The 56787-nt window shown below is 73.9% G+C and carries 49 protein-coding genes and 1 riboswitch (1 of these 50 only partly in view); of the genes, 26 read left to right on the top strand and 23 right to left on the bottom strand.

What is annotated here, in order from left to right; genetic code table 11:
- Window positions 1–44: 44 nt before the first annotated feature.
- Together paaK and ACFPP6_RS24225 are read right to left on the bottom strand one after the other, a co-directional pair.
- The gene (gene paaK, locus ACFPP6_RS24220) at window positions 45–1355 is read right to left on the bottom strand and encodes a phenylacetate--CoA ligase PaaK (RefSeq protein WP_382046026.1); all 1311 of its coding nucleotides are present in this window, start codon (window positions 1353–1355) and stop codon (window positions 45–47) included.
- Between the two features lie 170 nt (window positions 1356–1525).
- On the bottom strand, window positions 1526–3193 hold the full coding sequence (locus ACFPP6_RS24225; protein ID WP_382046029.1) for an acyl-CoA synthetase: 1668 nt from the start codon (window positions 3191–3193) through the stop codon (window positions 1526–1528).
- A gap of 167 nt (window positions 3194–3360) precedes the next feature.
- Between ACFPP6_RS24225 and ACFPP6_RS24230 the strand changes: the two genes are divergently transcribed.
- The 5 genes from ACFPP6_RS24230 to ACFPP6_RS24250 all read left to right on the top strand — a co-directional run bounded on the left by ACFPP6_RS24230 (window position 3361) and on the right by ACFPP6_RS24250 (window position 7685).
- Window positions 3361–4164 carry a crotonase/enoyl-CoA hydratase family protein gene (locus ACFPP6_RS24230; protein WP_382046032.1) on the top strand — a complete coding sequence of 268 codons (804 nt, stop codon included), beginning with the start codon at window positions 3361–3363 and terminating at the stop codon, window positions 4162–4164.
- A gap of 13 nt (window positions 4165–4177) precedes the next feature.
- A complete protein-coding gene (locus tag ACFPP6_RS24235; protein ID WP_382046035.1) occupies window positions 4178–5140 on the top strand; it encodes a Zn-ribbon domain-containing OB-fold protein in 963 nt (320 codons plus the stop codon).
- Window positions 5137–6186 (top strand): lipid-transfer protein, encoded by a 1050-nt coding sequence (locus ACFPP6_RS24240; protein ID WP_382046038.1) that lies wholly within the window; start codon window positions 5137–5139, stop codon window positions 6184–6186. Before ACFPP6_RS24235 ends, ACFPP6_RS24240 begins: the two co-directional genes overlap by 4 nt.
- Window positions 6183–7349, top strand: coding sequence for a thiolase domain-containing protein (locus ACFPP6_RS24245; RefSeq protein WP_382046041.1), 1167 nt, complete (start codon window positions 6183–6185; stop codon window positions 7347–7349). The genes ACFPP6_RS24240 and ACFPP6_RS24245 overlap by 4 nt, the downstream gene beginning before the upstream one ends.
- A 99-nt stretch (window positions 7350–7448) precedes the next feature.
- Window positions 7449–7685, top strand: coding sequence for a DUF397 domain-containing protein (locus ACFPP6_RS24250; protein ID WP_382046044.1), 237 nt, complete (start codon window positions 7449–7451; stop codon window positions 7683–7685).
- 7 nt (window positions 7686–7692) lie between these two features.
- Here ACFPP6_RS24250 and ACFPP6_RS24255 read toward each other — a convergent pair whose 3' ends face one another.
- The 4 genes from ACFPP6_RS24255 to ACFPP6_RS24270 form a co-directional block, all read right to left on the bottom strand.
- Window positions 7693–8709: an isopenicillin N synthase family dioxygenase gene (locus ACFPP6_RS24255; RefSeq protein ID WP_382046047.1), complete on the bottom strand. Its 1017-nt coding sequence runs from the start codon at window positions 8707–8709 to the stop codon at window positions 7693–7695.
- Window positions 8710–8886: 177 nt separating this feature from the next.
- Window positions 8887–8961 (bottom strand): putative leader peptide, encoded by a 75-nt coding sequence (locus ACFPP6_RS24260; protein ID WP_353620260.1) that lies wholly within the window; start codon window positions 8959–8961, stop codon window positions 8887–8889.
- Between the two features lie 144 nt (window positions 8962–9105).
- Window positions 9106–9558 carry a rodlin gene (locus tag ACFPP6_RS24265; protein ID WP_382046050.1) on the bottom strand — a complete coding sequence of 151 codons (453 nt, stop codon included), beginning with the start codon at window positions 9556–9558 and terminating at the stop codon, window positions 9106–9108.
- Between the two features lie 310 nt (window positions 9559–9868).
- Complete coding sequence (locus ACFPP6_RS24270; RefSeq protein WP_382046053.1) at window positions 9869–10348, bottom strand: DUF1453 domain-containing protein; 480 nt, start codon at window positions 10346–10348, stop codon at window positions 9869–9871.
- An 83-nt stretch (window positions 10349–10431) separates the two neighbouring features.
- On the opposite strand from ACFPP6_RS24270, the gene ACFPP6_RS24275 reads away from it, so the two are divergent.
- Both ACFPP6_RS24275 and ACFPP6_RS24280 read left to right on the top strand, forming a co-directional pair.
- Complete coding sequence (locus ACFPP6_RS24275) at window positions 10432–11049, top strand: TetR/AcrR family transcriptional regulator (protein WP_382046056.1); 618 nt, start codon at window positions 10432–10434, stop codon at window positions 11047–11049.
- 141 nt (window positions 11050–11190) lie between these two features.
- Window positions 11191–11688, top strand: coding sequence for a hypothetical protein (locus ACFPP6_RS24280; RefSeq protein ID WP_382046059.1), 498 nt, complete (start codon window positions 11191–11193; stop codon window positions 11686–11688).
- Window positions 11689–11799: 111 nt separating this feature from the next.
- Here ACFPP6_RS24280 and ACFPP6_RS24285 read toward each other — a convergent pair whose 3' ends face one another.
- Window positions 11800–13806 (bottom strand): N-acetylmuramoyl-L-alanine amidase, encoded by a 2007-nt coding sequence (locus ACFPP6_RS24285; protein ID WP_382046062.1) that lies wholly within the window; start codon window positions 13804–13806, stop codon window positions 11800–11802.
- 242 nt (window positions 13807–14048) lie between these two features.
- The gene (locus ACFPP6_RS24290) at window positions 14049–15155 is read right to left on the bottom strand and encodes an aminoglycoside phosphotransferase family protein (protein ID WP_382046065.1); all 1107 of its coding nucleotides are present in this window, start codon (window positions 15153–15155) and stop codon (window positions 14049–14051) included.
- A gap of 294 nt (window positions 15156–15449) precedes the next feature.
- On the opposite strand from ACFPP6_RS24290, the gene ACFPP6_RS24295 reads away from it, so the two are divergent.
- On the top strand, window positions 15450–16961 hold the full coding sequence (locus tag ACFPP6_RS24295; protein ID WP_382046068.1) for a DNA-binding protein NsdB: 1512 nt from the start codon (window positions 15450–15452) through the stop codon (window positions 16959–16961).
- Window positions 16962–16998: 37 nt separating this feature from the next.
- Here ACFPP6_RS24295 and ACFPP6_RS24300 read toward each other — a convergent pair whose 3' ends face one another.
- Window positions 16999–18468: a PP2C family protein-serine/threonine phosphatase gene (locus ACFPP6_RS24300; protein WP_382046071.1), complete on the bottom strand. Its 1470-nt coding sequence runs from the start codon at window positions 18466–18468 to the stop codon at window positions 16999–17001.
- 410 nt (window positions 18469–18878) lie between these two features.
- On the opposite strand from ACFPP6_RS24300, the gene ACFPP6_RS24305 reads away from it, so the two are divergent.
- Entirely contained in the window at window positions 18879–20303 is a 1425-nt protein-coding gene (locus ACFPP6_RS24305; protein WP_382046073.1) for a HEAT repeat domain-containing protein, read from the top strand.
- 24 nt (window positions 20304–20327) lie between these two features.
- Complete coding sequence (locus ACFPP6_RS24310; protein ID WP_382046076.1) at window positions 20328–20951, top strand: hypothetical protein; 624 nt, start codon at window positions 20328–20330, stop codon at window positions 20949–20951.
- A 47-nt stretch (window positions 20952–20998) separates the two neighbouring features.
- Here the strand turns inward: ACFPP6_RS24310 and ACFPP6_RS24315 are convergent, their stop codons facing one another.
- The gene (locus ACFPP6_RS24315) at window positions 20999–21466 is read right to left on the bottom strand and encodes a hypothetical protein (protein ID WP_382046079.1); all 468 of its coding nucleotides are present in this window, start codon (window positions 21464–21466) and stop codon (window positions 20999–21001) included.
- Window positions 21467–21685: 219 nt separating this feature from the next.
- Window positions 21686–22426 (bottom strand): TetR/AcrR family transcriptional regulator, encoded by a 741-nt coding sequence (locus ACFPP6_RS24320; RefSeq protein ID WP_382046082.1) that lies wholly within the window; start codon window positions 22424–22426, stop codon window positions 21686–21688.
- Between the two features lie 142 nt (window positions 22427–22568).
- On the opposite strand from ACFPP6_RS24320, the gene ACFPP6_RS24325 reads away from it, so the two are divergent.
- From ACFPP6_RS24325 to ACFPP6_RS24335, 3 genes are all read left to right on the top strand, one after another.
- Window positions 22569–24107 (top strand): DHA2 family efflux MFS transporter permease subunit, encoded by a 1539-nt coding sequence (locus ACFPP6_RS24325; protein ID WP_382046085.1) that lies wholly within the window; start codon window positions 22569–22571, stop codon window positions 24105–24107.
- Between the two features lie 664 nt (window positions 24108–24771).
- The gene (locus ACFPP6_RS24330; protein ID WP_382046088.1) at window positions 24772–25446 is read left to right on the top strand and encodes a DUF4956 domain-containing protein; all 675 of its coding nucleotides are present in this window, start codon (window positions 24772–24774) and stop codon (window positions 25444–25446) included.
- On the top strand, window positions 25443–26369 hold the full coding sequence (locus ACFPP6_RS24335) for a polyphosphate polymerase domain-containing protein (protein ID WP_382046091.1): 927 nt from the start codon (window positions 25443–25445) through the stop codon (window positions 26367–26369). Before ACFPP6_RS24330 ends, ACFPP6_RS24335 begins: the two co-directional genes overlap by 4 nt.
- A 28-nt stretch (window positions 26370–26397) precedes the next feature.
- Here the strand turns inward: ACFPP6_RS24335 and ACFPP6_RS24340 are convergent, their stop codons facing one another.
- A complete protein-coding gene (locus ACFPP6_RS24340; RefSeq protein WP_382046094.1) occupies window positions 26398–27534 on the bottom strand; it encodes an alpha/beta hydrolase in 1137 nt (378 codons plus the stop codon).
- Between the two features lie 145 nt (window positions 27535–27679).
- Entirely contained in the window at window positions 27680–28678 is a 999-nt protein-coding gene (locus tag ACFPP6_RS24345; RefSeq protein WP_382046097.1) for an NAD-dependent epimerase/dehydratase family protein, read from the bottom strand.
- A gap of 825 nt (window positions 28679–29503) precedes the next feature.
- Between ACFPP6_RS24345 and ACFPP6_RS24350 the strand changes: the two genes are divergently transcribed.
- The 8 genes from ACFPP6_RS24350 to ACFPP6_RS24385 all read left to right on the top strand — a co-directional run bounded on the left by ACFPP6_RS24350 (window position 29504) and on the right by ACFPP6_RS24385 (window position 39101).
- Window positions 29504–31681 (top strand): hypothetical protein, encoded by a 2178-nt coding sequence (locus ACFPP6_RS24350; protein WP_382046100.1) that lies wholly within the window; start codon window positions 29504–29506, stop codon window positions 31679–31681.
- Between the two features lie 65 nt (window positions 31682–31746).
- The gene (gene pelF / locus ACFPP6_RS24355; protein ID WP_382046103.1) at window positions 31747–33300 is read left to right on the top strand and encodes a GT4 family glycosyltransferase PelF; all 1554 of its coding nucleotides are present in this window, start codon (window positions 31747–31749) and stop codon (window positions 33298–33300) included.
- A complete protein-coding gene (locus tag ACFPP6_RS24360) occupies window positions 33297–34754 on the top strand; it encodes a hypothetical protein (RefSeq protein ID WP_382046106.1) in 1458 nt (485 codons plus the stop codon). The genes pelF and ACFPP6_RS24360 overlap by 4 nt, the downstream gene beginning before the upstream one ends.
- 74 nt (window positions 34755–34828) lie before the next feature.
- Window positions 34829–35836, top strand: a complete 1008-nt coding sequence (locus ACFPP6_RS24365; protein WP_382046109.1) for a GDP-mannose 4,6-dehydratase — start codon at window positions 34829–34831, stop codon at window positions 35834–35836.
- A gap of 48 nt (window positions 35837–35884) precedes the next feature.
- Window positions 35885–36598 (top strand): nucleotidyltransferase family protein, encoded by a 714-nt coding sequence (locus ACFPP6_RS24370; RefSeq protein WP_382046112.1) that lies wholly within the window; start codon window positions 35885–35887, stop codon window positions 36596–36598.
- A gap of 9 nt (window positions 36599–36607) precedes the next feature.
- Window positions 36608–37507 carry an NAD-dependent epimerase/dehydratase family protein gene (locus tag ACFPP6_RS24375; RefSeq protein WP_382046115.1) on the top strand — a complete coding sequence of 300 codons (900 nt, stop codon included), beginning with the start codon at window positions 36608–36610 and terminating at the stop codon, window positions 37505–37507.
- A complete protein-coding gene (locus tag ACFPP6_RS24380) occupies window positions 37504–38247 on the top strand; it encodes a spherulation-specific family 4 protein (RefSeq protein WP_382046118.1) in 744 nt (247 codons plus the stop codon). The genes ACFPP6_RS24375 and ACFPP6_RS24380 overlap by 4 nt, the downstream gene beginning before the upstream one ends.
- Window positions 38244–39101, top strand: a complete 858-nt coding sequence (locus ACFPP6_RS24385) for an endo alpha-1,4 polygalactosaminidase (RefSeq protein WP_382046121.1) — start codon at window positions 38244–38246, stop codon at window positions 39099–39101. The genes ACFPP6_RS24380 and ACFPP6_RS24385 overlap by 4 nt, the downstream gene beginning before the upstream one ends.
- 18 nt (window positions 39102–39119) lie before the next feature.
- Here ACFPP6_RS24385 and ACFPP6_RS24390 read toward each other — a convergent pair whose 3' ends face one another.
- Window positions 39120–39539 carry a YchJ family protein gene (locus ACFPP6_RS24390; protein ID WP_382046124.1) on the bottom strand — a complete coding sequence of 140 codons (420 nt, stop codon included), beginning with the start codon at window positions 39537–39539 and terminating at the stop codon, window positions 39120–39122.
- A gap of 42 nt (window positions 39540–39581) precedes the next feature.
- Window positions 39582–40622, bottom strand: a complete 1041-nt coding sequence (locus ACFPP6_RS24395) for a beta-propeller fold lactonase family protein (RefSeq protein WP_382046127.1) — start codon at window positions 40620–40622, stop codon at window positions 39582–39584.
- A 279-nt stretch (window positions 40623–40901) separates the two neighbouring features.
- On the opposite strand from ACFPP6_RS24395, the gene ACFPP6_RS24400 reads away from it, so the two are divergent.
- Both ACFPP6_RS24400 and ACFPP6_RS24405 read left to right on the top strand, forming a co-directional pair.
- Complete coding sequence (locus ACFPP6_RS24400; RefSeq protein WP_382046130.1) at window positions 40902–41657, top strand: polysaccharide deacetylase family protein; 756 nt, start codon at window positions 40902–40904, stop codon at window positions 41655–41657.
- 146 nt (window positions 41658–41803) lie between these two features.
- Window positions 41804–44050: an FUSC family protein gene (locus tag ACFPP6_RS24405; RefSeq protein ID WP_382046133.1), complete on the top strand. Its 2247-nt coding sequence runs from the start codon at window positions 41804–41806 to the stop codon at window positions 44048–44050.
- Here the strand turns inward: ACFPP6_RS24405 and ACFPP6_RS24410 are convergent.
- Together ACFPP6_RS24410 and ACFPP6_RS24415 are read right to left on the bottom strand one after the other, a co-directional pair.
- Entirely contained in the window at window positions 44040–45584 is a 1545-nt protein-coding gene (locus tag ACFPP6_RS24410) for an FAD/NAD(P)-binding protein (protein ID WP_382046135.1), read from the bottom strand. The genes ACFPP6_RS24405 and ACFPP6_RS24410 overlap by 11 nt on opposite strands.
- 139 nt (window positions 45585–45723) lie before the next feature.
- A complete protein-coding gene (locus ACFPP6_RS24415; RefSeq protein ID WP_382046137.1) occupies window positions 45724–46629 on the bottom strand; it encodes an MmyB family transcriptional regulator in 906 nt (301 codons plus the stop codon).
- A 311-nt stretch (window positions 46630–46940) separates the two neighbouring features.
- Between ACFPP6_RS24415 and ACFPP6_RS24420 the strand changes: the two genes are divergently transcribed.
- The gene (locus ACFPP6_RS24420; protein WP_382046140.1) at window positions 46941–48209 is read left to right on the top strand and encodes a hypothetical protein; all 1269 of its coding nucleotides are present in this window, start codon (window positions 46941–46943) and stop codon (window positions 48207–48209) included.
- Between the two features lie 7 nt (window positions 48210–48216).
- Here the strand turns inward: ACFPP6_RS24420 and ACFPP6_RS24425 are convergent, their stop codons facing one another.
- Window positions 48217–49299, bottom strand: a complete 1083-nt coding sequence (locus ACFPP6_RS24425; RefSeq protein WP_382046143.1) for a carboxylate-amine ligase — start codon at window positions 49297–49299, stop codon at window positions 48217–48219.
- 355 nt (window positions 49300–49654) lie between these two features.
- Window positions 49655–49817, top strand: a riboswitch (cyclic di-AMP (ydaO/yuaA leader).
- Window positions 49818–49821: 4 nt separating this feature from the next.
- Here ACFPP6_RS24425 and ACFPP6_RS24430 point away from each other — a divergent pair.
- Entirely contained in the window at window positions 49822–50295 is a 474-nt protein-coding gene (locus ACFPP6_RS24430; RefSeq protein WP_168091774.1) for a C40 family peptidase, read from the top strand.
- Between the two features lie 180 nt (window positions 50296–50475).
- Here ACFPP6_RS24430 and ACFPP6_RS24435 read toward each other — a convergent pair whose 3' ends face one another.
- Window positions 50476–51546 carry a S1 family peptidase gene (locus ACFPP6_RS24435; RefSeq protein WP_382046145.1) on the bottom strand — a complete coding sequence of 357 codons (1071 nt, stop codon included), beginning with the start codon at window positions 51544–51546 and terminating at the stop codon, window positions 50476–50478.
- 496 nt (window positions 51547–52042) lie between these two features.
- Window positions 52043–52228: a hypothetical protein gene (locus tag ACFPP6_RS24440; protein ID WP_382046148.1), complete on the bottom strand. Its 186-nt coding sequence runs from the start codon at window positions 52226–52228 to the stop codon at window positions 52043–52045.
- Between the two features lie 182 nt (window positions 52229–52410).
- Here ACFPP6_RS24440 and ACFPP6_RS24445 point away from each other — a divergent pair, with 182 nt between their 5' ends.
- Window positions 52411–55380 (top strand): AfsR/SARP family transcriptional regulator, encoded by a 2970-nt coding sequence (locus ACFPP6_RS24445; protein WP_382046150.1) that lies wholly within the window; start codon window positions 52411–52413, stop codon window positions 55378–55380.
- A gap of 21 nt (window positions 55381–55401) precedes the next feature.
- Here the strand turns inward: ACFPP6_RS24445 and ACFPP6_RS24450 are convergent, their stop codons facing one another.
- The 3 genes in view from ACFPP6_RS24450 to ACFPP6_RS24460 are tightly spaced (at most 38 nt apart) and all read right to left on the bottom strand, a layout consistent with a single transcriptional unit that may run on beyond the window.
- A complete protein-coding gene (locus ACFPP6_RS24450) occupies window positions 55402–55926 on the bottom strand; it encodes a DUF4231 domain-containing protein (protein ID WP_382046153.1) in 525 nt (174 codons plus the stop codon).
- A 38-nt stretch (window positions 55927–55964) separates the two neighbouring features.
- Window positions 55965–56708: a glycerophosphodiester phosphodiesterase family protein gene (locus tag ACFPP6_RS24455; protein ID WP_382046156.1), complete on the bottom strand. Its 744-nt coding sequence runs from the start codon at window positions 56706–56708 to the stop codon at window positions 55965–55967.
- A 20-nt stretch (window positions 56709–56728) separates the two neighbouring features.
- Window positions 56729–56787, bottom strand: the 3' end of a protein-coding gene (locus tag ACFPP6_RS24460; protein ID WP_382046159.1) for a patatin-like phospholipase family protein. 1096 nt of this gene lie beyond the right edge of the window; 59 of the gene's 1155 nt are visible here — the last part of the coding sequence; its start codon lies off the right edge, out of view; the stop codon is at window positions 56729–56731.

The following is a 56787-nucleotide window of genomic DNA, read 5'->3' on the forward strand; positions in this document are numbered from 1 at the left end:
CTGCCCTGATCCGCCCGGGCAGGGTCCGGCGCGCCCGGCCCCCGTCACGGCTTTTCCCGCTCGTCCACGAGGCGCTTCAGCTTGCCCACCGACCGCTCCAGCGTCCCGCCGTCGACCACCTCGACGGTCACCGTGACGCCGATGCCCTCCTTCACCTGCCGTGCCACCTCGCCGGAGGCGGCCCCGCGCTGCTCCGGCGTCGCCTCCGGGCGGGCCTCGGCGCGCACGGTCAGGTGGTCCATCCGGCCCTCGCGGGTCAGGTGCAGCTGGAAGTGCGGGGCGAGGCCCGGCGTCCGCAGCACGATCTCCTCGATCTGCGCCGGGAAGAGGTTGACGCCCCGCAGGATGATCATGTCGTCGCTGCGCCCGGCGATCCGCTCCATCCGGCGGAAGGCGGGCCGGGCGGTGCCGGGCAGGAGCCGGGTGAGGTCACGGGTGCGGTAGCGGACGACGGGCATGGCCTCCTTGGTGAGGGAGGTGAGGACCAGCTCGCCGTGGCTTCCCTCCGGCAGCACCTCGCCCGTGACCGGGTCGACGACCTCGGGGTAGAAGTGGTCCTCCCAGATGTGCAGCCCGTCCTTGGTCTCGGCGCACTCCTGGGCCACGCCGGGGCCGATGATCTCCGAGAGTCCGTATATGTCGACGGCGTCGATGGCGAAGCGCTCCTCGATCTCCCGGCGCATCTCCTCCGTCCAGGGCTCGGCGCCGAAGATGCCGGTGGTCAGGGACGTGCTGCGCGGGTCGACGCCCTGACGCTCGAATTCGTCGAGCAGGGTGAGCATGTAGGTGGGCGTCACCATGATGATCCGGGGCCGCAGGTCCTGGATGAGCCGGACCTGGCGCGCGGTCATGCCGCCGGAGGCGGGGATCACCGTGCAGCCGAGCCGCTCGGCGCCGTAGTGCGCGCCGAGGCCGCCGGTGAACAGCCCGTAGCCGTAGGCCACGTGGATCCTGTCGCCGGGCCGGCCGCCGGCCGCGCGGATGGAGCGGGCGACGACCTCGGCCCACGTGTCCAGGTCCCGGTCGGTGTAGCCGACCACGGTGGGTGTGCCCGTGGTGCCGCTGGAGGCGTGCAGGCGCCGGATCCGGGAGCCGGGCACGGCGAACATGCCGAAGGGGTAGTGCTCCCGGAGATCGGACTTGGTGGTGAACGGGAGGCGGGCGAGGTCGGCGAGGGTGCGGCAGTCCCCGGGCCGTATGCCCGCGGCGTCGAACGCGCGCCGGTAGAAGGGCACGTTCTCGTAGGCGTGGTGCAAGGTGGCCCGCAGCCGCTCCAGCTGCAGTGCCGTCAGCTCTTCGCGCGTCATCCGCTCGGCCGCGTCCCATGGAACCAACCGATCGTTCGGTCGTTGCATGGGCTCAAGTTTTCAGAGGCGGCGCCGGGCGTCAAGAGGGAGCCGGACCCTGTGGACGAAGCGGCGCCGCGTGGAGGAAGCGCCGCCGCGCGCCACCGGCCGCGCGAACCGGCCGCCTGAACGGCACCTGAACCGGCACCTGAACAGGCCCGGCGGGTCGGGCGAACCGGTCAGGCACCGGCCTCCGCGACCGCCCGCGCCCACCGGTAGTCGGCCTTCCCGCTCGGTGACCTGCGGATCCGCTCCGTGAAGACCACGCTGCGCGGCACCTTGTACCCCGCCAGCCGCGCCCTGCAGTGTGCCTGCAGCCCGTCCAGGGTCAGGGGATCCGCCCCTTCGCGCGGCTGGACGACGGCGGCCACGCGCTGCCCCCACCGCTCGTCCGGAACGCCCGCGACCAGCGCGTCGTACACGTCCGGATGGGCTTTGAGCGCCTGCTCCACCTCCTCGGGGTACACCTTCTCGCCGCCGGTGTTGATGCACTGCGAGCCCCGCCCCAGCACGGTGATCTCGCCGTCCGCACCGGCTCTCGCCATGTCGCCGAGCAGCACCCACCGCTCGCCGCCGGCCCGGAAGAACGTCGCCTCGGTCCGGGCGGGGTCGTTGTAGTAGCCGAGCGGTACGTGGCCGCGCTGGGCGACGCGCCCCTCCTCGCCGGGCTCGACGGGTTCGTGCGTGACCGGGTCGACGACGGCCGTGCGGTCGTTGACGCGCAGCCGGAGGCCGCCACCCGCGCTCGCGCCGCCCCGAGCCGCGTCCTCCGCGCCCGTGCCGCCCGTACCCGCCCCGTCCGTCGCGGTCCCGTTGAAGCCCGACTCCGAGGAGCCGAAGTTGTTCAGCAGCGCCACGTGCGGCAGCAAGGCCGTGAACTGCTCCCGCACGGTGGCCGAGAGCACCGCGCCCGAACTGCTGACGCTGAACAGCGACGAGCAGTCGGTGCCCCGCATCGGCCCGGCCAGCGCGTCCACCAGGGGCCGCAGCATCGCGTCACCGACCAGCGAGATGCAGGTGACCTTCTCCTGCTCCACGGTGCGCAGCACTTCCTCGGGGGCGAACTTCCGGTGCAGCACGACCTTCTGGCCGTAGTCGAAGGCGATGAGCGCGGTCAGCGTGGACGTGCCGTGCATCAGCGGAGCCGTGGGGAAGAAGACCAGGCCCTCGCCCCCGTCGGCGACGCGCGCGGCCAGCTCCCGGGGGTGCTTCACCGGCTCGCCCGTGGGCGCTCCGCCGCCGAGCCCGGAGAAGAACAGGTCCTCCTGCCGCCACATCACGCCCTTGGGCAGGCCCGTCGTGCCGCCCGTGTAGATGATGACCTGGTCGTCCCCCGAACGCGGCCCGAAGCCGCGCAGGGGCGGCCCCGACGCCTCGGCCTCCGCGAAGGGGACGGGCGCGAGGGCCGGTTCGGACGCCCCGTGCGGGGGCGTGCCGACCCGCACGAGGTGGCGCAGCAGCTCCGTACGGGGCAGCGCCGCGGCCACCCGGCCGGTGAAGGCCGCGTCGAAGACCAGCGCCACGAGGTCGGCGTCGCGGTAGAGGTAGGCCAGTTCGTCCTCGACGTAGCGGTAGTTGACGTTGACGGGCACCGCCCGGACCTTCAGGCAGGCCCAGAACGCCTGCAGGTACTCGACGCCGTTGTACAGGTGCAGCCCGACGTGGTCGCCGGGCCGGATCCCGCTGTCGCGCAGGTGGTGCCCCAGCCGGTTGGCCGCCGCGTCGAGCTCCGCGTACGTCATCCGGCGCCCGGCGCCGCTCCCGGGGAGGTCCGCGTGGACCAGGGCCTCCCGGCCGGGCACCGCGTCCACGACCGACTCGAAGAGATCGGCGAGGTTGTAGTCCACGTCTCCTCCTGTCCGGGGGAACGGCGGCCGCGGGGCCCATTAGAGCGCCGCGCGCCGCGGGGAGGAAGGGACGGCACCCAAGAAATCTGACGGGAAGTCAGAAAACTCTTGTACCCCGGACACGCCTCCTGCACCCTGTTCTGGTCACCGGGACGGGAGGGCCACCCATGAGCGGCACCGAACACCTCACGGTCGAACGCACCGGCGCCACGCTGGTGCTCACCCTCAACCGGCCGGAAGCGAGGAACGCCCTGTCGCTGCCGATGCTGGCCGGGCTCCACGACGGCTGGCTGGAGGCCGACCGGGACGACGCCGTCCGCTCCGTCGTCCTCACCGGCGCGGGCGGGGCCTTCTGCTCCGGCATGGACCTCAAGGCCCTGCACGGCCCGCCGGACCCGGCGGACGACCCGTACCGCGCCCGGTTCAAGGCCGACCCCGACCTGCACTGGAAGGCGATGCTCCGGCACCACCGGCCGCGCAAACCGGTCATCGCCGCCGTCGAGGGCCCCTGCGTCGCGGGCGGCACCGAGATCCTCCAGGGGACCGACATCCGCATCGCCGGGGAGAGCGCCGTCTTCGGCCTCTTCGAGGTGCGCCGCGGCCTCTTCCCCGTCGGCGGCTCCACCGTCCGCCTACCGCGCCAGATCCCGCGCACCCACGCCCTGGAGATGCTGCTCACCGGCCGCCCCTACACCGCCGCCGAGGCCGCGCGCATCGGACTGATCGGCCACGTCGTCCCCGACGGCACCGCCCTGGAGCGGGCGCTGGAGACCGCCGCGCTGATCAATGCCAACGGCCCGCTGGCCGTCGAGGCCGTCAAGGCCTGCGTCCACGACGCCGCCGGCCTCGCCGAAGCCGACGGCCTCGCCCTCGAACTCGAACGCGGCCGGCCTGTCCTCGCCAGCGCCGACGCGAAGGAAGGCACCCGGGCCTTCGCCGAGAAGCGCCCGGCCGTCTACCGGCGCGCCTGAAGGGAGCACCGCCGTGCCGGAGATCCTCACCGCACCCCTGACCGTCTCCTTCCCCTTCACCCGCTCCCTCGGCCCCGTGCAGAGCGCCTTCCTCACCGGCCTCCGCGAGCGCACCGTCCTCGGCGTGCGCACCCGCGACGGGCGCGTCCTCGTACCGCCCGTCGAATACGACCCCGTCACCGCCGAGGAGATCCGCGACCTCGTCGAGGTCGCCCCCACCGGCACCGTCACCACCTGGGCCTGGAACCCCGCCCCCCGGCCCCGCCAGCCCCTGCGCACCCCCTTCGCCTGGGTCCTGGTGCGCCTCGACGGCGCCGACACCGCCCTCCTGCACGTCCTCGACGCCCCCGGGCCCCACGCCGTACGGACCGGCATGCGCGTCCGCATCCGCTGGGCGCCGGAGCGCACCGGCGCCGTCACCGACATCGGCTGCTTCGAGCCCTGCGACCCCCACGAGGACGACGGAGCGGCAGGCCTCCGGAGGCCCACCCCGCACGACGGCGACTTCGCCGACCCCGTCACGGGCATCGTCGCCCCCGCCCGGCTCGACTACACCTACACGCCCGGCCGGGCCCAGAGCCGCCACCTCGCCGCGCTCGCCGAGCGGCGGATCACCGGCGAACGCTGCCCCTCCTGCCGCAAGGTCCACGTCCCGCCCCGCGGCGCCTGCCCCACCTGCGGCGTCGCCGCGACCGAGCAGGTCGAGGTCGGCCCGCGCGGGACCGTCACCACCTTCTGCATCGTCAACATCAAGGCCAAGGACGCCGGCATCGAGGTCCCCTACGTCTACGCCCACATCGCCCTGGACGGGGCCGACCTCGCCCTCCACGGACGCATCGGCGGTATCCCGTACGACCAGGTGCGCATGGGCCTGCGCGTCGAGCCCGTGTGGGGCGCGGACGGCCGCCACCCCGACCACTACCGGCCCACCGGGGAACCCGACGCCGCCCACGACACCTACAAGGAGCTGCTGTGAAGCCCGCCGACGCGGGCGGCGACCGCGGCCCGGCCTCCCGCGACGTCGCGATCGTCGCCTTCGCCCGCAGCGACCCCCGCGGCTCCGCCGAGGGGCTGTCCGAGACGGAGATGCTGCTGCCCGTCCTGCGCGAGGCGCTGGAGCAGGCCGGACTCGCCCCCGGCGAGGCGGACTTCACCTGCTCGGGGTCGAGCGACTACCTCGCCGGCCGCCCCTTCTCCTTCACCCTGACCCTCGACGGCGTCGGCGCCTGGCCGCCCGTCGCCGAGTCCCACGTGGAGACGGACGGCGCCTGGGCGCTCCACGAGGCCTGGGTGAAGATCCTCACCGGCCGGGCCGGCACCGCCCTCGTCTACGCCCACGGAAAGCCCTCCGCCGGCCCCCTGCGGGACGTCCTCACCCGCCAGCTCGACCCCTACTACGTCGCACCCCTGTGGCCCGACTCCGTCTCCCTGGCCGCCCTCCAGGCCCAGGCCCTCATCGACGCCGGCCACACCGGCGAGGAGGCCCTGGCGGCCCTCGCCCGGCGGGACGGCGCCGAGGCCCCCGCGGGCGAGTACGTCGTGCGGCCCCTGCGCGCGGCCGACTGCTCGGCCGTCACCGACGGAGCGGCCGCCGTCGTCCTCGCCGCCGGCGACACCGCCCGCCGCATGTGCGCCCGCCCCGCCTGGATCCGCGGCATCGACCACCGCATCGAGGCCCAGGCCCTGGGCCTGCGGGACCTGACCGACTCCCCGTCCACCCGCCTCGCCGCCGAACGCGCCGGAGCCTTCCGCGCCCCCGTCGACACGGCCGAACTCCACGCCCCCTTCACCTCGCAGGAAGTCGTCCTGCGGCGGGCGCTGCGCCTGGACGGCACCGTCGCGGTCAACCCCTCCGGCGGCGCGCTCGCCGCCGACCCCGTCATGGCCACCGGTCTGATCCGCCTGGGCGAGGCCGCCGCCCGCATCCACCGGGGCGCCTCGGACCGGGCCCTGGCCCACGCCACGTCCGGGCCCTGCCTGCAGCACAACCTCGTCGCCGTGCTGGAGGGGGACACCCGGTGAGCAAGGAACCCGTGGCCGTCGTCGGCATAGGCCAGACCAAGCACGCCGCGGCCCGCCGGGACGTCTCCCTGGCCGGACTCGTCCGCGAGGCCGCCGTGCGCGCCCTGGAGGACGCGGGGCTGTCGTGGGCGGACACCGACGCCGTCGTCCTCGGCAAGGCCCCCGACTTCTTCGAGGGCGTGATGATGCCCGAGCTCTGCCTCGCCGACGCCCTCGGCGCCGTCGGCAAGCCCGTCCTGCGCGTGCACACCGCCGGCTCGGTCGGCGGCTCCACGGCCCTCGTCGCCGCCGACCTCGTCGCGGCCCGCGTCCACCGGACCGTCCTCGCCGTGGCCTTCGAGAAGCAGTCCGAGTCCAACGCCATGTGGGGCCTGTCCCTGCCCGTCCCCTTCCAGCAGCCCCTGCTGGCCGGCGCCGGAGGATTCTTCGCCCCGCACGTACGGGCCTACGTGCGCCGCAGCGGAGCACCCGACTCCGTGGGCTCCCTCGTCGCCTACAAGGACCGCCGCAACGCCCTGAAGAACCCGTGGGCCCACCTGCACGAGCACGGCCTCACCCTGGAACGGGTGCAGTCCTCGCCCATGCTGTGGGACCCGGTCCGCTACTCCGAGACCTGCCCCTCCTCCGACGGCGCCTGCGCGATGGTCCTCACCGACCGCCGGGGCGCCGCCCGCGCCCCGCACCCGCCCGCCTGGGTGCACGGCGGCGCCATGCGCAGCGAACCCACGCTCTTCGCCGGCAAGGACTTCGTCTCGCCGCGCGCGGGGCGCGACTGCGCCGCCGAGGTCTACCGGCAGGCGGGCGTCACCGACCCGCGGCGCGAGATCGACGCCGCCGAACTGTACGTGCCCTTCAGCTGGTACGAGCCGATGTGGCTGGAGAACCTCGGCTTCGCCGCCGAGGGCGAGGGCTGGAAGCTCACCGCCTCCGGGGCCACGGAGCTGGACGGCGAACTGCCCGTCAACCCCTCGGGCGGCGTCCTGTCCACCAACCCCATCGGCGCCTCCGGCCTCATCCGCTTCGCCGAGGCCGCCCTCCAGGTGCGGGGGAGGGCGGGGGAGCACCAGGTCGACGGCGCCCGCAAGGCACTCGGCCACGCCTACGGAGGGGGCGCGCAGTTCTTCTCCATGTGGGTGGTGGGCGACGAACCCCCCACCACCTGAAGGAGCGCACGGCGGAGCGTTCGCCGTTGTGCGGCCTGTCCGGCGCACGCCGCGCTCGCTAGGGTGGGCGCGGGACGACGACCGGGAGGAGCTTCAGCAGTGGCGGAGAGCACGACTGAACGACCGGCGGGCGACATCGCGCCCGAGCTCGACCTCGGCAACGCCGCCTGGCTGTCGAGCAGCCGGGGGACCGGCGATGTCCAGATCGCCTTCGTCGAAGGCTTCATCGCCATGCGCAACGCACGCAATCCCGACGGGCCCGCGCTGGTCTTCACCCCAGGGGACTGGCGGGCGTTCGTACGCGGCGCGCGCGAGGGCGAGTTCGACCTCACCTGACGGGTGGTCAGCCCATGAGGGCGCCCTCCGTCAGCAGGGCGGCGTGGTGGCGGGCGGCCACCTGCGGGTGGGCGCGCAGCCAGCCCTTGATCTCGTTGCGGCCGTACTCCGCGAACAGCGGGTTGCGGTCGTCCTGGGTGACGCCCGGGGCCCGGTCGGCGTGCGCGAAGGGCACCGGCTCGATGCGGGCGTCCAGGCGCGGGTTGTAGAAGAACGGGACCGAGAAGCGCTCGCGGGTGCCGGACGGGCTGACCACGCGGTGGTTGGTCGCCTTCAGGTAGCCGTTCGTGGCCACCTCCAGCAGTTCGCCGAGGTTGATGACGAACGCGCCCGGCACCGGCGGCACGTCGATGAACGACCCGTCGGAGCCCTCCACTTGGAGGCCACCGACCTCGTCCTGCAGCAGCAGGGTCAGGAAGCCGTAGTCCTTGTGCGCGCCCACGCCCTGGCCGGCGCCGTCCGGCGCGCTGCCGGGGTAGCGGACCAGCTTCAGGTGCAGGTGCGGGCGGTCGGCGAAGGCCTTGTCGTAGAAGTCCTCGGGGGCGCCGATCGCGGTCAGCAGCTCGTGCAGCAGCCGCTCGGCCACCCCGCTCAGCCGGTCGATCCAGCGCAGGGCGGCGGTGCGCAGCTCGGGGAGGGCCGCGGGCCACTGGTTCGGGCCTTCGAGCCACCAGTAGCCCGGCTCGTCCGTGCCCGGCACGCGCGCCTCGCGCTCGGCGCCTATGTCGAGCTGGTCGCGCCAGTCCTGGCTCCCGCCCGTCCGCTCGTCGCCTGTGCGGGTGTAGCCGCGGAAGTGGGGGGAGTTGAGGTTGCTGACGGACAGCCGGTCGGCCTCGGGGAGCGCGAAGAACTCGCGCATGGTGCGCCACAGGTCGGCGGTCTCGGCCTCGGTGACGCCGTGGCCGGTGAGGTGGAAGAAGCCCACGTCACGGGCGGCCGAGTGCAGCTCCTCGTGGAAGCGGGCACGGGCCTCGGGACCGGCGGAGGCGGCGGAGAGGTCGAGGACGGGAAGCTTGTTGCTCATGAGGGTTGTCCACAGCGTGAGGGCCCGGAATTCCGTACGGCGGTGCGCCGGACGGCCGCTCCGCCGCCACGGGTACGCGGGTACGCGGGCAGGGCGGAGCGGGACCGGGGAACGGCAGGAAAAGTAGGAAGGAAAAGCAGGCCACGGCCCGTGGAGAGGGCTGGGCGGGAAGAAAGATCAGCCGTAGCGGCGACAGGACATGCTCGTGACGCGGAGGAGGTCCACGTGGCGGCGTTTGACGAGCATAGTCACGCGGTCATCGTATACGACCCGGCCGGGGACCGGCGCCCACCGCCCTGACCTGCAGGTTCCTGCAGGTGTCCGGACAGGGGAATCCCCCTGCCCCGGGGCCCGTGCACCCGAGACAGGGGGAGATCCGTCCGACGACGGCGTGGCTCAGTGGCCGCCGAAGCCGGGGTGGCCGCCGTGCAGGCCGTGCAGGCCGGGGTGGCCGCCGCCCTTGTTGCCGGAGCCGTTGCCCGAAATGATCGGGATCTCGTCGAGGATGTGCGACAGCGGGTCGTCCCCGTCGCTGATCGTCGAGTTGTCGGTGCACTGCTGCTGCTGCTGGGACGTGAGGATCGGGATGTCCTGGATGCCGATGTTGAGCAGCGCGATGAGCGACTGGACACCGATCTTCCCGATGCCGAGGCACGGCTTGTTGAGCGTGCCCTGGATCAGGCTCATCTGCGGGCTCTGCTTGCCGCCGGTCTTCGTGTTGCCGTAACCGGTGTGCGAAGCGTTGCCGTTGGCCACGTCCTGGTCGTTGCCGATCGCCATGGCCGGGCCGGCGATGGTGCCGACTGTGGTAACCGTCACGGCGGCCGTCGTGAGTACCTTCTTGAGCACGTCTGTGCCTTTCGATCGATTAGCTGCCTCTCACAGACAGGGAAGCGACCTGAGTAACTCGGGCCCATAACGGAAGTTTCGGGAATTCACTCATTTGCTCCAGGTCGGCGATTCCGGGAAAGGGAGACCTCGTCACTGCCTGGTAGCGTGCGCCCGCAGCGGCGTCTTCGGCCGTCGGTCCGCCCGGACAGCGCCCCCACAAGCTGCGTCCGGGCGGGCTCTTGATCACGTTCCGCAGCGGGTGGACCGCCCGCCGGGAACGCTCGCGGCGGCATAAGTGGCGTCAGCGGTGTCGGTGGCATCGGTGGCGTCAGCGGCGCGGGCGCTCGGGGGCGAAGGGCACCCCGCTCGCCAGGCCCCGCGCGCCGATGACCAGCGCCTCGCCGAGGAAGCTGACGCCGATGTTCAGCTGGACCGGTCGCGCGCCCTCGGACACGCCCGCGTGCGTGGCGAGCAGGCCGAAGCCGCCCATGATCACCAGGGATCCCGCGAGGACCAGGAACGTCCGGCCCGTATAGCGCTGCCAGAGCGCCCCGGACTTCTCGAAGAGCTGGACGGTGGCCCCGCGCACCGCGCCGAGCCCGCAGCTCAGGAGGGCGCCGGGGACCACCCAGGCCAGGTCCGCCCCCGTCACCTGCCGCGCCTTCGCCAGGGACGCGACGCCGATGGTCGTCAGGACCACCGGCGGTACCAGCAGGTCGCGCGCGTTGAGCGGCTCCCCCTTCAGCCGCTTGATCACCACGACGATCACCACCACGGCGATGATCGCCCCCAGCAGCCAGCCGTTCATCGGCTACCCCTTCCGGTCTCGTTCTCTCTTTTTGGCACGGTCGCGCCAAAAAGATGGTAGCTCGACCGTGCTATAAAGCCCGCATGCCGAAGATCGTCGACCCCCGGGCGCGCCGCAGAGCGGTCGCCGAAGCCGTCCTCCGCGTCGTGGGCCGGCGCGGCCTGGAGGCCGCCTCCCTGCGCAACGTCGCCGAAGAGGCGGGCCTCGCCATCGGATCCGTACGCCACTACTTCAGCGACCACGACGAACTGGTGATCTTCGCGATGGGGGAGCTGACCGGCCGTATCGAGGCCCGCGTCCGCGCCCACGCCGACCGGCTCCTCGACCCCGCAGACGCGGCGGAGCCCCGCACCCGCGCCGAGGACCTCCTCGCCGAATTCCTCCCCCTCGACCAGGAGCGCCACGAAGAGGCCGTCCTGTGGATCGCCTTCGCCACGGCGGCCCGCACCCGGCCGGGACTGCTGCCCCACGCCCGGCAGTTGCAGGACGGGCTGCTCGGCATCGTGACCCGCGTCCTGCGCGGCGGCCAGGAGGCGGGCGGCCTGCCCGCCGACCTGGACATCGGCACGGAGAGCCTGCGGCTGTCAGCCTTGCTCGACGGCCTCACCCTCCAGGCCGTCCTCCAGCCCGGCACCCTCACCCCGGACGTCCTCCGGACGGTGCTGCGCCGTCATCTGGACAGCCTGCGCGCCCCCGCCTGACGGCCCCGCCCGCCCCGCCCGGCGGCCCCGCCCGCCCCTCCGCACGCCCGCTCCGCCGCCCCGTCGCGCAGGGCGCGCGGACGGCCGTGCCGTTGCTCTCCCCGGCGCCACGCCAGGGCCCCGGGCACGTACGATGTGGGCATGTCCTTCCTCCGCCGCCGCAGCGCCACGCCCACCGGGCCGGACTTCGACGTCCTGGCCATGGACCCGGGGGACTGGCCGGGCGATCTCGGGGCCGGGCTGCTGCCCGCGCCCGACGGCAGCTGCCAGGGTGTCTTCCTCCGCTACGACCTCTTCGGCGGGCGCGGCCCGGCGATGATCATCGGCAACATGCCCGAGGGCTCCCCGGTGCGCGAGCTCGAGGAGGGCCAGGTGCCCTTCGAGGTCACGCAGCTCCTCCAGGCCCTCGGCAACGACGAGCCGGTGGAGGTGCTGGAGACCGAGGACATCCCGGTCATGCACGAGGACAATCTGCTGATCGTCCGGCGCATCAAGTGCTCCGAAGGCCGCATCTCCTGCACCCAGTTCGACCGCAGCGACGGCATCCTCGTCACCATCGCCAGCTGGGACCGGCCCATCACCGACGAGCTCTACCAGCTCCTCAAGCCGCTGCCCGCCGAGATGTTCCAGACGGCCTGACGCCGCGCTCCTCCCGGAGCCCCCGCACCATCCACCGCACACGCGCCCGCACGCACACCGGAGCCCGGCACGGCAGACGCCGTACCGGGCTCCGTCGTCATGTGCTCCGGGCTACTGGTTCGAGGGCTGCACCGTCACGTCGGCGGCCTTCACGAAGGCCACCCGGTGCCCGAACTGGATCTCGTAGTACGCCTCCCTGCCCTTGATCACCTTGTGGCCCGCGGGATCGAAGGTCTTGGCCCACAGATACTCGCCCGGCACCCGCGGCCCCACGACGTACGACTGGCCGGCGAGCAGCTTGTACGGCAGCGGCGCCAGGGCCTGCACCGGGACGCCCGGGGGATACGCCTCCTGCTCCGGATAGGCGCGCCCGTACACCGCGACCTCGTCCAGACCCTCCTTCGGGGTGGCCACCCGGCCGAAGGCGTTGACGGCGGTCGGCTGCGACCACGGGTTGCGGAACCACGCCTGCTGGCCCAGGTACCAGATCGCCGTCCAGGAGCCCTTGCGCCCCGCCACCGCGAACTGCTGGCCCGTCGAGGCACGGGCACCCGTGTCGTTGACGTCGATCGTGGTCGCACTGCCGTCCGGACGCAGCCCGGCGTCCTTCACCAGCGGCGCCCGCTCACTCGGCGCCGTGTGCAGCCGTACCGCACCCGAGCCGTGCGGCGCGCAGGGCTTGGCCGGGCCCGTGCAGCCGGTGTACGCGGGCTGGTGCGCCTCGTAGTCCGGAAGGATGGTGACCATGCCGCCGGACGCGCCCCCCGTGGGGTGGAACGGCCTGCCCATCAGGTCGAAGTAGTGCGCCCAGTCCCAGTACGGGCCGGGGTCGGTGTGCATGCCCCTGATGGTCGACGGCGTCGTGCCGGGGACGTTGTCGTGGCCGAGGATGTGCCGGCGGTCCAGGGGGATCTTGAGCCGGGTCGCCAGATGCCGCACCAGGCGGGCCGAGGTGCGGTACATCTCCTCCGTGTACCAGGCGTCGGGCTGGGCAAGGAAGCCCTCGTGCTCGATGCCGACCGACTTGGAGTTCACGTACCAGTTGCCCGCGTGCCAGGCGACGTCCTTGGTGCGCACGTGCTGGGCGACGTGCCCGTCCGCGGAGCGCACGGTGTAGTTCCACGAGACGTAGGCCGGGTCCTTGACCAGCTTGATCGTCGTCTCCCAGGACCCCTCGGTGTCGTGGATGACGATGAACTCCGTCTTCTGGGAGGCCGGGCGGTCCGCCAGATCGTGATTGCCGTAATTGTCGCCCTGCAGCTTCTCGTACGGCGCGGGGATCGCCTCGCAGGCCACCGTCCTCGGGCACTCCGTCCCCTCGTCCGGGGCGTCCGGCAGGCCCAGCCGCCGCACCTGATCGGCGCGCCCGGCGAGGCGCGGGGTGCCCGGCAGGGCGACCCGCTGGCCCGCGTCGGTGGTGCGCCGCTCGCCCGACCGCATCACGTCGAAGACGTCACGGGCGAAGGTGGCGGCCGTCGCCGTGTCCGACGCGCCCGGATAGCCCGCCACCGCGCCGTACCAGTCGGCGGGGTCCTCGCTCAGGGGCAGGCCCAGCCGCTTCTGGGCCGCCGCGAGCAGCGCGGCACCCCCCTTGACGTTCGCGGCGGGATCCCGGCGCAGCGCCTCGCGCGACAGGCCGGACGCCTGCGCGGCCCGCTCCAGCGTGCGCAGCCGCGCGGGGACCTCACCCGCCGGCAGGACGGGCGGCCGGACGGCCCGGGGGGCCGGGCGTGCGTCGTCGCCCCGAGGGTCCTCACGGCCGTCGCTGTGGTGCGGGGCCTCGGCCAGGGCGTGGACGGCATCGGTGAGGTGCATGGGGCCGTAGCCGCCGGTGACGCTCGGCGCACCGTCGTGGGCGTCCCAGCGCGACTGCAGATAGGAGACCCCCAGCAGCACGCTCTGCGGGACCCGGTACTCACGGGAGGCCTCGGCGAAGGCCCGTTGCAGGGCGCCGGAGCGCGGCTGCCGGTCCGTGGCCGTGGTCGTGGCCGTCGCGTGAGACGCCAGGGGCAGCAACAGGGCGGCCGAAGCCATGACTCCGGCCGCCCTGAACGCGGCCCGTCTTCTTCGCCGGGGTCTGAGGGGGGCGGTCCACGGTCGGGGAGCGGATCCTCGCAATGCAGCCTCCTCGGGGCGGGCCCGTGCCACGCGCGGGAACGGTCTGGGGCGCGATCGGGCGTGCGGGACCGGACGTAACCAGAGGTAGCCCCTGGCGGACGTTCCGTCAATCATGCTGATGCGATGCATGTTGCCCACGGCTGCTGCTGCGCCTCTTGCTTCCCGGCACCTTCCCTCCGGAGGAGACGGCGACACGCCGCGCAGCGTGCGCGGCGTGTCGCGGAGGGGGCGGAGGGGGTGGGTCAGCGGGTGCCGACCGCTGCCCGGACGGCGCGCCTGGCGAGTGCGCAGTCGTCGTGCAGGCGGCGCAGCAGCAGCCGCTGCTCCTCACCCGACTCGGCCGCGCCGGGCGCCGCCGGGGCCGGCTCGTGCACGGCTCGCTGCACGGCCGTCTCGCAGGTACGGATCTCGCGGGTCAGCACGAGCATGAGATTCACCAGGAAGGCGTCACGCTGCACCGTACCGGCCTGCTGGGCGACCTGGCTGATGTGACGGCGCGCCACGGGAGCGTCGCCCAGGACCGTCCACAGCGTGGCCAGGTCGTAGCCCGGGAGATACCAGCCCGCCTGGTCCCAGTCCACCAGCACGGGGCCGGTGGGGGCCAGGAGGATGTTGGACAGCTGGGCGTCGCCGTGGCAGAACTGCCCCTGGACGTGGGCCAGCCCGTGCAGCAGCTTCTGCAGATCGCCCATGTCGCGGTCGGTCAGCAGGCCCAGCTCGTGGTAGCGGGCGATGCGCTTGCCGTAGTCCAGCGGCATGTCGAACATGCCGGCCGGCGGCCGCCAGAGGTTGACCCTGCAGATCGCGCCCAGTGCGGCTCGTACGTCCGCACGGGGCGGCGCCTCCGAGGGGTGCCGCTGCAGGGCGGCGGGACGCCCGGGCATGCGCTCGATCACCAGCGTGCAGTTGTCGGGGTCCGCGGCGATGAGCCGCGGCACCCGAACCGGCGGACGGTGGCGGACGAACGCACGGTATGTAGCTATTTCGTGCCGGAACCGCTCGGTCCAGGACGGTGACTGGTCCAGTAAACACTTGGCCACTGCCGTGGTGCGGCCCGTGGAGCCGACCAGCAGGACCGAGTGCCCGCTGCGGCGCAGGACCTGGACGGGGTTGAACTCCGGGCAGATGCGGTGCACGGCGGCGATCACCGTGCGCAATTGCGTGCCCTGAGGGCCGGACAAGTCGATTCTCCCGCTGAGCGGTTGCCCTCCCAGCCCCGGGGACCGCCGGGCCCGTCCGCCCCCGAAGGCAGCCCCCGCGGCATGGGAGGGGTCGAGGTACGGCCCGCCGCCGGCGTGGGGAGGGCGGAGCCGGGGCGGAGCGGACACGGAGGACGAGGCTGCATACATGAGCGGAACGGATCCCTTCGTGTGCCGACGAATTGCCGCGCTCCCCCGGCCCCCGGGCCGGCGTGCACCCTGGGGAATGTACGTGGTCCGCGGCCGGGCCCCGGACGGTCCCTCTCGGGCGTCCGGCTACCGGCCGGTTCGGCCGACCGGTGGCGGCCGGGGTGGCGCGTTCCTACATCACACCCGCCCGCGGGTGGCACACCATGTGGCGGACCCTGGCGAACCCTGGCGAATACTCGCCTGGCCCATGACGGCCCGCTACCTTCAAGTCAGCCGAGAACCTGGGGGCTTGACGTGACGAGGGAACCCAACACCCGCCTCGCGGATCTGTTCGGCCTGGCCGGATGGTCCAAGGGCGAACTGGCGAGGCTCGTGAACCGGCAGGCGGCCGTCATGGGCCACCCGCAGCTGGCGACCGACACCTCGCGGGTGCGGCGTTGGATCGACATGGGGGAGTCCCCGCGCGATCCCGTGCCCAAGGTGCTGGCAGCCCTCTTCACCGAGCGACTCGGCCGTGTCGTGACCATCGAGGACCTCGGGTTCGGTCGGCGAGGGCGCGCGGGTAGGGGGCAGTCCTCGGACGGCCTTCCCTGGCCGCCCGAGCGGACCGCCGCGGTCCTCACCGAATTCACGGGAATGGACCTCATGCTCAACCGACGCGGCTTGGTGGGTGCGGGCGCCGCGCTCGCCGCAGGCTCAGCACTCAGCAGCGCCATGCACGACTGGCTGCACTCCGATCCGGTCCTCGCCTCCGACTCCCCACGTTTCGACGATCCGCTGCGCAGCAACGCCGTCCATGCCGAAACCGCCGGGCTCGACCGCTACGAAGCCGCGCCGGTGGGCTCCACGGAGATCGACGCCCTGGAGCGCTCCGTCGAGGTGTTCCGCGCGTGGGACGCGGCCCGCGGCGGCGGGCTGCAGCGCAAGGCGGTGGTCGGCCAGCTCAACGAGGTGGGGGGCATGCTCTCCTACCACCACCCCGAGCACCTGCAGCGCAGGCTCTGGGGCGTCGCCGCGAACCTCGCGGTGCTCGCCGGCTGGATGTCCCACGACGTGGGCCTCGAGCCCACCGCCCAGAAGTACTTCGTCATCGCCGCCCACGCGGCCCGCGAGGGGGGCGACCGGCCCCGCGCGGGGGAGGCCCTCTCCCGCGCGGCCCGCCAGATGGTGCACCTCGGCCGGCCCGACGACGCCCTCGACCTGATGACGCTCGCCAAGTCCGGCTCCGGCGACGAGACCCTGCCGCGCACCCGCGCCATGCTCTACACCATCGAGGCCTGGGCACAGGCGTCGATGGGCCGGGGCCAGGCCATGCGGCGCACCCTCGGCGAGGCGGAGGAGCTGTTCGTCTCCGACAAGCGGGACGTGCCGCCCCCGAGCTGGATGCAGCACTTCGACGAGGCCGACCTCCACGGCATGCAGGCCCTGGCGTACCGCACGCTCGCCGAGCACGACCCCGGGGCCGCGGCCATCGCCCAGCAGCACGCCAAGGAGGCGCTGGCCCTGCGCAGAAGCGGTCACCAGCGGTCGATGATCTTCGACTACATCTCCATGGCGTCCGCCTGCTTCATCAGCAACGACCCCGAGCAGGCGGACACCTACGCCCGGCTGGCCCTGGTGTCGATCGGGGAGACCTCCTCGCACCGCACCTGGGACCGGCTCCGCGAGATGTACCGCCTGACGGGGAAGTACGCGGGGTACGCCCGGATCGAGGATCTCCGGCAGGAGATCAAGCAGGCGCTGCCCAAGGCTCCCAAGGCGCAGCCGAAGAAGGGCGGCGCGGGAGGAAAGGGGATGGCGGTGTAAGCCGCCGCCACGACGGTCTCAGTCGTTGACCGGCGTCTCAGTCGTTGACGCGCCCGATCAGCAGGCAGGCGTCGTCCTCGCGCTCCTTGCCGCCGAACTCCTCCAGCACGGCCCGTACGCACTCCTGTGCGCACTTCGCCGTGGCGAACCGGGGGGCGAAGTCCAGCAGTCTGTCGGTGACGGTCTCGGTGATCGGACCGGCGCTGTGGGGCGAGAGCCCATCGGTGTGCAGGAGAAGGACGTCACCCGGCTCCAGAAGCTCCTCCGCCTGTCCGTACGCGGCGTCGGAGACGGCCCCGAGCAGCATGCCCTCCGGCGGCTGCAGCGCACGGCCCTTCCCCCGGCGGAAGAGCAGGGGCGCGGGGTGGCCCGCCTGGGACCAGGTCAGGGTGCGGGTCGCGGGGTCGTAACGGCAGCAGACCGCGCTGCCCAGGGCGGGCTGCGCGGAGGCGTCGAGGAGGTGGTTGAGCCAGCCCATCAGCGGGCCGGGGTCGGCGCCGGTCACGGCCATGCCGCGCAGGGCGCCCAGCAGCATGGCCATGCCGGAGGTGGCAGCGGCGCCGTGCCCGGTGAGACCGCCGACGCTGAGCAGGGTCTGCCCCGCGGGCAGCCGCAGGGCATCGAACCAGTCACCGCCGATGAGGGCGCTGCTGGCGGAGGGGAGGTAGTGAGCGGCGAGATCGAGGGTGCCGGGGGAGCCGTCGGACTGCGAGGTGCCGCCTTCGGGAAAGCGCAGGGAGCCGCGCCACGGTGGCAGCACGGCTTCCTGCAGCTCGACCGCGAGCCGGCGCTCGGCCTGGGCGAGGTGCTGCCGGCGCTGCAGCGAATGGCACGTCTCGTCCACCGCCTCGCGGCTGCGGCGGAGCTCGCTGACATCCCGTAAGACGGCCCACATGGAGGCCGTGGAGCCATCGGCCCCGAGGACGGGCTCGCCCATCATGTGCACCGTGCGGACCGAGCCGTCGCCGCGCACGATGCGGAACTCGCCGTCGATGGGCTTGCCGTCGACCAGGCAGCCGGTGACCATCGCGGTCAGCTGCCCGCGATCCTCCTCGGGCAGCCAGGAGGGCAGCTCGTCCAGCGTCAGCGGGCCGTCCTCGGGGCGGCGGCCGAACAGCGCGAACAGCTCGTCGGACCAGGTGGCCTCGTCCGTGAGGAGGTTCCACTCGGCGCTGCCGACCCGGGCCGCGGCCGTGGCGGGCGGGGCCGCGGGCGCCGGGACGGCGGTCCGCACCGCGCCCGGGGCATCGGCCGGGCCGGGCGCCGGCGGGCCCTCGCGCAGCTGGCCGAGGTGCTCCCCGAGATCGTCGAGGTGGTGGGCGGCCAGATCGCACAGGGCACGGTGCCAGCGCCGCCGGGCGTCGTCCGGCTCCTCCGGGCCGGCCGCCTCGCGCCGCACGGCGTCCAGCCCGCCGCGCAGCCGACGCGTCTGCGAGATGAGGGCGTCGACCGTGCCGTGCTCGGGCGGCTGAGCTGCGGAGGAATCCGCGTGGAGGGGGGACGGCATCTCGTACTCCGATTGGGGGGCGCGGAGCGGCCGGCTCCGTAGGGTCCGCGGGATGGGCCGTAACGACTGTTGCACAGCGGGCGAGGGCCTGTAAGTGCTTTGGCAACACCCGATCCGGTGGTGTCTGAGACATATGCCTACGGCAGGACGAAGTGGTGGTGAAGGTTCACCTTGGGGGTGACCAAGTGATTACGGGGAGTGGAATCGGGTCAACGCGGGAGCGGAGTGGCCGAGGTGTGGGCAAACCGGACAGGACTCGGCGGAATCCCTCACTCCAGGTAGGCTGCGGGGCGCTCGACCGACCTCGAGTTACCCCTGTTCACCACGCATAGCACCGGTGGACACCGGCAAGAATGCCGGACGACGGAAATCCCGTTGCCAGCCGACTCCCCGCACCGGATGCTGACCCCATGTTCGATCCAGACATAGCGCCCAGCGGCACCCTGCTCGGCCTCCTTCAGCGAGGCCGCGGCGACGGGACCCTGCATGCCCTCGCGGCGCCGCGGGCGGAGGCGCTCGCGGCGCTCCACCACTGCCTCCTCAGCGACCCCAGGCGCGACTGGCAGGTGGAGAACCGCTCCCTCTATTACGCGCGCCTGTGTCTGGACCTCGACGCCGGGCTCGACGGGATCGACGCCCACCTCTTCGACGCCGACGACCTCCTCGACACCGCCGAGGAGCGCACCGGGCTCGCCCTCGCCGTCCTGGGCCACCTCGCCTCGTACGGCCGGGAGGACGCCCTCCTGCTGCTGCGGCGGTACGCCATCTCCGGAGCCAACTGGGCCTGGGCCCTCGACGAGCTCGCGCTGCGCGACGACGACGCGGGCCTGCTCGCCCTCGGCGAGAGCATCCTCGCCCGCTTCCCGCGGACCCCGGAGGGCGAGCAGGCCCTCGCCGCGGCCGTGCGCGACGCCTTCGAGCCCCGCCCCTGGCGGCTGTGGGCCGACCCGGGCCAGTCGCCCGCCACCGCGGACCGGGTGCGCGCCGCGCAGGAACAGGGCTCCTTCGACCGCTGGCAGCGCCAGCTGCGCCCCACCGGCCCGCGGCCCGGCTGGAGCGTGCGCGAGGTCCTCGACTGGGCCCAGGAGGGCCTCGGCCTGCACCCCGTCCAGCTGCGCCACGTCCCGGCGACCCGCTGCCTGAACGCCGTCGCGGGCCCCGAGGACCGGCTGGAGATCATCGAGGCCGCCGCCTTCGGCCCCGAGGGCGCCCGGGCCACCGCCCTGCGCTACCTCGCCGAGCACGACGACCCCCAGGCGCTCGACCTCATCGAATCCGCCGCGGCCGAGCCCGGCGAGCTCGTGGCCGAAGCCGCCGTCACCGCCTTCGAGCGGATGCGCGGCACGGCCGCCCTGGAGCGCGCCCGCGCCTGGATCCACCGCACCGACGCCCTCGGCGGCGCGGCGGCCGGCATGCTCGCCTCCCGGGGCGCCCCCTACGACGCGGCGCTCGTCCTCGGCGCCCTGCGCCGCACCGTCCGGGCCGAGGGGCCCGACGCGCCGGTCCTGTGGGACCTCGTGCCCGGGGCCGGGCGGCTGGGGATCACCTGCGCCGCGCCCGTCCTGCGGCACATCTACCGCGAGACGTCGTCCTCGCACCTGCGCGGGCGCACGGCGCGGGCGCTGGCCGCGACGGACCCGTCGTTCGCCAAGGGCTTCGCCGTCGAGTGCCTGTGGGACTGCGAGGAGACCACCCGCGAGCTCGCCGCGCACCACGCCGCCACCGCCGACGCCCGCGTCGTCGAGCGGCTGCGCCGGCTCGCCGCGGATCCGGCCGAGGAGGACGAGGTCCAGATCGCGGTCCGCAGCCGTTTCGGCCCGGAGTCGGCGGTCTGAGCGGCCTGCCAGCAGAATGATCACGTGAATGAGATAACAGGCGATTCGACGACCGGCGTACCGGCGACCCGCGTTCCGGCGACCGGCGTGAAGGTGAGGCGGGCGGCGGCAGCGGTGGCCGTCCTCGTGGCCGCGCAGATGGCGGCCGGGACGATCGCGGAGGCGGCCGCTCCGCCCTCCGCGCGGGCAGTGGCCGTGGCGGGCAAGGCCGCGGCCGGCACGACGGCCCCCGTGAGGATCACGGAGGGGCAGGTCGCCGAGGCCGCCCCGGGCGGCGCGATCCTCTACCCGAGCGTCACCAGCTGCCTGACGGTGACCGTCCGGCTGCGCGACGGCGGCCTCGTGGGTGCCCACGCCAGCCTCTTCCAGGTGCCCGGCGAATACCGCTCCGACCGCATCCTGTCCGAGCTGAAGCGCGCGGCCGGCGGCCGGCCGGTGCGCGCGGTCGAGGTCAGGGGCGCCGTCGGCGCCTGGGACCCGAGCTACTTCGTCAAGGCCATCGAGAGCTACGGGGACGGGGAGGCCGTGCCCTTCCCCGAGTCACCCGACCCCGGCGGTATCGCCGAGGCGGTGGCCAAGGGCCTCGGGCAGCCCCGGGCCCTGGTGAGCGTCGAGGACGTGCCCGACGGGGACCAGTCCGTCCGCTGACGGCCGGGTGCGGGGCGGCGCGGCCGCCCCGCACCCTCGTTCTCCGCTCAGGGGCGACGGCGCTTGAGGGCCTTGCGGATCAGGACGATCGCCAGAATGATCATGGCGATCACGAAGACGAAGACCAGGATCATCACGATGATCATGAAGATGCCGAGCTTCTTGAAGAAGCCCTTCTTCTTCTTTTTGTCCTTCTTCGGCTTCTTCGCCGCCGTGGTCACGTGCCCCTTGGAGGACCGGTGCCCGTGCGCGGCCTGCAGCGCGGACGCGGCGCCCGTGCGCTCGGCTCCCGCGGCGGCCCCGGTCCCGGTCCCGGCCTGACGCTCCACCGTGGCGACGGCGGCGGCCGGACGGGCCTGCTCCGTCGCCTGGGCGGAGGCGGGGGGGACCAGCAGGGAGGCGCCCAGCGCGAGCGCCGCGACGACGGCCGCCCGGCGGGCCCGCTGCCACCGCCGCCGTACGACGGGCGCCGCCGCGCCCGCCCGCTGCTCGTCGTCCATCAGCTCAGCGTTCATTGACGCCCCCATCGGTGTTTCCGGGTGTTCCTGCGCGTACGGGTGCACTGCGGCAGAGGCGGGCCGCAGGGCCCCGCCGCCGAAATGCGGCCCCTATTATCTGCACACCGACAACCCGCCCATCAGGGCGCACGGAAGCTCTGGAACCAAACCGGAACGATCGCCTCCTGAGGCGGGGTCACTATTCCGCACTATGAGCGGATTGGAGTTTCCCGTGCCTCAGATGCCCATGCGGGCGGCGATGCCGTCGAGGACGCAGTCCAGGCCGGTCTCGAACTGCCACGTCAGGTCGTCCTTCCGGGTGGCCTCGCGCATGTACGCCTCGTAGGCGGGGTAGCGGCCCGTCCGCATGAGGGAGGTCATCTGCGGGGCCAGGCCCGCCCTCGTGCCGTCGCCGTCGGACCAGCCGCGCTCCTGCATCAGCCGGAGGAGGGCGACCTCGCCGTCGACGGCGCCGTGGACGTACGAGCTGACGGTGCGGAAGAGGGCCATCATCGTGTCGGCGTCCAGATCCGGGCCGCGGAGCGTGGCCAGCACGCGCTCGGGGACGGCCAGCTGGTGCGGGGTCAGGGCGAACATCGCGGTCCCCGCCATCCAGGGGTGCTGCAGCATCATGGCCCGCAGGCGCAGGGCCAGGGTCCGCATCGTCTCCCGCCAGCCGGTCTCCTCGGGGAGGACCAGCTCGCCGTAGACGAAGTCGACCATCAGCTCGATGAGCTCGTCCTTGCCCGACACGTAGCGGTAGGCGGCCATGGGGGCGACCCCCAGCTCGGTGGCCAGGCGGCGCATGGTGACGGCGTCGAGCCCCTCGGCGTCGGCCAGCCGGACCGCGGCGGCGGCGATCCGGTGCGGCGACAGGGTCGAGCGGGGCGCGGCGGCCTGGCGTTCCAGCCGCTCCCAGAGGGTTCGGCCCTCGCTCTCCTTCTCTTCCTGCTTCCCCGGTCTCTCCTGTGCGGCCATGGCGCGTCCCCTTCCTCCGGCTGGTATGCGTACAGCGTATCAATCAGTGGACAACGTACACACGGCTGTGTACGTTGTACGCCGCAAGATACGTTGTACACAGCGAGGGATTCCAGTACCACGACCGCCCCGGGGAGAAACGGTGAACAACCCCACGCAGCGCCTGCCCTACCTGGGCATCTTCGGGCTGATGCTCGGCATCTTCCTGGCCACGCTCGACGGACAGATCGTCAGCACCGCCCTGCCCACCGTCGTGGGCGACCTCGGCGGCCTCGACCACCTCTCCTGGGTCGTGACCGCCTACCTGCTCGCCACCGCCGCGGCCACCCCGGTCTGGGGCAAGCTCGGCGACCTCTACGGCCGCAAGGGCGCCTACCTGTCCTCCGTGGCCGTCTTCCTCGCCGGCTCCGTGCTCTGCGGCCTTGCGACCGGCATGGCGCAGCTCATCGCCTTCCGCGCCCTCCAGGGCCTGGGGGCGGGCGGGCTGATGGTCGGTGCGATCTCCGTCATGGGCGTCCTCGTCCCCGAGCGCGAACGGGGCCGCACCCAGTCGATGATCGGCGTCATGCTGCCGGTGGCCTTCGTCGGCGGCCCCCTGCTCGGCGGGTTCCTCACCGACACCCTGAGCTGGCGCTGGGCGTTCTACGTCAACGTGCCCGTCGGGCTCGTCGCGATCCTGGCCGTCGCCAAGGGGGTCAGGCTGCGCACCGAGCGGAGCGGCGGCCGGATCGACTACGCGGGCGCGGCCCTGCTGACCGCCGGCATCCTGGCCCTGACCCTGCTGAGCAGCTGGGGCGGCACCACCTACGCATGGACGTCGCTTCCTGTCCTCGCGCTCGCGGCCGTGGCCGTCGTCTCCCTCGCGTGGTTCGTGCGCGTGGAGCGGCGGGCGGCGGAACCGGTCACCCCGCCCCGCCTGTTCCGCAGCCGCAACTTCACCGTGTCCCAGATCCTCAGCTTCCTGGCCGGTGCGGTCATGCTCGCCGTGATGAGCTACCTGCCGCAGTACATGCAATTCGTCCGGGGCGCCTCCTCCACGGCCGGCGGCATGCTGCTCCTTCCCCTGATGCTCGGCATGCTGACGGCGCAGCTGGTGAGCGGAAGGCTCATCGGCCGCGGCGGGCGGGACCGCCTCCATCCCGTCCTGGGCGCCGCCGCCACGCTCGCCGGCGCCCTGCTGCTCCTCCTGCTCGGGCCGGGGACCGCGACCCCCGTCGCCTCGGGGCTCACCCTCGTGATCGGGGCGGGCGTCGGCCTCCTCACCCAGAGCACCACGCTCACCACGATGAAGAGCGCCGAGCCCCGCGACATGGGCGCCGCCGCGGGAACCGTCACCCTGGCCCGGACGATCGGCGGCTCGCTCGGCGTCGCGGCGCTGGGTGCCGTCCATACGAGCCGGATGGGCGACGCACTTGCGGCGCGGCTCGGATCCCGGTCCGCGGAGCGGCTGACGGCCGGGGGAGAACTGACCCCGGATCTGCTCAGGGGCGCTTCCCCCGCCGTCCGCGGCGCGGTCCGGGAAGCGGTCACGGAAGGCCTGCACGGTGTACTGATCGGATCGGCCGCCCTGGCGGTGCTCGCCTTCGCCGTCGCCTGGCTCCTCCGCGAGCCCTCGCCGCCGAACCAGGAGCCGTCGAAGGAGGCCGCGGCGGCGGAGGACAGCGCCCTGCCCACGGCGTAGGCGGCGAGCGCCGCGACGGGGACCGCCGTGAGGGCGACCTGGGTCCACTTCTCCGCGTAGTGCGCGGCCATCGTGGGGGTCGAGGAGAAGGTGACCATCGGGCCCCAGGTGTAGTAGCCCCACACCATGATCAGCTGGGAGGCCGTGGCCCGTACGACCGCGTGGAGCGCGGTCGGCGCGGTGGCGGCCACCAGGGAGACGATCGCGGCGTACGGCACGTAGCCGGAGGCGAAGCGGCTCGCGGCCGTGACCGTCATGCCGTCCCCGTCGCCCGCGACCGCGATGCAGAGCGAGAGGGCGCCGGCGCCGAGGGCCACCAGCACCGTCACCGCGCTCCGGCGGATTTCCTGCTTCATGGGCGCTCACTCCTCACGTACGCCGATTCATCCCGAAAGGGGCCGGGAGAAGAGCGTCGCGCGCGATTGTGCGCGGCCCGTGTGCCGGGTATGACGGCAGCGTCACAGTCCCGTCCGACGCCGGTCCCGGGACGACCGTCACATCCGTGGCCTCCGGGGCAAGAACGCCGAACGCGACAGGCGTGGCAGTAATCCGGACACTTGCCATCCGGTTCCATCAAAGACGCGCATTGTTCACTCAGAAGTAGCGAAAGTTCACCCAGCGTTTCTTTAGGTTTCGGGTACTTCCTACGCACAGAGAGTGAGCGATGGACTCCCTACGACACCTCGCCGCCCACCTGGGGCTCGACCTCGTGGCCGTGTGCCTGCTGACGTTCGCGATCTACTACCCCCGGCACCGGAGGCGCGACCTCGTACCGGCCTACCTGGCCCTGAACGTCGCCCTGTTCACCGTCGTCGCCGCCCTCGCGGAGCTGGGCGGCAGCGGTGGCATGGCCCTCGGGTTCGGGATGTTCGGCGTGCTGTCGATCATCCGGCTGCGGTCGGACTCCGTGCAGCACGAGGAGGTGGCGTACTACTTCACCACCCTGGTCCTGGGGCTCATCACGGGGCTGCCGCACCTCGCGTTCGGGCTCGCGGCCGCGCTCAGCGCGGTCCTGCTCCTCGTCGTCTACGCCGCGGACCACCCCCGTCTGCTCGCCCGCTCCCGCCGCACCGTCGTCACCCTCGACACGGTGCACGCCGACCCCGCCGCCCTCCGCGCCGACCTCGCCCGGCGCCTCGGCGACCCGATGCACTGGACGGTCATGGAGGTCGACTACGTGCGCGACCTGACGGTCGTGGACGTCCGCTACCGGGAGCCCGAGCCGGGGAGCCGCCGGGGGAGCGCCACCCAGGCCGGAGCCGAACTCCGGACGGAGGCCCGTACCGAAGCCCGGGCCGAGGCCGGAGCCGAGGCCGCGCCCGCGTGGGGGTCCGTGTGACCGCCGCCGTCCGGCAGACCGCCCCCGCGGGAGTGCCTGCGGGAGCGCCCGCGGACGCCCCCTCGGTGCCGCCCGCCTCCGCCGCGGCGGTCCGGGCCATCCACGACGCGGCGCACGCCACCGCGCCCATCCCCCTCGCCGAGGTCAACGCGCGCGCCGAGCTGATGGCGCGCTTCGACCGGAGCTACCTCGTACCGGCGGAGACCTTCCTCCGCATAGCGGCCCGGCTGACCGACCCCCGCAGACCCGGCGGCCCCTTCCGCGCCCTCACCATCGACGGCCGCCGCGCCTTCCGCTACCACTCCGTCTACTACGACACCCCGGGCCTGCGCTCCTTCCACGACCACCGGCAGGGCCGCAGGCTCCGGTTCAAGGTGCGGGAGCGGGTCTACCAGGACACGGGGGAGCGCCAGTTCGAGGTCAAGCTGAAGGGGCGCCGGGGCGACACCGTCAAGCACCGGCGGCCGCTGGCCGGCACGGACACCCCGCTCGACGCGGGCTACCGCGACTTCCTCGCCGACACCCTGCGGCGCGCCTACGGCATCGACTCGCCGGCGACCCTGCAGCCCTCGCTCAGCACGGACTACCTGCGCGCGACGTTCGTCGCCGACGGGGAACGCATCACGTGCGACGCGGGCCTCGTCTGCGACGACCTGCGCGCCGGGGCCGGCTCCGGCGCCGGGTACCGGGTGCGGTGCGCCGCGGACCTCGTCCTCGTCGAGACCAAGACCACGGGGCACCTGACGGACGCCGACCGGCTCCTGCACGCGTGCGGGGTGCGGCCGGCCGTCTTCACGAAGTACTGCGGGGCGCTGGCCGCCCTCCGCCCGGCCCTCCCCGCCAACCGCTGGCGGCGGGCGGCGCGTTGTGCGTTCGGGGGAGGGGGAGGGGGAGGGGGAGACGGGCAGGGCGGCGGGCTGTGAGGAGACACCGTGTTGCGGTGCCGCGGCGCTACTGACCGCTCTTGCGGGGCGCCGTCAGCTCCTTGAGCTCCTTGTCCAGCCACCTGAGCACCACCGGGTACTCCTCGCGCCACGTCTGGAAGTTGTGGCCGCCCTCGTCCCGCACGAGCTTGTCGACCCTGAGCGGCGGCTTGGCCTTCTGCGCGAACTTCAGGCTCGGCCCGTAGTTGCCCTCGTTCTTGCTGGTGCCCACGAGCAGGGACACCGGGGGCGGGGGCATGTGCTCCAGGCGCCACGTCAGGTCGTTCTCGTTCCTGTACGCCTTGCTGCCGGCGTAGAGGTCGCCCGTCTTGCCGTCCTGGCGTGCGAAGTAGTCGGCGGACAGGCCCGCCGCGGCGCCGTAGCGCGCCGGGTTGGTCATCGCGAGCTTCAGTGCGCAGTAGCCGCCGGTGGAGTTGCCGACGGCGCCCCAGCTGCCGGGGGCGTCGGAGGCGCGGTACACGTCGGTCACGGCCAGCGGCACGTCCTCGTTGAAGAAGGTGAGCGCCTGCGGACCGCCCGGCACGTCCGTGCAGTTGGTGTCGCGGTCGGCGACCACCGAGGGCCGGACCAGCAGGTAGATCGTCGGCCTGATCTCCTTCTTCATGATGGCGGAGGAGGCGGCCTGCGGGACCTTCAGCTGGGTGATGAGGTTCTTGGAGACCCCCGGCTGGCCGGTGATCACCACCACCACGGGGAACTTCTCCTTCTCGTGCTCCTTCTGGAAGTACTCGGGCGGCAGGTAGGCGTAGCCGTCCATGCTCAGCCCGGTGACCGGGCCGCGGATCTGCACGCGGTCCACCTGCCCGGCCTTCTCGCGGGTGCCCTTGAGCCCGATGGACTCCTGCCCCTGCACGGTGAGGGCGGGCGGCCGCCTGCCGTCCTTCGTGCCCGCCTGCAGGACCTGTTTGCTCGACGCGCGGCCCAGCAGCTCGTTCCAGGTCGAGTAGAAGCCGAACTCGTTGTTCGCGGCGACGAGCAGCACGGCCAGGATGCCGGCCTGCGTCACGACGAGCAGGCCGAGGCGGCCCGCCCACCCCAGAAGTCCCTTCCGCGCGGCCCGCGGCCACAGCCAGAGCACGAGGGCGCTCACCGCGACGGCGATGAGTACGAGGACGAGCAGGAACGTCCGGGACGTCAGACCCACGGCAGTCACTCCTTTTGGAGGGCGCGTTACTCCAGGAGAGACGGGGAATCAGTGGAAGGGGTTTCGACTTTTGAGACGGAATTTCAGCTTATATGGACAGAGGCGGGCGTGCTCCCCGTCCGGCCGCCCCTCGTCCGGCCGCCCCTCATCCGGCGGCCTCCAGTCGCTCCAGCAGGGCCGCCTCCCGCTCCGGGGCGAGTCCCAGCGGCGGCCGGTCCGGGCGCTGCGGGGCCCGGCCGCCGAGCTCCTGCAGCCAGGCCCACGTGGCCGCCACGGTCTCGGCCGCGGGCCTGCAACGCAGCCCCGCCGCAAGGGCCTTGGAGGCGTCTCCCCGGTGGAGCACGTCGTACAGCTCGCCCGGCGGCACCCACACCGGGAGATCGGTCCAGGGTTCGATGCCGTCGGAAAGGATCTCCTCGGGTGCGGTCCAGCGCAGGACCGCACCGGAGCCCGTCGCGCGGACGCAGGCCTCCAGCAGCTCGCCCATGGTGGCGTGCCCGGGCGGGCTCACCAGGTTGTACGGGCCGCCGAGCCCGGCCGCGAGGGCGTCGAGGATCCAGGCGGCGAGGTCGTGCACGTCGATGTACTGCACCCCCAGGTCGCGCGGGCCGGGGGCCAGGACCGTCCCGCCGCGGGCGATCCGCCCCAGCCACCACGGCAGCCGGCCCACGTTCTCGCCGGGGCCGAGGATCAGCCCGGCCCGTACCAGCAGCGCCCGCTCGCCGAAGGAGGCGAGCGCCGCCAGCTCCCCGCCGCGCTTGGCCTCCGCGTAGCCCACTTCGCCGGCGTCCGGTGAGCCGTCCACCACGGGCCAGTCCTCGTCGCGCCCGGCCGGCGAGGGGTAGGTGTACACCGAGCCGCTGGAGACGTAGGCGTACCGCCCGGCGCGCCCGGCCAGCAGCCGCGCAGCGTCCCGCACGGCCGACGGCGCCCACGCCCAGGTGTCGACGACGGCGTCCCACTCGCCGTGCCCGAGCGCCCGCAGCCCGTCCGCGTCCCGGCGGTCGCCGTGCAGGGCCGCGGCGCCCTCCGGCGCCGCGTGGCGCCCGCGGTGGAAGACCGTCACCTGCCAGCCACGGGCCAGGGCCGCCTCGGTGACGGCGCGGCCCACGAACTCCGTGCCGCCCAGTATCAGTAGCCTCATGCCCCCCACCCTGCCTCCTGGACCCCGCCTAGCGGAAGGAGGGGAGGGCGCGAAGGGGCCGGGAAACGGGAGGGCGGGAGGCGGGAGGGGCGGAGGCGGGCACCGCCCCGAAGGAGGGCAACCTTACTTAGAGGGCGAGGAGTTGCTTCCGGTTGCGTCCCGGCCCGGAGGGCGGTCCCGCCCGGTGAGATCACCTACGGCGGCGGCCGGGGGGATGTATGAGGCGATCAGGGGATACAGAAGAAAAGTCGGACGGCCGTCATCAGGCCGATCTCGGGGCGGCCCGGCGCCCGCGGTACCCCTGGGGCGCCCGGGAGCATATATCCGGGCGCCCGTTCCGGGCGGCGGTGTCGCCACAGGTCACCGGCGGGCCCGCCGCCCGGCGCGGCGCCGTCGCCCGCGCCGCGGAGCCTGATCGCAGGGCGCTCAATTCCGGCCAGGGAAACGCGAGTTCCGTCCCGCTCGTGGCCAGTGAGCCAGCGAGACCTGCGGGCATGGCGCACTATATGCCTGGGCGGTCGAGAGGCTGTTGAGGGACTCAAGTGCCTCTCGATGCCGTGGCACGGGCACGTTTGTGCCCGCCGCCCGCGCTGTGCCGTGCGGTCCGGCTCCGGCCGTGCGGTCCGGTCACGGGCATCGGTGTCCGTGCCGTGGGGGGAACGGGCAGGCGGTCGGGTGGGGAGGCGCGACCGCCGTGGGGCCGTGCCACTGGGGACCAACTGGGGATCAATTCGATGTGCGGGCCGGGCCGTCGGCGCCGCCCGCACGTGTCTTTGGAACCGGAGGGCCGCGCCGTGCGCGCCGCCGTCCTGGGGGGAGAATCCTATGGGTCGTTCGACCCGCCTTGCTGCAGCATGGACTGCGGCCGCCCTGCTCGCCGTCGCCGTTCCGGCCGGGAGCGCCCACGCCGCCGACCCGGCGCCGAGGATCGACCTGCGGGTCCTCGTCGTGGACGACGGCGGGCCCGCCACGGAGGCGATCCGGGCGGAGCTCGACGGCGCCGGCACGCCGTACACCGCGGTGAACCTGACGGACGGCGGGCGTCCGCGCATCGACGAGGCGTTCCTCAGCGACACCGTGGACGGCAGACCGCGGGCCAGATTCCAGGGCGTGGTGCTGCCGAACGAGAACCCCTTCGGGGCGGACTCGCCGGAGATGGCCGCCCTGGCCTCCTTCGAGAAGCGCTTCGGCATCCGCCAGGTCGACGCCTACACGTACGCGAGCCCCCGGGTCGGGCTCAACAGCCCCCAGGACACCGGCTACAGCGGCCCCCTGGACGGCAGGACCGCCCAGGTGACGGCCGACGGCGCCGCAGGACCCTTCGGATACCTCAAGAAAAACGTTCCTTTCGAGGACAACGACCCCTCGGTCAACGAGAGCTACGGCTATCTCGCCGCGCCCCTCGCCCGGCAGGAGCAGGGCGCGGCCTACACCAGCTACCTCGACGCACCGATCCCCGGCAGCACCGCGCGCGGCTCCCTGATCGGCCAGTACACCCACGACGGCCGCAGCGAGCTGGTCGTCACCTTCATCGCCAACCAGTACCAGAGCCAGTTCCGCCTGGTCTCGCGCGGCATCGTGGAGTGGCTGACGCAGGGCATCCACCTGGGCGCCTCCCGCAACTACCTCGGCGTGCACGTCGACGACGTCTTCGCCTCCGACGACCGCTGGGACGTCAAGCGCAAGTGCACCCCCGGCGACGTCGACTGCCCCGGCAACCCCGCCCCCGACAGCCCGCCGATACGTATGACGGCCGCCGACGCGCAGTACGCCAAGCAGTGGTCGCAGAGCCACAACCTCCCGCTGGACCTGGCCTACAACGGCGTCGGCAGCGAGGAGTTCAAGGCGGAGCACGGCGGCACGTACGACCCGCTGCTCGACCAGCTCCGCGCCGACCAGAAGTCCTTCCGCTGGATCAACCACACCTACACCCACGCCTTCCTCGGCTGCGTGCAGAACACCACGGTCGTGCCCTGGAAGTGCGCCACCGACCTGCTCGGCAACGTGCGCTGGGTCAGCCGCACAGCCATCAACGGCGAGATCGGCAACAACCTCAACTGGGCGGCCCGCCAGGGCCTCACCCTCGACAAGGACGAACTCGTCACCGGTGAGCACTCCGGCCTGAAGACCCTGCCCCAGCAGAACAAGGACAACCCCGAGCTCGCGCCGGCCCTCACGCAGAACGGCGTCGGCTGGATCGCCAGCGACGACTCCCGCGAACGCCGGCAGCGCCAGGTCGGCCCCGCGCTCACCGTGCCGCGCTACCCGATGAACGTCTACTACAACGTCGGCAAGGCCACCGAGCAGACCGACGAGTACAACTGGCTGTACACGAAGAAGGCCGACGGCGGCAGCGGCACCTGCGAGAACTCCACCACGACCACCTGCCTGAAGGCCCCGCTGGACGTGAAGACCGGCTTCTCGTCCTACATCGTGCCGCTCGAGGCCCGCATCGCCATGGGCCACGTCCTCGCCAACGACCCGCGCCCGCACTTCATGCACCAGTCCAATCTCGCCGAGGAGCGCATCGGCTACACCGTCCTGGAGAAGGTCCTCTCCGACTACTCCGGCCTCTACGCCGACAACACCCCGCTGGTCAACCTCCGCATGCGGGACATCGGCACGGAGATGAGCAAGCGGGCCGCCTGGGCCGCAGCCGTCTCCGCCGGCAAGGTCACCGCCTACCGCATCGGCAGCACCGTCACCGTCTCCGCACCCGCCGGGACGCAGCTCTCCGCCACCCTGCCCGGCGGCACCGTCCGCAACGACACCCAGGCCGTCTTCGGCGACGCCTATGCGGGCCTGCGCTCCGGCTGGGCCGCCCCCGCAGCCGGCCAGGACCGCCTCGACCTCACCCTGCCGGCCGGCGCCACCCCGGCAGCCCGCGCGCTGACCTCCGCCACCGCCGCCGCCCAGCCCCCGGCCGCGAAGTCCCTCCCGGTTCCCGAGGGCGTCACCGCCCGCGTGCCCTACGGCCCCGGGGATGCCGCCGCCCGGCGCTGACCCGGACCCATCACTCCGTGCCGCACCACCCCATGCACAGCCGACACTGGAGAGAACCGAGTTCTATGCACGGACCGCCTGCCGAAACGGCATCCGACACTCCCACGGTGACCCTGCTCACCGAGGGAACGTACCCGCACAGCCATGGCGGAGTGAGTGTGTGGTGCGACCAGCTTGTCCAGGGCATGCCCGACGTCGACTTCCGGGTCATCGCGGTCACCGGCACCGGCCGCGAACCGCTCGCCTGGGAACTGCCCGGCCACGTCCGGGAGGTGGAGAGCCACGCCCTGTGGGGACCTCCGCCCCCCGGCCGCGCCCCGCGCGGCCGGGACCTGCGGGCCTTCCTCACCGCCTACGAACAGTTCCTGCTGTCCCTCCTGGACCCGGACCAGGAGCCGCACTTCGCCCGGACCCTCTACCGCCTCGCCGACCACGCCGCCTCCGGCACCCTGTCGGCCGCCCTGCGCGGCGAGGCCGCCGCCCGCACCCTCGTCCGCGTCTGGAACCGGCCGCACCTGCACACCGCGGCCGCCCGCCCCACCCTGCACGACGCCCTGCTGGCCACCGACCTGCTGGAGCACGCGCTGCGCCCGCTCGCGGCCACCCCGCCCGCCGGAGGCGTCACCCACGCCGTCAGCGGAGGGCTCGCGACGCTGCCCGGCCTGGTCGCCCACCACCGGCACGGCACGCCCTTCCTCCTCACCGAACACGGCATCTACCTGCGCGAGCGCTACCTGAGCTTCCGCGCCGAGCCCTACCGCTGGCCGGTCAAGGCCCTGATGCTGGGCCTGTTCCGGATGCTCGCCGTGGAGAGCTACCGCTGCGCCTCCCTGGTCACCCCCGGCAACCGCTACAACCGGCGCTGGGAGGAGCACGGCGGCACCCCGCCCGACCGCATCCGCACCGTCTACAACGGCGTCGACCCCACGGCCTTCCCGCCCGCCGGGCCCGAGCCGGACGCCCCGACCCTCAGCTGGGCCGGGCGCGTCGACCCCATCAAGGGCCTGGAGACGCTCATCCGCGCCTTCGCGCTCGTCCGCGAGGAGATCCCCGAGGCCCGCCTGCGGCTCTTCGGCGGCACCCCGCGCGGCGGCGAGGGCTACCGCACCGCCTGCGAGAAGCTCGCCGCGGAACTCGGCGCCGGCGAAGCCGTCGTCTTCGAAGGGCGCGTGGACGACATCCGCGACGCCTACGCCGCCGGCAACGTGGTGATGCTCTCCAGCATCAGCGAAGGATTCCCCTTCACCCTCATCGAAGCCATGTCGTGCGGGCGGGCCACCGTCTCCACGGACGTCGGCGGCGTCCGCGAGGCCGTCGGCGACGCCGGGCTCGTCGTACCGCCCCGCGACCCCGAGGCCATGGCCGGCGCCGCCCTCAAGCTCCTGAGCGACCCCGCGCAGCGCGCGGACATGGGGGAGCGGGCACGGCTCAGGGTCATCGAACAGTTCACCCTCCGGCAGACCATCGACGCCTTCCGCTACATCTACCACGACCTCGCCGGCACCCGCCGGCCCGAGTCCGCCCTCGACCGGCCCCGGCGCAGGCTGGAGGCCCCGGCCCGGGCCCTCGCCGACGCCGAGAGACCCGTCATGGCCCTGGCCGCGGGCGGTGCGGGATGAGCGGCTTACTCCGCCTCGTGCCCGACGAGCCCGAGCCCGCCCACGAGCCGGCGGCCGCACCCGCGGCGGTGCGGCCCCGGCCGCGGCCGGGATGGGCCGCCGACCCCGTCGGCGAACTCGCCCAGCAGCTGGCCGAGGTGTGCGCCGCGGCCGTCCACCCCGACGAGATCGCGGCCGTCCTGGAGGCCGACGGCCTCACCGGCGAACAGATCACCGAACGCTACGGACGCGCCGACGCCTTCGAACTCGCAGCGGAGCTCTACGCGCGCGTGCCCCGCAGCCACCCCGAACCCGGACCCCGTCCGGACCCCTGGAAGGTCACCCCGGGCCGCTTCGTACTGCGCGCCCTGGTGTTCACGCTCCCCGGCTTCGGCTACTCCCTCGCCGCGCCCCTGATGGCCGGCGCCAGGGACGGCTACGGCCTGCCCCTGGGCACGGCGGGCCTCGTCGCCTCCGCACTCGTGGCGTGGGCGTGGAACCAGGCCCTCGCCCACCGCGCCTACCTGCGCCTGGCGACGGGCGGGCGCGGCGCCGCGGCCCGCTGCCTGCAGTGGGGCGCCCCGCTCGGCGCCCTCCTGGCCGCCGCCGCGGCGGTGATCCCGCCCGGCCTGCCGGGAGTGGCCGCCTTCGCGGCCGGCCAGGCGCTCTACCTCGCCGCGGCGACGGTCCTGCTGGTGCTCGGCCGGGAGCGGCTGCTGCTCCTCACGCTCGCGCCCACCGCGGCCGGAGGAACGGCACTCCTGGCCGGCCGGCCGCCCGACGCCCTCCGCATCGCCCTGCTCCTGGCCACCGCCGGGGGAGTGCTCGCCGCGGCGGCCCACGAGGTCGTACGGGCCCGCCGCGAAGGGAAACCACCCGCACAGCCCGCCCTGTCGCCGCTCGCCTCCGTCCCGTACGGCCTGTTCGGCCTGGGCTGCGGCGTGCTGACGACCCTCGCCGCGCTCGGCGACGTCCTGCGCCGCACCCCGGGCGCGACCACCGCCGGGGCCGCCGTCATCGCGCTCACCCTCAGCATGGGAGCCGCGGAATGGCTGCTCTACCGCTGCCGCGGCACGGCACTCGCGGCACTCGCCCGCTCCACCACCACCGCCGGCCTCAAGTCCGGCGCGGCCCGTGTGCTGGGCCTGTGCGTCGCCGCCTACCTCGCGGCGCTCGCCCTGCTCGGCCTGGCAGCGGGCGCGCTGTGGCCGGACGGCCCGCCGGTCACCGCCGGACGGACCGCCTCCCTGCTCGCCCTGGGCGCCGTCCTGTGGACCGGGCTGCTCCTGCAGGCCTTCGGCGTCGCCTGGCTCCCGGCCCTGGTGTGCCTGGCCGCGGCCGGCGCCGAATCGGCCGCCGCCGTCCTGCGCATCTCCGCACCCGTCACGGCCCAGCTCCTCGTCTGTACGGCGGCGGCAGCCTGCCTGCTCGCCGCCGCCACCGCCCTGCTCAGCCGGATCACCACGCACCGCTGACGCACCGTTCGTTCCGTCCCCGCTCCACCGCGGCCGGATCCAGCCGCATCCGCTCACGCACAAGGGAGACCGTCATGCCCGCAACCGCATCCGCACCCGTAGCCGTCACCGGCGCGGAGGGATTCATCGGCTCGCACCTGGTGGAAGCGCTCGTCGCCGCCGGACACCGCGTCCGCGCGATGGTGCAGTACAACTCCTTCTCCTCCTACGGGTGGCTGGAGACCCTGCCCGGCGAGGTGATGAACGACGTCGAGGTCGTCCTCGGCGACGTGCGCGACCCCGGCTCGGTCCACGGCCTGGTGACCGGCACCGAGGCCGTCTACCACCTGGCCGCCCTCATCGCGATCCCCTACTCCTACCGTGCCCCGCACAGCTACGTGGAGACCAACGTCACCGGCACCCTCAACGTGCTGGAGGCCGTGCGCCACCTCGGCATCCCGCGCCTGGTCCACACCTCCACCAGCGAGACCTACGGCACCGCTCAGACCGTGCCCATCAGCGAGGACCACCCCATCAACACCCAGTCGCCGTACGCCGCCTCGAAGGCCGGCGGCGACCGCCTCGCGGACAGCTACCACGCCAGCTTCGACGTCCCCGTCGTCACGCTGCGCCCCTTCAACACCTTCGGCCCGCGCCAGTCCATGCGGGCCGTCATCCCCACCGTCATCGGCCAGGTCGCCGCCGGGGAGCGCACCATCACCCTCGGCGACCTGCGTCCCACCCGTGACTTCAGCTACGTCAAGGACACCGTCGCCGCCTTCCTCGCCGTCGGCACCGCCCCCGCCGCCGACGTCGTCGGACGCACCTTCAACTCCGGCACGGGCGAGGAGATCTCGGTCGGCGACCTCGTCTCCCTCATCGGCAAGATCATGGACACCGAGCTGGAGGTCCGCGCCGACCAGGAGCGCATCCGGCCCGCGGCCTCGGAGGTCATGCGCCTGGTGTGCGACGCCGGCCGGCTGCGCGCCGCCACCGGCTGGGCCCCCGCCCACACCCTCGAACAGGGGCTCGCCCAGACCGTCGCGTTCTTCCGCGACCCGCTGAACCTCGGCCGGTACAAGGCCGGCATCTACAACGTCTGACGCGACGGCACCGCCCCGACGTCACCCACGCAGAGAGGAACAGCACCCATGCATGTCGTCATTCTTGCCGGAGGCAAAGGCGTCCGGCTCCGCCCGTACACCACCGCCCTGCCCAAGCCCCTGGTGCCCATCGGCGAGGAGCACGCGATCCTGGAGATCGTGATGCGCCAGCTAGTCAACGCGGGCTTCACCAGCTGCACGCTGGCCATCGGCCACCTCGGGCACATCATCCGCGCCTACGTCGGCGACGGCTCCCAGTGGGGCATACGCGTCGACTACGCCACCGAGGAGAGCCCCCTCGGCACCATGGGCCCCCTCCTCACCATGCTCGACCGGCTGCCCGAGAACTTCCTCGCCATGAACGGCGACATCCTCACCGACCTCGACTTCGGTGATGTGTACCGTACCCACGTGGCCTCCGCAGCGCCGCTGACCATCGCGACCTACGCCCGCCAGGTGAGCATCGACTTCGGGGTGCTGACCACCGACTCCGGCAGAGTCGTCGGCTTCGCGGAGAAGCCCAGAATGGACTACCGGGTCTCCATGGGCGTCTACGGCGTCTCGCGCGCCGCCCTCGCCCGCTACACCCCGGGGCTGCCGCTGGGGTTCGACGAGCTGGTGCTGGACATGCTGGAGGAGGGCACCCCGCCGCGCGCCTACGAGTTCGAAGGCTACTGGCTCGACATCGGCCGGCCGGACGACTACGACCGCGCCAACCGGGAGTTCTCCCTGCACCGCGACATGCTGATCAAGGGAGCGTGAACGGCCGGCATGCGCATCATCGTCCTGGGCGGCACCGGCTTCCTGGGCCGGCACGCCGCCGAACGCCTGCGCGCCCTCCCGGGCGCGCAGGTGCTCGCCGCCGGCCGCTCGGCCGCCGCCGACGTCCCCGTCGACCTCGCCTCGGCGCAGGTGGACGCCCTCGCCGCCGCCCTGCGGCGCGCCGCGCCCGACGCCGTCGTCAACTGCGCGGGCGCGGTCGGCGGCGGCCCGGTGGGCCTGACCGGCGTCAACGCCCTGGGCCCCGCCGTCCTGTGCGAGGCCCTGCGCGCGGCGGCGCCCCGGGCCCGCCTCGTCCACCTGGGCTCCGCCGCCGAGTACGGGCCGGCCGAACGGCCCCTCGCCGAGACCGACGCCACGCGCCCGCTCGGCCTCTACGGCGCGACCAAGCTGGCCGGCACCCTCGCCGTCACCGGCTCCGGCCTGGACGCCGCCGTCCTGCGGGTGTTCAACCCCGTGGGGCCCGGCGCGCCCGCCGCCTCCCTGCCCGGCCGTCTCGCCGGGCTCCTCCGCGACGCCGGGCGGGACGGCCGCATCAAGGTCGGCGACCTCTCCGCCCACCGCGACTTCGTCGACGCGCGCGACGTCGCCGACGCCGTCGCGCTCGCCGTCACCGCGCCCGGCCCCCTGCCGCCCGTCCTCAACATCGGCAGCGGCACCGCCCGCCCCGTCCGGGCGGTCGCCGACGGGCTCATCGCCTCGGCGGGCTTCCGCGGCCGGCTCGACGAGGACGGCGACGGCTCGCCCCGCTCCGCCGCCGTGCCCTGGCAGCAGGCCGACACCGCCCTGGCGGCGAAGGCCCTGGGCTGGACGCCGCGGCGCCCCCTCGCCACCTCCCTCACCGACCTGTGGGCAGAGACCCGCGACCGGGCCGGTGAGCCCCCGCGGTGAGCCCACCCGGCCACCGGCCGGACGGGCAGCGGCTGCTCGTCCCGCTGTACGTCCACCCGGACGTGGACCCGGAGGCGTGGTCCGCCCTGGAGGCGGCCGCGCCCCGGCTCCACAGCGTCGTCCTCAACGTCGCGGACGGGCCGGGGGCCCGCCCCGACCCCGCCTTCGGGGCCGTGGCGGAACGCCTGCACGGCGCGGGCGTGCGGCTGCTCGGCTACGTCGACACCGGCTACGGTCACCGGCCGCCGCGCGCGGTCGTCGGCGACATCCGCCGCCACCGCCGCTGGTACGGCGTCGACGGCGTCTTCCTCGACCAGACGGCCGCGCAGGCCGCGCACCTGCCCCACTACCGCCGGCTCGTCATGCTCGCCAGGGCGCTGGGCGCGCGGACGGCCGTCCTCAATCCCGGCACCCACCCCGACCCCGGCTATGCTCGCGTCGCCGACCTCCTCGTCACTTTCGAGGGCACCTGGGACACCTACCGGAGGGCCGCCGTGCCTCCTTGGACCGCCGACCACCCGCCGGCCCGCTTCTGCCACCTCGTCCACGGCGTGCCGGCCGGGCACGCCGCCCACGTGGCGCGCACCGCCGGGGACCGCGGCGCCGGGGTGCACTGCGCGGTGCCGGGCGAGGGCGCCAACCCGTGGCGCGCGGCGCCGTGGGTGAACGGCGAGCCGCCGGCGGGGGAGGAGGGGCCGCTCCCCGCGGACGGGGCCGCGCTCCGGCGGAGGGCACAGTGAGGTGTGCACGCCACCGCTCCTCCGCGGCCCTGCTCGCGTTCGTCCTGCTCGCCGCAGCGGCGGGCTGTTCGGCCACGGACGACGGCGACGGCGACGACGGGCCCACGCCCGCGCCCACGGCGTCCGGCGGTTCCCCCCGTGCCGCCGGAAAGCACTGGCAGCCCCGCCCCGGCCTCCGCTGGCAGTGGCAGCTCGACGGCAAGGCCGACACGTCCGCCCGTGTGCCCGTCTACGACATCGACGGCTTCGAGAACACGGCCCGTACGGTCAAGGAGCTGCACGACCGCGGTGCCAAGGTGATCTGCTACATCAACGCCGGCGCCTGGGAGGACTTCCGTCCGGACCACAAGGCGTTCCCGGAGCGGCTGCTCGGCGAGCGGAACAAGGGCTGGAAGGGCGAGAAGTGGCTGGACATCCGCCGCCTCGACGTCCTGCGGCCGATCATGGCGGCCCGCTTCGACATGTGCCGGCAGAAGGGCTTCGACGCCGTCGAGCCGGACCTGATGGAGGGCTACCGCAACCGCACGGGCTTCCCGCTGTCCGCGGCCGACCAGCTCGCCTTCAACCGGATGCTCGCCTCGCTCGCCCACGAACGCGGCATGGCCGTCGGCCTGAAGAACGACCTGGACCAGATCCCCGCCCTCGTGGGCGACTTCGACTTCGCCGTGAACGAGCAGTGCGCCGAGTTCGAGGAGTGCGAGAAGCTGACGCCGTTCGTGAAGAGCGGCAAGGCCGTCTTCCACGTCGAGTACGCCCTGGAGCGGAAGGACTTCTGCCCCACGGCGCAGCGGCTCGGCCTCAGCTCGATGCGCAAGAGGCTCGAACTGGACGCGTGGCGCGAGCCGTGCGGGTGACCGGCGCCGCCGCGCCGGTCACACCTCGCCGACGTACACCCACTGGCCGTCCTCACGGGTGAAGCGGCTGTTCTCGTGCTGGAAGCCCGCGCGGCCGCGGGCGGTGTAGTGGGCGCGGAACTCCACGGTGCCCTCCTGGTGGAAGGCCGTGCCGTCCGTCGTCCCCAGGATCTCCAGCCGGGTCCACTCCATGGCGGGGTCGAAGTCCAGCCCGTCCGGCCGGGCCGAGGAGTGCCACGTGCGCAGCAGGTAGGCGGCGTCGCGGACGGCGAAGGCGCTGTAGCGCGAGCGCATCAGCCGTTCGGCCGTCGCTGCCGCCCGCTCGCCCGCGTGCAGGCTGCCGCAGCAGTCGCCGTAGGCGGCGTCGAGGCCGCAGGGGCAGGGGGAGGCGGCGGTGACGGCCGGCCGGGGCGCGTGGGGTCTGGTTCTTCTGGACACCCCACGATTGTGCCCGTTCCCCGGCCCGGCCCCGGCCCCGGCTCAGCCGGCGGCGGGGACGTACGCCAGCCCGTGCGCGCCCGCCTCGCCCTTCCGGCCGACCTCCAGCGTGGTGATCACGTCCATCCGCTCCAGGTCCACCACGGTCACCGTGCCGGACACGACGTTGGCCACGTAGCCCACCGTGCCGTCCGGCGAGGACGTGATGGTGAGCGGGAACTTGCCGACCGGCACCTGGCCCACGACCTCGAGGCCGTCCGGCGCGAAGACGGTCAGCACCCCGTCCCGCTGGGCGCCGAGCGTCCCGCCCTCTCCCCAGTCCACCCGCAGCTCGCCCGCGAGGACTGCGCCCGTGGCCGTGGTGTGCACGGGGAAGACCACGCCCCCGGTCGGCAGCACGCGCTTCACCTCGCCGGTGGCGGCGTCGATCACCCGGATGCCGGGCGGTGCGGCCGGGGCGGATGCGAAGTCGGCCTTGGGCGCGGCGACGTAGACGTACCTGCCGTCGGGGGAGACGTCCAGGCCCTCGCTGCCGGGCACGGCGACGCGCCCGGCGAACTCGTCCCGCTCCAGGTCCAGGACGGAGACGAACGACGCCTCCTTGTTGGTGGACCAGCCGCGGCGGCCGTCCGGGGAGATCTGGAACCAGTGCGGGCCGTCGGCCATGACCGGGATCCGGCCGATGCGGCGGCGGGTGTCCGCGTCGAGGATCACGACGCCGCCCGGCTCGGTCGCGGTGGCCTCGACGCTGACGTACAGCCGGGAGCGCTCCCGGTCCAGGGCGAGGCCGTGCGGCGCGTGGTCCGGGGCGAGGTCGACGGTGTCGACGACCTTCCGGGCATCGGCGTCGATGACGGTGATCTGCCGGGCGCGCCCCCGGTGGGCGTTGTAGTAGCCGTCGACGTACGTGCTCGCGCAGTACAGCAGGCGCCGGTCCGGGTCGAAGCGCAACTCGTGCGGCTGCGCGGGCACTTCGACCACGTCGAGCTGCTCGTGGGTGCCGGCGTCGAAGAAGGTGACGGTGGGTCCGGACTGGCTCACGACGGCCAGCACGTCGGGGCGGGAATCCGCGTTGGTGTTCATGGTCCGTATCCTCGGCCGCCCCTCCGGGGGCGTTCCAATGCCGGGTGGGCAAGGATGCCTTGCGGCGGGCGCATTCGCCCAGCTGACGGCGGCCGCGGGCCGCGGCCGGCGTGGCGCGCGTCACGTCCGTGTCCCCCCGGATGGGGCCCCGTGCGCGCTCCCGTACGCGCCCGCCCGCGTCCCGCCGGGCGTTCCCTTCCGGACGTCGTCCTGCTGGCGGCCGGACCCCGGCGCCGGGATCATCTGAACCCCGAACGGTGCCGAGGAAGGAGTCCCCGCATGTCCGGTTCGTCGCGCCGCGTGCTCCGCCTGCCCCGCCCATTCCGTCCGTCCCGCGTCCGCCCGCCCCTGGTCGCGGCCCTGGCCGTGCTGACCCTGCTGCCGTACGGGCCGCCCGCCTCCGCCGGGCCCGCGGCGGCCTACGACCACCAGAGATGCGGAAACACCTCCGGCCGGGTGCTGCTCACCCTCGACGACTGGCCCTACGACCACGCCGAACGGGCCGTCAAGACGGGCGCCTACCTCGAGGAGAAGGGGATCCGCGCGGCGTTCTTCCTCATCAACCAGTACGCCTCGCAGGCGCCCCAGGTCGTCCGGACCCTGCGCCGCCAGGGGCACTGGGTGGGCAACCACACCTATTCGCACCCGCACTTGACGAATCTTCCGGAGGCCGAGGCGCGCAAGGAGATCCGCGACGGCGTCAGGAGCACGCTGCTCCGTCCGCCGTTCGGGGACTACGGCCCCCGGGAGACGCGGATCGCCGCGAGCCTGGGCTACCGCGTGTGCACCTGGACCGTCGACACCCGCGACTGGGAGAACTCCGGCGGCGGCCACCCCGACGTCGCCACGCTGCGGGCGAGGGTCCGCGACGCCCCCGCGGAGGACAAGCGCGGAGGAGTGGTGCTCGGGCACCTCTTCAGCAACTTCCCCGACGCCCTGCCGGGCATCGTCGACGACCTGCGGACACAGGGGTACGCCCTGTGCCGCAACACCGGCCCCACCGGTCCGGTGATCGGGGACCCGCTGCGGTGCTGACCGACGGGGTGTCGCCTTGAAGCCGACGTTTCCTCACCTAATGTGAGGAACACTATGATCCGCACAATCGGCTGGAATGCCGCACCCGGCCCCCGGGCCGCTCCGCCGCACTCCTCCGGGCGGAAGGCGCCCCGGTGGACGCGGGCATGAGCGTGCCCGCCCGCCGGCTCCTGCGCCACGAGGGCGTGCCGCAGGCGGCCCGCCGCGCCCTGTGGGCGGTGGCGGCCGCCTGCCCCGGCTTCTATTTCTTCCGGTACGTCACCGGTGACTCCGTCATGGCCCTGTACGCCATGTTCGGCGCACTGCCCCTCGTGATGTTCTGCCGCGTCCCCGGCCCGCCGCGGCAGCGCACCCGGATCCTGCTCACCGCCCTGCCCGCCGGCTGGGTCCTCGTCACCGCCGGAACGCTCCTCGCCGTCCATCCCTGGGCGGCCGCCGGCGGCATGTTCGCCGTCGGCTTCGTCATCGCCTACTGCGGCGTCGGCGGCCCGCGCCTGACCGGCCTCGCCACGGCCTTCCAGCTCTTCTACGTGCTGCCCTGCTTCCCGCCCTACGATCCCGGCTCCCTGGACTCCCGGCTCACCGGCCTGACCACCGGCATCCTGCTCGCCGTCCTGGCCGAGCGGTTCCTGTGGCCCGAGCCCGCCCCCGTCCCCTACCGCGCCGTCCTCGCCGAGGCGGTGGCGGCCGTGGCCGACTACGCCAGCGCCACCGCCTACCACCTCGAAGCCGGCGGCGGCGCGCCGGCCGAACGGGAGGCCGCCGACCGCGCGATGGCCGCCGCCCGCCTCTCCCGCGTACCCGTCACCGAGCGCCCCGCCTCGCCCTCCGTGCACGACCGGGCCCTCAACCACACCCGCGCGGCCGTCCGCCACGTCCGCGACCAGCTCGACCGCCTCGCCGACTGCCCCGGCCACCCCGCGGCCGGCCCCGCCGCCGTGTCCCTGCTCCGGCACACCGAACTCTCCCTGAGGTCCGTCGCGGGCGAGCTGCGCACCGGCACCCCGGACACCCGGCGCGACCCGCTGCCCGCGGCCCTCGCCGCCTTCGACGCCGTCCGCGTCGCCGAACTGCAGGAGGCCTCCACCGCCCGGCTGCGCCAGGACGCCGTCGCCCGGGGAGCCGCCGAAGGCACCCGGCTGGCCGCCGGGGCCACCCGCCTCGCGCTCGGCCGGGCGCAGCCGCCCGCCGCACCGCCGCCGCACCCCGGCGCGGACGTCCTCGCGTACGCGGACACGCCCGCGCACCTGCTGTGGTGGCGGCGCCTGCGGATGCACCTGACCCCCCACTCGGTCCACCTGCAGAACGCCCTTCGCCTGGCCACGGCGCTGGCCTGCGCCCGGCTGCTCGTCGGCGCGCTCGACCTGTCCCACGGCTTCTGGGTGCTGCTCGCGACCCTCAGCCTCATGCGCACCTCGGCGGCCGACACCCGGGCGGCCCTGGCTCCGGCCTTCGCCGGCACGGTCGTGGGCGCCGCCGTCGCCGCCCTCACGCTCTACGCCGCCGGGGACCGGCCCCTCTTCTACGCCCTCGCCCTGCCCGTCGTCATGCTCGCCGGCTTCACCCTGGGGCCCCCGCTCGGGCCCGCCTGGACGCAGGCCGCCTTCACCCTCGCCTTCGTCCTCGTCTTCACCCAGATCTCCGGCGCCGACTGGCGGCTGTCCGAGGTGCGGATCCTCGACGTCGCCGTCGGCGGCGCCGTCGGGGCCCTGGCCGGCCTCCTCGCCTGGCCGCGCGGCGGCCGCGGCGAACTCGCCCGTGACACGGCCGACTTCCTCGCCGAGGGCGCCGTCGCCTGCCGCGCCGTCACCGCCCTGCTGGGCGACGACCGGCTCCAGCGCGACCGCTCCCAGGGCGACCCGCTGCAGGCCGCGCGGCGCGCCATGCACCTCGCCGAGGCCTCCTTCGCCCAGTACCTGACGGAGCGCATGGGCCGGGGCCGGCCCGAGCCGCACTGGGAGGCCGCCCTGGCCACCGGGCGCACCATCGTGCACGGCGCCGAGCTGCTGCTGATGACCCATCAGGAAGGGCTGCGCGAACCCCTCCCGCCGGGGCCCGCCGCCGCCCTGACCGGACTCGCCGGACAGGTGGCGCAGGAGGTGCTGCGCGCCGCGGACACGCTGCGCGGCTCCGGGTCGCGCGAGCCCCGCACGACCGTCTCCCGCTACCCGGCGGAGGACTCCGGCCCCCTGCGGCGGGCGGCCGACCGGCACGGCATGGGCGACGCCCACGTCCTGCTCGTCGTCGACGCCGAGGCCTGGCTCACCGGAGTGGCTCACGACGCGGTCCGCACGCGTTCGGCGCCGCCCCGGACGGAGGTGCCGGCCACGCGCCGGGCGGGGGCGTCGAGGGTGCGGGTGCGGGGCGCCGGACCCGGCGGCCTCACGCCCTGATCCGCGCCTGCGCCCCCGTGCCCGGCGCCGCCCCCTCGCCCCGCCCCGCCGGCACGGGCCCGGCCTGCGCCAGCCGGTCCGCGACCTGGCGGGCCTGGCGGGCCACATTGCGCAGGTGGTTCGCGAACGGGATGCGGACGTGCGTGCCGACTCCCACCACCCACACGTGCTCCGGCGGCGCCTCCGGCCCGCTCCGCACCCGCAGGTCCCCCTCCAGGCGGCTGACGGCCGTGCCCCCGTCGGGCTCGCCGTCCACGTGGAGGGCGGTCTTCTCCCGGTCCCAGTGCAGGAGGGGCGGGCCGAAGCCGGTCGCGTTGACGACGTAGTCGAAGCGCTCCGGCGCCGCGCCCGAGCGCTCCACCCGCCACGCGCCGCCCTCGAAGGAGACGGACCGGGGGTAGGGGCGGACCATGCGCAGCGCCCCGGAGTCGAAGTGCGCCAGCAGCCGCCGGGCGTTGACGTGGGAGAGCGCGGTCGCGTACCGCCCGGTCATCCAGGCGAACTCCGCCGCCAGTTCCCGCAGGCGGCCCGGGGGCAGGGCGGGTCCCAGCGCGATGAGCTGCTCGATCAGGGGCACCATGACGTCCGGCCATGCGCACGCGCCCTCCTCGACGAGGGCGGTCTCCTCGCGCAGCCGCTGCACCGGGTCGCAGGCGCGGGAGACCTGCCGGCGCAGGGGACGGCGGTCGTGCAGCCGGATCGCCTCCACCACGCACCGCACCAGCCGGTCCTCCAGACAGGGGTCCGCGGGGTCGAGGCGGGAGATGCGCTCCAGCGGCGGGTACGGGCGCAGCGGCGCGGCCAGGGACTCGCGGACGGCGGGCAGCCGGCCCGACGGCGAGGTCAGGGTGGTGCGGTGGCCGTCGCGGCACAGCAGCAGCGCCGCGTCCGCCGCCGACTGGTGGCTGCCGAGGACGAGCACCCGCGAGCCCGGGCGCAGGCCCTCCCGGATCCGGGACGCCGGATAGGGGCTGTCGAGGTAGCGCGGGTGGCCGAGGAAGGCGGCGAAGCCGTCGGGGACGCGGGGGCGGTGGACGCCGGTGCACACGACGACGTCGTCGGCGCGCAGCTCCTCGCCGGTGGAGAGCCGCACGCGGTGGCCGTCCGGGCCGCCGGCGCCGATGCTGCGCGCGCTCGCGCGTACGTGCTCGACGGCGACGCCGGTCCGCGCGGCCTGCTCGCGGGCCTCGGCGGAGCGGTCGGCGCAGTACTCGGCCATGCGGGCGCGGGGGACGCAGTCCTTCGCGGTGCCCGTCCACCCGTGCTCGCGCAGGTGATCGACGAAGTCGCCGGGCCGGTCCGCGAGGAGCGAGTTCAGCTCGGCCGCGGTGTTGCACAGCAGCAGCGGGTCGTCGTCCCCGAAGGCCAGGCCCCAGCCGGCCGGGTGGGGGTCGACGACGCGCACGGAGCGGACCGGCAGGGGCGGCCGGCGGCCGGCGAGCGCGCGGACCAGCTGCAGCAGCACGCTGGTCCCGGCGACCCCGCCGCCGACGATGACGACGTCCCGGCCGGTGATACGAGCGATGCGTCCCACGGGCACCGTCCTCCCCTCGGTCATCCCCCCGGGTCCGTAGAGCACCCTGCCCATCCGGCCCTCCCGCGGAACCCGCACGGCCCGTGCGGACGCAAAGCGGCAGCTCACGGCCCCGGGATGCGACCCGCCCGGACGCCGGTCACATTCCGCCTGTGGACCTGGTCTCCGCCGCACACGCGGATCCGGCGCACGGAGCACCAGGGCGCGGCGGTGCGTCCCGCCGGCCGGCGTGGAGCATCGGCCGCGGCGTGGGCCCGCTGTGTTCGCCCGGGCGGAAGACCAGGACCATCAGGCGCGAGCGGGGCGAGGCCAGGGGCTGGGCGCCGCACAGGGAGACCCAGCCCGGGCCCTGCACGGCGTGGTGCAGGGGGCGCTCGTCGCCGTCGGGGTGGATGTGGGCCCGGCCGCCCGCCTCGTAGAGCGGGCCGACGGTGGGGTCGGCGAGGACGTCGGCCTCCAGCGCGGCGAGGGTCTCGTCGTGGGGGAGGGCGGCCACGGCCGCGCGGAGCTGGGGGAGGATCACCGGCACCCAGCGGTCGCGCCAGTCGGTCAGGACCGTGCGGGCCTCGGGGTCGAGGGTCATCCAGCGCATGGTGTTCTCCGGGACCTCGCCGCGCGGGAACAACTCGGCGAAGGCCCCGTTGTGCGCGAGGACCCGCCAGGACTGGTCGTTGATGTAGGCCATGTGGGACATGCCGTCGACGACCTCCTGCCAGGCGCGGGGGACCTCCGTTCCCGAGCGCGGGTGCAGGGGGTAGGGAGGGTTGCGGTGCACCGCGTACAGCCACAGGGACGTCCACTCGTGCTCGGTGAAGGCGAGCAGCCGGGCGACGTCGCGCAGCAGGTCCTCGGGCGGGTTGGGGTAGGCGCCCGTCTCCAGCCGGTTGTAGGTGCCGTGGGTGCGGTGCAGCAGCTGGTCGACCTGGCTCTGGCTGAGCCCGGGGGCGCGCCGGCCCTGGCGGGAGGGACGGAGGAGGCCGTGGTCCTCCGGCGCGACGCGTGCCCGGCGTTCACGGAGCAGGGCCTGCAACGCTGCCTTGTCCACGCTGTTCTGTCCTCTGTCAAAGCCGGCCTCATACCAGACCGGCGACTCCTGCGGAAGATGTTTTCCCGGGCTGATTTTTCCCATGAAAAGTCGGCCGCAGAAATGATCGCACCTCCGATGCATGATCGGGCCGCGGGTCGGCTGCGACGGGGGTGCAGCCGGCCTGTCCGTATTCCTGGGCATCTGTCCGCCGTTCCGGGGTCTTTGGGCCGAACGGGCGTCACCGTCCGTCACCTCCGGGCTGTCCGCTCCCGGCTGCTTGTTCCTGCTGGTAGATCGGCAGGAAAGGGTGCGACGCGGAAGGAGCGGCCATGGGTGAGCCTGCGGCAACGGTCACGGCACCGGCCGGGGCACCGGTCACGGCGCCGCCCTCCGTCGCCGCGAGCGCCGCGCGGATCGCCGCGGCCTGCGCCGGGGCCGCCCCCGCGGTCGTGGCGCGGCTGAGCGGCGCCGGGCTCTCGCCGGGCTGGGCCGTGGCCGTCTTCGGCCTGGGGGTGCTCTGCTCGGCGCTCCTGCTGATGTGGGCCGCGGAGACGGCCCGCGTGGACATGGCCGGAGCGCTCGCCCTGGCCCTGCTGGCCTTCATCGCCGTGCTGCCCGAGTACGCCGTCGACCTCTACTTCGCCTACGCGGCCGGATCCGACCCCTCCTACGCCGCCTACGCCGCGGCCAACATGACCGGCGCGAACCGGCTGCTGGTGGGCGTCGGCTGGCCGCTCGTCGCGCTCGCCGCCGCCCTGGCGCTGCGCCGCCGCGGCGCGGCCCCGGGCGCGATCGTGCTGGAGCCGCACCGCCGCATCGACGTCGCCTTCCTCGCGGTGGCGGCCGTCTTCGCGTTCGTGATGCCGCTCAGCCGGGAGATCGGCTGGTACGTGCCGGTGGTGCTCGTCCCCTGGTACGGCTACTACCTCTACCGGATCGCGAAGTGCAGCTCGGGCGAGATGGAGGAGCTCGTCGGCGTCCCGGCGCGGCTGGCCCTGCTGCCGCGGGCCGGGCGGCGCACCGTGACGGCCGTGCTCTTCGCGGGCGCCGCGGCCGTGGTCTTCGCCTGCGCCGAGCCGTTCGCGAGCGGGCTGGTGGAGGCGGGCGCCTCGCTCGGCATCGACCGCTTCGTCCTGGTCCAGTGGCTCGCCCCGCTCGCCTCCGAGGCCCCGGAGCTGATCGTCGCCGTGGTCTTCGCCTGGCGCATGCGAGCCGGCGACGGGCTCGGCGCGCTGCTGTCGAGCAAGGTCAACCAGTGGACGCTGCTGGTGGGCTGCCTGCCCCTCGCCCACGCGCTCGGCGGGGGAGGGGCGGCCCTGCCGCTGGTGACCCGTCAGGTCGATGAGGTGGCCCTGACGGCCGCGCAGACCGTCCTGGCCGTCGTCGTCCTGCTGGACCTGCGCTTCGCCGGGTGGCAGGCCGCAGCCCTTTTCATCCTCTTCGCGGTGCAGTTCGCGCTTCCGGGCGAATACGCCCGGGAGGTGCTGACCTATGTCTATCTGGGCCTGGCGGCCCTCCTGCTGACGACGCGGGTGCGCCACCTCCCGGACACCTGCCGGGCCCTGGGCGGGCGGATCGCGGGGGACCCGCACTTCTGACCTGCCGTTACGGTTCCGAGATCAGCTCCGTCACCGCCTTCAGTCCGTCCGTGGCCAGCGCCCGGCGCTGCCGGTCCGCCCCGGTGCCGCGCCGCAGCAGGCGGCTGACCAGCGAGCTCACCTGCCGGGTGTCGCCCGACTCCTCCAGTGACCGCCCTATGTGGGCGAGGAGGCTGCGGACGACCTCGTCCGCGCCGTGGCGCCGGCCCGCGGGATCCACGAGGACCCCGTCGAGCCCGTGCCGGGCGGCGTGCCAGTTCGCCGCGGCCAGGAGCTCCGGCAGGCAGGGCGTCGGGGGCAGCCCGGCCTTCTCGTCGCGGATGGCGGTGGCGACCAGCCCGCGGACGATGCCCGCGAACATGACGGCGTCGTCGGCGCGCAGCTGGACGTCCAGGCAGCGCACCTCGATCGTGGGATAGCGGTCCGACAGCCGTGCCTGCCAGTAGAGCTGGCCCCGGTCCTCGATCGCCCCGGCCGTCAACAGCGCCTGGATGCGGGCCTCGTAGTCCGCGAGGCCGTCGAAGTAGGGGGGCGGGCCGCTGACCGGCCAGCGGCTGTAGACCACGGTCCGCCAGCTGGAGAAGCCGGTGTCGATGCCGTTCCACAGCGGGGAGTTGCCCGCCATGGCGACCAGGACGGGCAGCCAGGGCCGGACCCGGTTGAGGACCGCGACGCCCATCTCGCGGTCGGGGATGGCGACGTGGACGTGCATCCCGTGGACGAACTGCTCGTCCACGAGCTGGGCGGCACGGGCCCGCATCGCCAGATAGCGCGGATTGCCGGTGACCGGGATGGGCTCGGGGCCCGAGCACGGCGCCGTACCGCAGGCGGCGATCCGGCAGCCGGACCGCTTGGCGGCGGAGCTCACCGCATGGCGCAGCCGCAGCAGGTGCCGGCTGGCCTCGGCGAGATCGGAGCAGACCGGAGTGGCGACTTCCACCTGGGCCTGCAACAGCTCCGCCTGAATCTCCCGCTCGTTCACGACCGGTTCCAGGTCGACCGCCGCCCGGACCTCGTCGGCCAGGGGTACCGGCAGCGCGGTGGCCGGGTCGAGCAGAAGATACTCCTCCTCGATCCCTAGGGTGAGCATGCCGTAGGGCTACCCTCGCGCTCTCGAAGCGAACCGCACGGAGCCCGCCGCCACGGCTTTCTGACGCAAAGACGCCCTACTGCCGCCCTGCCGCGGCCCCCGCCACCTCGTCTTTCGCGCACCGCCGGGATGACTCGAATCAGTTCTTCAACTCCCTTTTGATAAAGGGGATTACCGGCTACTCGTGATGCCGGGTAACACCCCGGTTCCAGGGATCGCCGTGAAGTGAAGAAGTTCACAGAAGCACCTTTCCGCTCCGAATTCCGGCGGCCCGTGATGCAGGATCGTGCACCGAACAACAAGATCCCGTCACCGAGGCGGGCGACCCGGGCGGACGCCGAGTCCTGCCGCCGTACCGGGTGCGGAGCAGAAACGAATGGATCGGCAGGAGCGGGAGACCCAGGTACGGCGGACCACGATGGCGGTGGTCCTTGGGGTGAAGCCATTTCGGATGGCCGGGCAACTTCGACAGCCCGAACCCGACAGGTCATCTTTCGCAGGCGGATGACGAAGGGTTTTGGCATGTCTGCGTTCCCTGGCATATCCACGCTCATGTCCCGCGCCGGTGCCGCTTCGGTGGTCACCGCGGCCACCGTGACCGCGTCGATGCTCCTCCCCGGAATGTCGGCCGAGGCGAGCGCGGCCACTCCGGGCGCCACCGCCCTGAAGGTCGCGGCCTCCAAGCAGGGCTCCCCCTACCAGTACGGCGCCGCCGGCCCCAACCGGTTCGACTGCTCGGGCCTCACGCTCTACTCGTTCAAGAAGGCCGGCAAGACCCTGCCGCGCACCGCGGCCGCGCAGTACAACAAGACCCGGCACATCTCCGCCGGCTCCCGCCAGGCGGGCGACCTGGTCTTCTTCCACTCGGGGAGCAACGTCTACCACGTCGGGATCTACGCGGGTAGCAACAAGATCTGGCACTCGCCCAAGCCGGGCGCGAAGGTCCGCCTGGAGAAGATCTGGTCCGGCAGCGTCTGGTACGGCCGGGTCAACTGACCGGGAGGCCCGGACCGGCCCGGTTCCGGCCCGGACGGCGACGGCCGACCGGGCCGGGGCGACCCACCCCGGCCCGGATGCCTCCGGGGAGCCCGCGGAGGGGATCCCCGGAGGAGTGCGTCACCGCACGGCGTCACCGCACGGCGTCACCGCACGGCGTCACGCCGGCGCCTGCCGGCCTCAGGGCAGCTGGGCCCCGTACGCCTGCAGCGCCGCCGGTACGGGCTGGAAGAACGTCTCCCCGCCGCCGGAGCAGTCGCCGCTGCCGCCCGAGGTGAGGCCGAGGGCGGTGGCGCCGTCGAAGAGGGCACCGCCGCTGTCGCCCGGTTCGGCGCAGACCGAGGTGCCGATCATGCCCTCGACCGCCCCCTCCTCGTAGTTGACGGTCACGTCGAGGGCCGTGACCTCGCCGCCGTGGACCCGGGTGGTGCTGCCGCTGCGCTGCACCTTCTCGCCGACGACGGCTTCCCCGGCCTTGCTGATGTTCTGCGTGCCGCCGTTGTAGAGGTTCACCGCGCTCGGGTGGGCGATGGTGGACGTGTAGCGGACGAGCGCGTAGTCGTGGCCGGGGAAGGACGAGCTCTCGACCACGCCGATCTGGGCGCCGCCCTGGGTCGCGGACCAGGTCCGCGAGGCGTTGCCGCAGTGCCCGGCCGTGAGGAAGTACGGCTTGCCGCCCTTGGTGACGTTGAAGCCCAGCGAGCAGCGCACGCCGCTGCCCCAGATCGCGTCGCCGCCCGCGATGAGCGGACGGAACTTCCCTGCCGTTCTCTTGACCGCGACCTTGTCGCCGAGCCGTGCGACGGCCTTGTCCAGCCGGTCCTGCCGGGCGCCCGTGACCGTGCTGTCGGCGGTGACGACGACCTTGTTGGAGCGGGGGTCCACCGACCAGGCCGTGCCCGGAACAGCCGCCTCCGCCTTCAGCGTCCGCAGGGCCGAGGCGAGCTCGGCGGCCGAGTGGCGCACGGTCCTGGGTTCGGCGCCGGCGGCCCGTACCCTGGCCGCCGCCTCCTGGTCGACGACGCCGACGACGAGCCTGCCGGTCCCGGCGTCGTAGTACGAACCGGCCGAGTCCGCGCCGAGGTCGGCGGAGATCTGCCGGGCCAGCTCCGCGGCCTGCGGCGAGGAGAGCTGACGGGGCGCCGGCGAGGACGCGTGCGCGCCGGGGAGCGTCAGTGCAGCGGCCGTCAGGACGACCATCGCCGCGCCGGCGCCGGCCGTACAGCGCGTGGAGATGCGGGAACGTTTCACTCGTGACCTCCTGTGGGGGAGTGCCCGGCGGCACGATGGTGCCCGGGCGTGGAGGACGTGCGGGTGCGATGCGCGTGCGTGACGCACGTGCGCGACCCGTGTGCGTGACGCGTGGGTGATGCGCATCGGTGAGGACACGGCGCGCGACAGGCCGATGAGATCGTCGCGTCCATGTCAAGAACGGGATACGGGCGAGTATCCCGACGGGACAGGCGGAAGTTCAAGAGCGACATTCGGTCGTGCGAAGGGTGCCGGCCGCAGTCCCCCGGCGGCCCAGCGGCACCGGAAGCCGTCCCCCTGAACGGGAGTGACGGGCGTGGACGGCCGCCGGGCGGTGACCGGACACAGCGGGCCGCGCCTGTCCGGTATTCGCTTCCCGAGGGTCGCCCATGGAGCGGCGCCGGTGCGTTCTTTGCTCAGTCTTAACGACCGGGGCGCCGCAAAGGGAAGGCCGGGACCCGCCGTTCGCACGGCGGAACCCGGCCCTGCCTTGCGGTTACTGCGCCCCCGTCGTGTGGGTCGGACGGATCGGGCCGCTGCCGCCCTGGCTCTGCGGCGCGGCGCCCTCCGCGTGCTCGACCGGCTTGTCCAGCTCGGACGCGAGCGCCTGCTCGGACGGCGTGGCGGGCTGCTCGGCGGGGGCCCCGGCCTGCTCGGTGCTCTTGGGGTCCTCAGCGGTCATATCGAAAACTCCTGTGTCAGGCGCGCTGTGATGCGCATGGAACAACTGTGCCTGCAGTATGTAACGGCGCCATCAACGGACGATCAACGGCCCCTCACCCGTCCTCTGCTCCCTTGCCGGGCGCTGAGGTACTGTCACCATCTGTCGCCGGACAGAGCCGGCAGGGCACGGTCGGGGGAAACATGCGGGACACAACAGAGCCGTCCGCAGACCGGCTCCATTTCCAGCTGCTCGGCCCGGTGCGCGCACTGGCGGACGGTCACCACGTGGACCTGGGCGCGCGCCAGCAGCGCGCCATGCTCGCCGTCCTCCTGCTGCGCGGCGGCGCCACCGTCTCCAGCGACGAGCTCATCGACGCCCTCTGGGGCGAGGCCGCACCGCCCCAGGCCCTGGGCACCGTCCGCACGTACGCCTCCCGCCTGCGCACCCTCCTCGAACCCGGGCGCGCCGCCCGTACCCCCGCGACCGTCCTCGTCTCCGTCGCCGGCGGCTACGCCCTGCGCGTGGCACCCGAGCGCGTCGACGCGCTCGTCTTCGAACGCCTCCTCGCCGAGGCCACCGCCGCCCACGCCGCCGGTGACACCGCGACCGCCCACGCCTCGTACGCCGCCGCCCTGGACCTCTGGCACGGCGCCGCGCTCGCCGGTCTCCCCGGCCCCTACTGCGAGCGCCAGCAGGACAGGCTCTCCGAAGCGCGCCTGGCCGCGCAGGAGGGCCTCTTCGACTGCGGGCTCGCCCTCGGCCGCCACGCCGAACTGGTCCCCGAGCTCACCTCGCTCACCGCCGAGCACCCGCTGCGCGAGCGGCTGCGCGCCCAGCTGGTCCTCGCCCTCTACCGCTGCGGCCGCCAGGTCGACGCGCTCGCGGCCTACGCGGAGGCGCGGCGGCTGCTCGTCGAGGAGCTCGGCGTCGAGCCCGGCCCGGAGCTGACCAGACTGCACGCCCAGGTGCTCGCCGGCGACCCCGGGCTCGCGCTGCCCGCCGCCGGAGCCGCGGCCGCGCCCGGCAGCGGCGAGGCGCGCCGCCCGGCCGGAGCCCCCTTCCAGCTGCCCGCCGGCATACCCGACTTCACCGGCCGCGAGGACCTGGTGCGCGACGTGCACGGCGCGCTGACCGGCGCCGCCGGACCCGCCGTGATGATCGCCATGCTCACCGGCATCGGCGGCGTCGGCAAGACCACCCTCGCCGTCCACACCGCCCACCTGGCCCGCCCCGCCTTCCCCGACGGCCAGCTCTACGTGGACCTGCGGGGCGCCGGCTCCGACCCCGCCGACAGCGGCAGCGTCCTGGCCCACTTCCTGCAGGCTTTGGACGTCCCCGAGACCGACATCCCCGACGACCTGGAACAACGGGCGGCCCTCTACCGGTCCGTGCTCGCCGACCGGCGCGTGCTGCTCCTCCTCGACAACGCCCGCGACGCCGCCCAGATCCGCCCGCTGCTGCCCGGCACCGCCGGCTGCGCCGTGCTCGTGACGACCCGTTCCCGGGCCATCACCCTCGGCGGCGCCCGCCACTTCCACATCGGCGTGTCCAGCGAGCCGGAAGCCCTTTCGCTGCTGGCCGCCATCGCCGGCGAGGAGCGGGTCGCCGGGGAGCCGCGCGCCGCCAGGGACCTGGTCGCCTCGTGCGGCCACCTGCCGCTGGCCGTGCGCATCGTGGCCTCCCGCCTCGCCTCCCGGCCGGGCTGGACGCTCGCCTCGCTCGTCGCCCGCCTCGACGACGAGCGCCGCCGCCTCGACGAGCTGCAGGCCGGCGACCTGACGGTGGAGACCACCTTCCGGCTCGGCTACACCCACCTGCCGTCCGACCAGGCCCGGGCCTTCCGCCTGCTGGCCCTCGCCGACGCCCCCGACCTCCCGCTGGCCGCCGCGGCCGTCCTCCTCGACCGCGACGACTTCACCGCCGAGGACCTCGCCGAGGGCCTCGCCGACGCCGGCATGCTGGAGTCGTACGCCCCCGGCCGCTACCGCTTCCACGACCTCCTGCGGCTCTACGCGCGTCGCCGGGCCGAGCGCACGGAATCGCCGCAGGAGCGCAGCGGGGCCGTCTCGCGCCTTCTCGACCACCTGCTCGCCACCGTCGGCAACGCCTCCCGTGTCCTCGAACCCGACCACGCCCTGCACCGCCACCTGCACCCCGTCGCCGCCCCCGGCCTCGCCTTCGCCGACGCCGACGAGGCCCGCCAGTGGCTGCGCCGCGAGCACATCACGCTCGCCGCCACCCTCGCCCAGGCCGTGCGCGAACTCCCCGGCGCGCTGCGCGCCGCGGGCGATCTGCTGCTCACCTGGTCCGGCCTCATCGAGGGGCCCGCCCACCGCGACGAACTGCGCCGCCTGTCCGAGCTGACAGCCGCCGCGGCGCGCGGGGCGGCAGACCCGTGCGTCGAGGCCCGCGCCCGGTACACCCTCGGCAACCTGCACTACCTCACCGACGTGTACGAGGCCGCCGAGCGGGAGCTGTCCGAGGCGCTGCGCCTCGCGGAGGCCGCCGGCGACCCCATGTGCCGCCACCTCGCCGCCAACGCCCTCGGCATCCTCTGCTTCGCCACCGATCGCCCCGCGCGCGCCCTGCCCCTGCTGGAGCAGGCCCGCGTCCTGTGCGACGTCCTGGGCGACAGGGGCAGCGAAGCGCGGGTGCTCGCCAACACCGCCCGCGTCCGCCTCGCGCTGGACCAGCCCGGCAAGGCCGAGCGCGACGCCGCCGAGGCCGTCCGCCTCGCCGAGGCCACCGGCAACGGCCCGACCGTCGCCCTCACGCTCTACCAGCACGGCTGCGTCCTCCACAGGACGGGCCGCCCGGATCTGGCGGCCCGTCAACTGCGCGACGCCCTCGGCTACTTCATCGAGCAGCAGCAGCGTGGCTGGGAAGGGCTGGCCTGGGCCCGCCTCGCGGAGTGCCGGCTGGCCGAGTGGCGTGACAACGATGCCGTCTCCTGCGCCGAGCAGTCCCTGCAGATCGCCCGCGAACTGGGCAAGGCCTACTGCCAGGGCCTGGCCCACGCCGTCCTGGGCCGGGCCCTGCCCCGCCTGGGCGATCCGTCCCGGGGCCAGGAGCACCTGCGCGAGGCCCTGGCCCTCTTCGAACGGCTGGGCGTCCCGGAGGCCGCATGGGTGCGCACCCTCCTCGCGGAGACGCCGGCACCGACCCGGTGACCCGCGGGAACGGGCTCTCCGTCAGCGGACGGCGCGGTTCGGGGCGCCGCCGTTCACCGGCTGAGGGGCCGGGCCGGGGTCGGGGAGGTTCTTGAAGAACTCCGAGGACTCGCGGCGGCGGATGCGGAACACCGCGTCGAGCAGGGCGTTCGCCGACCGGGACGAGCCGTCGGACCCGTCGGGCCCGAGTCCCCCCGCCCTCCAGGCGAGATAGACACGGGTGAGCTCGATCTCGGTCTCCCGCAGCAGGATCCAGGAGACGTCCCAGCGGTAGAGGCTCTTGAGCGCCGTCGTGATCGCCACCAGGAACCCCGCCCCGGAGACGGCCACGGCCTTGCCCGGGAATTCGAGGGCGGTCAGCACGGGCAGGGCCGCGCCGACGAGGATCACCACGGCACCGCTCAGCCGGTAGAGCCGCCGGTGCCACCCGGCGCGGACGTCGTAGAAGTCGATGACGTCCAGGACGTACCGCTCGGTGGCGGCCGTGAAGCCCTCCTCGGAGTTGCGCCAGCGCGGCGCGGCCGCTCTCAGGCCCAGTTTCCTCAACACGCTTTCCCCCAAGTCCACAAGGCTGACAAGCAAGTTCACAAGGCTGACACGGGCAGGTACCCGGAGAAGAAGACGTTGCTCACCGACTCCCGCGCGGCGCGCTCCTCCTCCGGCGAGTGGACGGTCCATCCGATGACGGGAAGGCCCCGCCGCTGCCAGAAGCGCAGGGCCCGCGACGGCAGGGCCTCCAGTTCGAAGCTGATGAAGCCGGGGCGGGAGACGGCGTTGGTGACCATGGAGCGGCCGGCGGCGCGCAGCACCGGCGGCGCGGACCGGAGGGCGCCCGCGATCTGCCCGACGGGCACGCCGGGGAGCAAGCGCACGAGCCGGTGGACCGTGCGGGGGTCGAAGGACTGCACGGCGGCGCAGCCGTCGTAGCCGCGGAGCGCCGCCGCCACGGCCCGCTCCAGGCCGGACGCCCCGGCCACGCCCCACCGGCGGACGTCGACCATGACGGGCACGCGGCCGGCCACCAGGGCGAGCACCTCGGGCAGCGTGGCGGGCACGTGGCCCGCGAGGGCCGAGGAGGCCACCGCCCGCAGTTCCCCCAGCCGCAGGGAGGTGACGGGCAGTTCACGGCCCGACGGCAGGCGGACCGCCGCGTCGTGCACGACGGCGAGGGCGCCGTCCCTGGTCAGCTGCACGTCGAGCTCGAAGGGGACGCCGTGCTCGACGGCGCGCCGGAACGCGGCCATCGAGTTCTCCGCCACGGCGTCCGGGCCCCCGTGCAGGCCCCGGTGCGCGATCGGCCGGCTCAGGTGCCAGGGGAGATCTCGCACGGTGCCCTCCGGAGCGGTCGTCACGACGGTGTGGCGGGCCGGGGGGCGTCGCACAGCCGCTGGAACGCCGCGAGCATGC

It is taken from the genome of Streptomyces aureoversilis (genome assembly GCF_042657885.1).
In the GTDB taxonomy this organism is placed as follows: Bacteria; Actinomycetota; Actinomycetes; order Streptomycetales; family Streptomycetaceae; genus Streptomyces; species Streptomyces aureoversilis.

What these genes read in the sequence shown, in the direction of transcription:
- paaK (WP_382046026.1), bottom strand. Translation starts at nt 1,355, where the DNA reads ATGCAACGACCGAACGATCGGTTGGTTCCATGGGACGCGGCCGAGCGG.
- ACFPP6_RS24230 (WP_382046032.1), top strand. Translation starts at nt 3,361, where the DNA reads ATGAGCGGCACCGAACACCTCACGGTCGAACGCACCGGCGCCACGCTG.
- ACFPP6_RS24255 (WP_382046047.1), bottom strand. Translation starts at nt 8,709, where the DNA reads ATGAGCAACAAGCTTCCCGTCCTCGACCTCTCCGCCGCCTCCGCCGGT.
- ACFPP6_RS24270 (WP_382046053.1), bottom strand. Translation starts at nt 10,348, where the DNA reads ATGAACGGCTGGCTGCTGGGGGCGATCATCGCCGTGGTGGTGATCGTC.
- ACFPP6_RS24275 (WP_382046056.1), top strand. Translation starts at nt 10,432, where the DNA reads ATGCCGAAGATCGTCGACCCCCGGGCGCGCCGCAGAGCGGTCGCCGAA.
- ACFPP6_RS24280 (WP_382046059.1), top strand. Translation starts at nt 11,191, where the DNA reads ATGTCCTTCCTCCGCCGCCGCAGCGCCACGCCCACCGGGCCGGACTTC.
- ACFPP6_RS24290 (WP_382046065.1), bottom strand. Translation starts at nt 15,155, where the DNA reads ATGTATGCAGCCTCGTCCTCCGTGTCCGCTCCGCCCCGGCTCCGCCCT.
- ACFPP6_RS24300 (WP_382046071.1), bottom strand. Translation starts at nt 18,468, where the DNA reads ATGCCGTCCCCCCTCCACGCGGATTCCTCCGCAGCTCAGCCGCCCGAG.
- ACFPP6_RS24305 (WP_382046073.1), top strand. Translation starts at nt 18,879, where the DNA reads ATGTTCGATCCAGACATAGCGCCCAGCGGCACCCTGCTCGGCCTCCTT.
- ACFPP6_RS24315 (WP_382046079.1), bottom strand. Translation starts at nt 21,466, where the DNA reads ATGAACGCTGAGCTGATGGACGACGAGCAGCGGGCGGGCGCGGCGGCG.
- ACFPP6_RS24320 (WP_382046082.1), bottom strand. Translation starts at nt 22,426, where the DNA reads ATGGCCGCACAGGAGAGACCGGGGAAGCAGGAAGAGAAGGAGAGCGAG.
- ACFPP6_RS24330 (WP_382046088.1), top strand. Translation starts at nt 24,772, where the DNA reads ATGGACTCCCTACGACACCTCGCCGCCCACCTGGGGCTCGACCTCGTG.
- ACFPP6_RS24345 (WP_382046097.1), bottom strand. Translation starts at nt 28,678, where the DNA reads ATGAGGCTACTGATACTGGGCGGCACGGAGTTCGTGGGCCGCGCCGTC.
- ACFPP6_RS24350 (WP_382046100.1), top strand. Translation starts at nt 29,504, where the DNA reads ATGGGTCGTTCGACCCGCCTTGCTGCAGCATGGACTGCGGCCGCCCTG.
- pelF (WP_382046103.1), top strand. Translation starts at nt 31,747, where the DNA reads ATGCACGGACCGCCTGCCGAAACGGCATCCGACACTCCCACGGTGACC.
- ACFPP6_RS24360 (WP_382046106.1), top strand. Translation starts at nt 33,297, where the DNA reads ATGAGCGGCTTACTCCGCCTCGTGCCCGACGAGCCCGAGCCCGCCCAC.
- ACFPP6_RS24365 (WP_382046109.1), top strand. Translation starts at nt 34,829, where the DNA reads ATGCCCGCAACCGCATCCGCACCCGTAGCCGTCACCGGCGCGGAGGGA.
- ACFPP6_RS24370 (WP_382046112.1), top strand. Translation starts at nt 35,885, where the DNA reads ATGCATGTCGTCATTCTTGCCGGAGGCAAAGGCGTCCGGCTCCGCCCG.
- ACFPP6_RS24375 (WP_382046115.1), top strand. Translation starts at nt 36,608, where the DNA reads ATGCGCATCATCGTCCTGGGCGGCACCGGCTTCCTGGGCCGGCACGCC.
- ACFPP6_RS24395 (WP_382046127.1), bottom strand. Translation starts at nt 40,622, where the DNA reads ATGAACACCAACGCGGATTCCCGCCCCGACGTGCTGGCCGTCGTGAGC.
- ACFPP6_RS24400 (WP_382046130.1), top strand. Translation starts at nt 40,902, where the DNA reads ATGTCCGGTTCGTCGCGCCGCGTGCTCCGCCTGCCCCGCCCATTCCGT.
- ACFPP6_RS24405 (WP_382046133.1), top strand. Translation starts at nt 41,804, where the DNA reads ATGAGCGTGCCCGCCCGCCGGCTCCTGCGCCACGAGGGCGTGCCGCAG.
- ACFPP6_RS24420 (WP_382046140.1), top strand. Translation starts at nt 46,941, where the DNA reads ATGGGTGAGCCTGCGGCAACGGTCACGGCACCGGCCGGGGCACCGGTC.
- ACFPP6_RS24425 (WP_382046143.1), bottom strand. Translation starts at nt 49,299, where the DNA reads ATGCTCACCCTAGGGATCGAGGAGGAGTATCTTCTGCTCGACCCGGCC.
- ACFPP6_RS24430 (WP_168091774.1), top strand. Translation starts at nt 49,822, where the DNA reads ATGTCTGCGTTCCCTGGCATATCCACGCTCATGTCCCGCGCCGGTGCC.
- ACFPP6_RS24440 (WP_382046148.1), bottom strand. Translation starts at nt 52,228, where the DNA reads ATGACCGCTGAGGACCCCAAGAGCACCGAGCAGGCCGGGGCCCCCGCC.
- ACFPP6_RS24445 (WP_382046150.1), top strand. Translation starts at nt 52,411, where the DNA reads ATGCGGGACACAACAGAGCCGTCCGCAGACCGGCTCCATTTCCAGCTG.